Annotated in this window: 57 protein-coding genes (1 of these 57 running past the window's edge); 25 read left to right on the top strand and 32 right to left on the bottom strand. The window is 60.3% G+C overall.

Annotated features, from left to right (window positions below):
• Window positions 1-229 precede the first annotated feature (229 nt).
• The 3 genes from ACW9IN_RS02455 to ACW9IN_RS02465 are packed head-to-tail and all read right to left on the bottom strand — an operon-like array spanning window position 230 to window position 2,376.
• On the bottom strand, window positions 230-703 hold the full coding sequence (locus ACW9IN_RS02455) for an arsenate reductase ArsC (protein ID WP_457364392.1): 474 nt from the start codon (window positions 701-703) through the stop codon (window positions 230-232).
• Window positions 704-716: 13 nt separating this feature from the next.
• Complete coding sequence (locus ACW9IN_RS02460; RefSeq protein WP_457364393.1) at window positions 717-2,000, bottom strand: arsenic transporter; 1,284 nt, start codon at window positions 1,998-2,000, stop codon at window positions 717-719.
• Between the two features lie 19 nt (window positions 2,001-2,019).
• On the bottom strand, window positions 2,020-2,376 hold the full coding sequence (locus tag ACW9IN_RS02465; protein ID WP_457364394.1) for a metalloregulator ArsR/SmtB family transcription factor: 357 nt from the start codon (window positions 2,374-2,376) through the stop codon (window positions 2,020-2,022).
• 174 nt (window positions 2,377-2,550) lie between these two features.
• On the opposite strand from ACW9IN_RS02465, the gene ACW9IN_RS02470 reads away from it, so the two are divergent.
• From ACW9IN_RS02470 to ACW9IN_RS02485, 4 genes are all read left to right on the top strand, one after another.
• Entirely contained in the window at window positions 2,551-2,766 is a 216-nt protein-coding gene (locus tag ACW9IN_RS02470; RefSeq protein WP_078742613.1) for a hypothetical protein, read from the top strand.
• Window positions 2,767-2,837: 71 nt separating this feature from the next.
• Complete coding sequence (locus ACW9IN_RS02475) at window positions 2,838-3,533, top strand: AzlC family ABC transporter permease (RefSeq protein WP_457364395.1); 696 nt, start codon at window positions 2,838-2,840, stop codon at window positions 3,531-3,533.
• A complete protein-coding gene (locus ACW9IN_RS02480) occupies window positions 3,530-3,835 on the top strand; it encodes an AzlD domain-containing protein (RefSeq protein WP_457364396.1) in 306 nt (101 codons plus the stop codon). Before ACW9IN_RS02475 ends, ACW9IN_RS02480 begins: the two co-directional genes overlap by 4 nt.
• Window positions 3,836-4,025: 190 nt before the next feature.
• Complete coding sequence (locus tag ACW9IN_RS02485) at window positions 4,026-4,379, top strand: hypothetical protein (protein ID WP_457364397.1); 354 nt, start codon at window positions 4,026-4,028, stop codon at window positions 4,377-4,379.
• A gap of 146 nt (window positions 4,380-4,525) precedes the next feature.
• Here ACW9IN_RS02485 and ACW9IN_RS02490 read toward each other — a convergent pair whose 3' ends face one another.
• From ACW9IN_RS02490 to ACW9IN_RS02525, 8 genes are all read right to left on the bottom strand, one after another.
• Window positions 4,526-5,230: a YoaK family protein gene (locus ACW9IN_RS02490; protein WP_457364398.1), complete on the bottom strand. Its 705-nt coding sequence runs from the start codon at window positions 5,228-5,230 to the stop codon at window positions 4,526-4,528.
• A 68-nt stretch (window positions 5,231-5,298) separates the two neighbouring features.
• Window positions 5,299-6,921, bottom strand: a complete 1,623-nt coding sequence (locus ACW9IN_RS02495; RefSeq protein WP_457364399.1) for an ABC-F family ATP-binding cassette domain-containing protein — start codon at window positions 6,919-6,921, stop codon at window positions 5,299-5,301.
• Between the two features lie 125 nt (window positions 6,922-7,046).
• Window positions 7,047-8,084: a DNA topoisomerase IB gene (locus ACW9IN_RS02500; protein ID WP_457364400.1), complete on the bottom strand. Its 1,038-nt coding sequence runs from the start codon at window positions 8,082-8,084 to the stop codon at window positions 7,047-7,049.
• A 75-nt stretch (window positions 8,085-8,159) separates the two neighbouring features.
• A complete protein-coding gene (gene modC / locus ACW9IN_RS02505; RefSeq protein ID WP_457364401.1) occupies window positions 8,160-9,239 on the bottom strand; it encodes a molybdenum ABC transporter ATP-binding protein in 1,080 nt (359 codons plus the stop codon).
• 5 nt (window positions 9,240-9,244) lie between these two features.
• Entirely contained in the window at window positions 9,245-9,925 is a 681-nt protein-coding gene (gene modB / locus ACW9IN_RS02510) for a molybdate ABC transporter permease subunit (protein WP_457364402.1), read from the bottom strand.
• Complete coding sequence (gene modA / locus ACW9IN_RS02515; RefSeq protein WP_457364403.1) at window positions 9,926-10,693, bottom strand: molybdate ABC transporter substrate-binding protein; 768 nt, start codon at window positions 10,691-10,693, stop codon at window positions 9,926-9,928. It abuts the gene before it with no gap.
• Window positions 10,694-10,811: 118 nt separating this feature from the next.
• Entirely contained in the window at window positions 10,812-11,870 is a 1,059-nt protein-coding gene (locus tag ACW9IN_RS02520) for an NAD(P)H-dependent flavin oxidoreductase (RefSeq protein WP_457364404.1), read from the bottom strand.
• 109 nt (window positions 11,871-11,979) lie between these two features.
• The gene (locus ACW9IN_RS02525; protein ID WP_457364405.1) at window positions 11,980-12,858 is read right to left on the bottom strand and encodes an alpha/beta fold hydrolase; all 879 of its coding nucleotides are present in this window, start codon (window positions 12,856-12,858) and stop codon (window positions 11,980-11,982) included.
• 196 nt (window positions 12,859-13,054) lie between these two features.
• Between ACW9IN_RS02525 and acuI the strand changes: the two genes are divergently transcribed.
• Both acuI and ACW9IN_RS02535 read left to right on the top strand, forming a co-directional pair.
• Window positions 13,055-14,038 carry an acrylyl-CoA reductase (NADPH) gene (gene acuI, locus ACW9IN_RS02530; RefSeq protein ID WP_457364406.1) on the top strand — a complete coding sequence of 328 codons (984 nt, stop codon included), beginning with the start codon at window positions 13,055-13,057 and terminating at the stop codon, window positions 14,036-14,038.
• Between the two features lie 67 nt (window positions 14,039-14,105).
• Complete coding sequence (locus ACW9IN_RS02535; RefSeq protein WP_457364407.1) at window positions 14,106-14,678, top strand: CGNR zinc finger domain-containing protein; 573 nt, start codon at window positions 14,106-14,108, stop codon at window positions 14,676-14,678.
• On the opposite strand, the gene ada is transcribed toward ACW9IN_RS02535, so the two are convergent.
• From ada to ACW9IN_RS02555, 4 genes are all read right to left on the bottom strand, one after another.
• Window positions 14,675-15,721, bottom strand: coding sequence for a bifunctional DNA-binding transcriptional regulator/O6-methylguanine-DNA methyltransferase Ada (ada, locus tag ACW9IN_RS02540; RefSeq protein ID WP_457364408.1), 1,047 nt, complete (start codon window positions 15,719-15,721; stop codon window positions 14,675-14,677). The genes ACW9IN_RS02535 and ada overlap by 4 nt on opposite strands.
• A 75-nt stretch (window positions 15,722-15,796) precedes the next feature.
• Entirely contained in the window at window positions 15,797-16,462 is a 666-nt protein-coding gene (gene alkB, locus ACW9IN_RS02545) for a DNA oxidative demethylase AlkB (protein WP_457364409.1), read from the bottom strand.
• A gap of 4 nt (window positions 16,463-16,466) precedes the next feature.
• The gene (locus ACW9IN_RS02550; protein WP_457364410.1) at window positions 16,467-16,634 is read right to left on the bottom strand and encodes a hypothetical protein; all 168 of its coding nucleotides are present in this window, start codon (window positions 16,632-16,634) and stop codon (window positions 16,467-16,469) included.
• A 31-nt stretch (window positions 16,635-16,665) separates the two neighbouring features.
• The gene (locus ACW9IN_RS02555) at window positions 16,666-16,968 is read right to left on the bottom strand and encodes a DUF1883 domain-containing protein (RefSeq protein ID WP_457364411.1); all 303 of its coding nucleotides are present in this window, start codon (window positions 16,966-16,968) and stop codon (window positions 16,666-16,668) included.
• A gap of 210 nt (window positions 16,969-17,178) precedes the next feature.
• Here ACW9IN_RS02555 and ACW9IN_RS02560 point away from each other — a divergent pair, with 210 nt between their 5' ends.
• On the top strand, window positions 17,179-17,529 hold the full coding sequence (locus tag ACW9IN_RS02560) for a hypothetical protein (RefSeq protein WP_457364412.1): 351 nt from the start codon (window positions 17,179-17,181) through the stop codon (window positions 17,527-17,529).
• A 43-nt stretch (window positions 17,530-17,572) separates the two neighbouring features.
• Here the strand turns inward: ACW9IN_RS02560 and ACW9IN_RS02565 are convergent, their stop codons facing one another.
• Window positions 17,573-17,854 (bottom strand): hypothetical protein, encoded by a 282-nt coding sequence (locus ACW9IN_RS02565; protein ID WP_457364413.1) that lies wholly within the window; start codon window positions 17,852-17,854, stop codon window positions 17,573-17,575.
• A 141-nt stretch (window positions 17,855-17,995) separates the two neighbouring features.
• Window positions 17,996-18,181 carry a hypothetical protein gene (locus ACW9IN_RS02570; RefSeq protein ID WP_457364414.1) on the bottom strand — a complete coding sequence of 62 codons (186 nt, stop codon included), beginning with the start codon at window positions 18,179-18,181 and terminating at the stop codon, window positions 17,996-17,998.
• A gap of 308 nt (window positions 18,182-18,489) precedes the next feature.
• On the opposite strand from ACW9IN_RS02570, the gene galU reads away from it, so the two are divergent.
• Together galU and gorA are read left to right on the top strand one after the other, a co-directional pair.
• On the top strand, window positions 18,490-19,329 hold the full coding sequence (galU, locus tag ACW9IN_RS02575; RefSeq protein WP_457364415.1) for a UTP--glucose-1-phosphate uridylyltransferase GalU: 840 nt from the start codon (window positions 18,490-18,492) through the stop codon (window positions 19,327-19,329).
• A gap of 103 nt (window positions 19,330-19,432) precedes the next feature.
• Window positions 19,433-20,791, top strand: a complete 1,359-nt coding sequence (gene gorA / locus ACW9IN_RS02580; protein ID WP_457364416.1) for a glutathione-disulfide reductase — start codon at window positions 19,433-19,435, stop codon at window positions 20,789-20,791.
• Here the strand turns inward: gorA and ACW9IN_RS02585 are convergent, their stop codons facing one another.
• Complete coding sequence (locus ACW9IN_RS02585) at window positions 20,792-21,799, bottom strand: DNA-binding protein (protein ID WP_457364417.1); 1,008 nt, start codon at window positions 21,797-21,799, stop codon at window positions 20,792-20,794. It abuts the gene before it with no gap.
• A gap of 170 nt (window positions 21,800-21,969) precedes the next feature.
• Here ACW9IN_RS02585 and ACW9IN_RS02590 point away from each other — a divergent pair, with 170 nt between their 5' ends.
• The 3 genes from ACW9IN_RS02590 to ahpF all read left to right on the top strand — a co-directional run bounded on the left by ACW9IN_RS02590 (window position 21,970) and on the right by ahpF (window position 25,289).
• Complete coding sequence (locus ACW9IN_RS02590) at window positions 21,970-22,896, top strand: site-specific integrase (protein WP_457364418.1); 927 nt, start codon at window positions 21,970-21,972, stop codon at window positions 22,894-22,896.
• A gap of 144 nt (window positions 22,897-23,040) precedes the next feature.
• The gene (gene ahpC / locus ACW9IN_RS02595) at window positions 23,041-23,604 is read left to right on the top strand and encodes an alkyl hydroperoxide reductase subunit C (RefSeq protein ID WP_457364419.1); all 564 of its coding nucleotides are present in this window, start codon (window positions 23,041-23,043) and stop codon (window positions 23,602-23,604) included.
• A 119-nt stretch (window positions 23,605-23,723) separates the two neighbouring features.
• A complete protein-coding gene (gene ahpF, locus ACW9IN_RS02600; protein WP_457364420.1) occupies window positions 23,724-25,289 on the top strand; it encodes an alkyl hydroperoxide reductase subunit F in 1,566 nt (521 codons plus the stop codon).
• 75 nt (window positions 25,290-25,364) lie between these two features.
• On the opposite strand, the gene gloA is transcribed toward ahpF, so the two are convergent.
• On the bottom strand, window positions 25,365-25,886 hold the full coding sequence (gene gloA / locus ACW9IN_RS02605; RefSeq protein ID WP_457255899.1) for a lactoylglutathione lyase: 522 nt from the start codon (window positions 25,884-25,886) through the stop codon (window positions 25,365-25,367).
• 205 nt (window positions 25,887-26,091) lie between these two features.
• On the opposite strand from gloA, the gene ACW9IN_RS02610 reads away from it, so the two are divergent.
• Window positions 26,092-26,628 carry a DUF4946 domain-containing protein gene (locus ACW9IN_RS02610; protein WP_457364421.1) on the top strand — a complete coding sequence of 179 codons (537 nt, stop codon included), beginning with the start codon at window positions 26,092-26,094 and terminating at the stop codon, window positions 26,626-26,628.
• Between the two features lie 110 nt (window positions 26,629-26,738).
• On the opposite strand, the gene ACW9IN_RS02615 is transcribed toward ACW9IN_RS02610, so the two are convergent.
• From ACW9IN_RS02615 to ACW9IN_RS02625, 3 genes are all read right to left on the bottom strand, one after another.
• A complete protein-coding gene (locus ACW9IN_RS02615; protein WP_457364422.1) occupies window positions 26,739-27,104 on the bottom strand; it encodes a histone-like nucleoid-structuring protein, MvaT/MvaU family in 366 nt (121 codons plus the stop codon).
• 205 nt (window positions 27,105-27,309) lie between these two features.
• Window positions 27,310-28,851: an EAL domain-containing protein gene (locus ACW9IN_RS02620; protein WP_457364423.1), complete on the bottom strand. Its 1,542-nt coding sequence runs from the start codon at window positions 28,849-28,851 to the stop codon at window positions 27,310-27,312.
• A 97-nt stretch (window positions 28,852-28,948) separates the two neighbouring features.
• The gene (locus ACW9IN_RS02625; protein ID WP_457364424.1) at window positions 28,949-29,836 is read right to left on the bottom strand and encodes a LysR family transcriptional regulator; all 888 of its coding nucleotides are present in this window, start codon (window positions 29,834-29,836) and stop codon (window positions 28,949-28,951) included.
• Between the two features lie 79 nt (window positions 29,837-29,915).
• Here ACW9IN_RS02625 and ACW9IN_RS02630 point away from each other — a divergent pair, with 79 nt between their 5' ends.
• Both ACW9IN_RS02630 and hppD read left to right on the top strand, forming a co-directional pair.
• Window positions 29,916-30,839, top strand: a complete 924-nt coding sequence (locus ACW9IN_RS02630) for a DMT family transporter (RefSeq protein WP_457364425.1) — start codon at window positions 29,916-29,918, stop codon at window positions 30,837-30,839.
• A 245-nt stretch (window positions 30,840-31,084) separates the two neighbouring features.
• Entirely contained in the window at window positions 31,085-32,161 is a 1,077-nt protein-coding gene (gene hppD / locus ACW9IN_RS02635) for a 4-hydroxyphenylpyruvate dioxygenase (protein WP_457364426.1), read from the top strand.
• A gap of 135 nt (window positions 32,162-32,296) precedes the next feature.
• On the opposite strand, the gene rarD is transcribed toward hppD, so the two are convergent.
• Window positions 32,297-33,178: an EamA family transporter RarD gene (gene rarD / locus ACW9IN_RS02640; RefSeq protein ID WP_457364427.1), complete on the bottom strand. Its 882-nt coding sequence runs from the start codon at window positions 33,176-33,178 to the stop codon at window positions 32,297-32,299.
• Between the two features lie 136 nt (window positions 33,179-33,314).
• Here rarD and ACW9IN_RS02645 point away from each other — a divergent pair, with 136 nt between their 5' ends.
• Window positions 33,315-33,791, top strand: coding sequence for an Lrp/AsnC family transcriptional regulator (locus ACW9IN_RS02645; RefSeq protein ID WP_457364428.1), 477 nt, complete (start codon window positions 33,315-33,317; stop codon window positions 33,789-33,791).
• On the opposite strand, the gene ACW9IN_RS02650 is transcribed toward ACW9IN_RS02645, so the two are convergent.
• Both ACW9IN_RS02650 and ACW9IN_RS02655 read right to left on the bottom strand, forming a co-directional pair.
• The gene (locus tag ACW9IN_RS02650) at window positions 33,788-34,795 is read right to left on the bottom strand and encodes an aldo/keto reductase (protein WP_457364429.1); all 1,008 of its coding nucleotides are present in this window, start codon (window positions 34,793-34,795) and stop codon (window positions 33,788-33,790) included. The genes ACW9IN_RS02645 and ACW9IN_RS02650 overlap by 4 nt on opposite strands.
• 81 nt (window positions 34,796-34,876) lie before the next feature.
• On the bottom strand, window positions 34,877-35,779 hold the full coding sequence (locus ACW9IN_RS02655) for a LysR family transcriptional regulator (RefSeq protein ID WP_457364430.1): 903 nt from the start codon (window positions 35,777-35,779) through the stop codon (window positions 34,877-34,879).
• A gap of 101 nt (window positions 35,780-35,880) precedes the next feature.
• Between ACW9IN_RS02655 and ACW9IN_RS02660 the strand changes: the two genes are divergently transcribed.
• Complete coding sequence (locus ACW9IN_RS02660; RefSeq protein WP_457364431.1) at window positions 35,881-36,585, top strand: SDR family oxidoreductase; 705 nt, start codon at window positions 35,881-35,883, stop codon at window positions 36,583-36,585.
• Between the two features lie 251 nt (window positions 36,586-36,836).
• Here the strand turns inward: ACW9IN_RS02660 and ACW9IN_RS02665 are convergent, their stop codons facing one another.
• Window positions 36,837-38,147: an MFS transporter gene (locus ACW9IN_RS02665; protein WP_457364432.1), complete on the bottom strand. Its 1,311-nt coding sequence runs from the start codon at window positions 38,145-38,147 to the stop codon at window positions 36,837-36,839.
• Window positions 38,148-38,319: 172 nt separating this feature from the next.
• Between ACW9IN_RS02665 and ACW9IN_RS02670 the strand changes: the two genes are divergently transcribed.
• Both ACW9IN_RS02670 and ACW9IN_RS02675 read left to right on the top strand, forming a co-directional pair.
• Window positions 38,320-39,426, top strand: a complete 1,107-nt coding sequence (locus tag ACW9IN_RS02670; protein ID WP_457364433.1) for a sugar diacid recognition domain-containing protein — start codon at window positions 38,320-38,322, stop codon at window positions 39,424-39,426.
• A gap of 91 nt (window positions 39,427-39,517) precedes the next feature.
• On the top strand, window positions 39,518-40,663 hold the full coding sequence (locus ACW9IN_RS02675; RefSeq protein ID WP_457364434.1) for a glycerate kinase: 1,146 nt from the start codon (window positions 39,518-39,520) through the stop codon (window positions 40,661-40,663).
• A 14-nt stretch (window positions 40,664-40,677) separates the two neighbouring features.
• Here the strand turns inward: ACW9IN_RS02675 and ACW9IN_RS02680 are convergent, their stop codons facing one another.
• The gene (locus ACW9IN_RS02680) at window positions 40,678-41,370 is read right to left on the bottom strand and encodes an aspartate/glutamate racemase family protein (protein ID WP_457364435.1); all 693 of its coding nucleotides are present in this window, start codon (window positions 41,368-41,370) and stop codon (window positions 40,678-40,680) included.
• Between the two features lie 164 nt (window positions 41,371-41,534).
• Here ACW9IN_RS02680 and ACW9IN_RS02685 point away from each other — a divergent pair, with 164 nt between their 5' ends.
• On the top strand, window positions 41,535-42,206 hold the full coding sequence (locus ACW9IN_RS02685; RefSeq protein ID WP_457364436.1) for a DUF3313 domain-containing protein: 672 nt from the start codon (window positions 41,535-41,537) through the stop codon (window positions 42,204-42,206).
• A gap of 255 nt (window positions 42,207-42,461) precedes the next feature.
• Here the strand turns inward: ACW9IN_RS02685 and ACW9IN_RS02690 are convergent, their stop codons facing one another.
• The gene (locus tag ACW9IN_RS02690) at window positions 42,462-43,862 is read right to left on the bottom strand and encodes a DUF1254 domain-containing protein (RefSeq protein WP_457364437.1); all 1,401 of its coding nucleotides are present in this window, start codon (window positions 43,860-43,862) and stop codon (window positions 42,462-42,464) included.
• Window positions 43,863-43,990: 128 nt separating this feature from the next.
• Complete coding sequence (locus tag ACW9IN_RS02695; RefSeq protein WP_457364438.1) at window positions 43,991-44,356, bottom strand: response regulator; 366 nt, start codon at window positions 44,354-44,356, stop codon at window positions 43,991-43,993.
• Window positions 44,357-44,632: 276 nt separating this feature from the next.
• Between ACW9IN_RS02695 and ACW9IN_RS02700 the strand changes: the two genes are divergently transcribed.
• The 5 genes from ACW9IN_RS02700 (at window position 44,633) to ACW9IN_RS02720 (ending at window position 51,212) form a co-directional block, all read left to right on the top strand.
• Window positions 44,633-48,136, top strand: coding sequence for a response regulator (locus tag ACW9IN_RS02700; protein WP_457364485.1), 3,504 nt, complete (start codon window positions 44,633-44,635; stop codon window positions 48,134-48,136).
• Window positions 48,137-48,967 (top strand): CheR family methyltransferase, encoded by an 831-nt coding sequence (locus ACW9IN_RS02705; RefSeq protein ID WP_457364439.1) that lies wholly within the window; start codon window positions 48,137-48,139, stop codon window positions 48,965-48,967.
• The gene (locus ACW9IN_RS02710) at window positions 48,964-49,569 is read left to right on the top strand and encodes a chemotaxis protein CheB (RefSeq protein ID WP_457364440.1); all 606 of its coding nucleotides are present in this window, start codon (window positions 48,964-48,966) and stop codon (window positions 49,567-49,569) included. Before ACW9IN_RS02705 ends, ACW9IN_RS02710 begins: the two co-directional genes overlap by 4 nt.
• Entirely contained in the window at window positions 49,563-50,756 is a 1,194-nt protein-coding gene (locus tag ACW9IN_RS02715) for a hybrid sensor histidine kinase/response regulator (RefSeq protein WP_457364441.1), read from the top strand. Before ACW9IN_RS02710 ends, ACW9IN_RS02715 begins: the two co-directional genes overlap by 7 nt.
• Window positions 50,757-50,834: 78 nt before the next feature.
• Window positions 50,835-51,212 (top strand): response regulator, encoded by a 378-nt coding sequence (locus ACW9IN_RS02720; protein ID WP_003217591.1) that lies wholly within the window; start codon window positions 50,835-50,837, stop codon window positions 51,210-51,212.
• Between the two features lie 39 nt (window positions 51,213-51,251).
• On the opposite strand, the gene ACW9IN_RS02725 is transcribed toward ACW9IN_RS02720, so the two are convergent.
• The 3 genes from ACW9IN_RS02725 to ACW9IN_RS02735 all read right to left on the bottom strand — a co-directional run.
• Window positions 51,252-52,922 carry an ATP-binding protein gene (locus tag ACW9IN_RS02725; RefSeq protein ID WP_457364442.1) on the bottom strand — a complete coding sequence of 557 codons (1,671 nt, stop codon included), beginning with the start codon at window positions 52,920-52,922 and terminating at the stop codon, window positions 51,252-51,254.
• Window positions 52,919-54,421, bottom strand: a complete 1,503-nt coding sequence (locus ACW9IN_RS02730; protein WP_457364443.1) for an ATPase domain-containing protein — start codon at window positions 54,419-54,421, stop codon at window positions 52,919-52,921. Before ACW9IN_RS02730 ends, ACW9IN_RS02725 begins: the two co-directional genes overlap by 4 nt.
• A 132-nt stretch (window positions 54,422-54,553) precedes the next feature.
• On the bottom strand, window positions 54,554-55,105 hold the 3' portion of the coding sequence (locus tag ACW9IN_RS02735) for a tetratricopeptide repeat protein (RefSeq protein ID WP_457364444.1). It continues 507 nt past the right edge of the window; the window shows 552 of its 1,059 coding nt (coding positions 508-1,059); the start codon falls outside the window, past its right edge — the gene reads right to left on this strand; its stop codon occupies window positions 54,554-54,556.

Consider the following 55,105-nt stretch of genomic DNA (forward strand, 5'->3'; position numbering starts at 1 on the left):
GCCCGATGCCCGCGAAAGCGGTGCTCGGGCAGCGACTAGATACTGTGTCCATTGGCTTCTTTTGTGAGGTTGAAAAAAGGCCCTGGTTGCGGGCACGGGCAATCTACTTAGCGGGTTGCAAATTGTCAATGCATGATGAGTTAAATAACCAGCCGTTCAGAGTTTATTCAGATAAAGGGCAATTGAAGTTATGGGTTATATAACTTCAAAGACCTGATCGGGTGCGCTTTCAAGACAACTGTGCAATACGTTCGAGTTCCACCTTCAACGCGTCAGCACTCAAGCCGCCGAAGGGCAGGGCCAGGAATGCGCGACAACGGGCGGTGATGATGTCCAGTGTGGCGTTGAACGCGGCCTGGGTGCTTGCCTCGTCGCCGTGTACGTCGGATGGATCTTCAAGGCCCCAATGCGCCTTCAACGCAGGCCCGAAGTACACGGGGCAGGCTTCACCCGCCGCTTTGTCGCACACGGTAATCACGATGTCCGGCGGGCTGCCTTCGAAGGCGTCATTGCCTTTGCTGTACAAACCCTCGGTATTGATACCCGCCGCCTGTAAGGTGCTGAGGCTGCGCGGCAGCACTTGGCCCTTGGGGAAGCTGCCGGAGCTGATCGCTTCGAAGCCGGGTGGTGCGAGGTGGTTGAACACGGCTTCGGACAAGATGCTGCGACAGCTGTTGGCGGTACACATGAACAGGACTTTCATGACGTCTTCTCCGTTAGAAGCTCAAGCGCAAGGCGAGGGTGGCGAGGGTGATCAGCAAGACGGGCAGGGTCAGCACAATGCCAACCTTGAAGTAGTAGCCCCAAGTGATGGTGATGCCCTTGCGCGCCAGGATATGCAGCCACAGCAAGGTGGCGAGGCTGCCGATGGGGGTGATTTTTGGCCCCAGGTCGCTGCCGATCACGTTGGCGTAGATCATTGCGTCCTTGACCACGCCCACGGCGTGGCTGGATTCGATGGACAGTGCGCCGATCAGCACCGTTGGCAGGTTGTTCATCGCTGAGGACAGCAGGGCCGTCAGCACCCCCGTGCCCAGGGCGGCACCCCACACGCCATAAGTGGCGAAGGTGTCCAGCCAGGTCGCCAGGTAGGTGGTGAGACCGGCGTTGCGCAAGCTGTAGACCACCAGGTACATGCCCAGAGAGAAGATCACGATCTGCCAGGGGGCTTCTTTCAGTACTTTGCGCGTGGAGATGGTGTGGCCCTTGGCGGCGATCACCAACAACAGCACGGCGCACACGGAGGAGATTGCGCTGATGGGAATGCCCAACGGTTCCAGGGCGAAGCAGCCGACCAGCAGGATGCCCAGTACCCACCAGCCTGCGCGAAAGGTCCCACGGTCGTGGATGGCATGGGCAGGTTCTTCAAGGTTGGCCGGGTTATAGGCCTTCGGAATGTCACGGCGGAAGAACCACAGCAGCACCGCCAGCGTCGCCGCGACACTCACCAGGTTGACCGGCACCATCACGGCTGCGTATTCGTTGAAACCGATCTTGAAGTAGTCCGCCGAGACGATGTTCACCAGGTTCGATACCACCAGCGGCAGGCTCGCCGTGTCGGCGATAAACCCTGCGCCCATCACGAACGCCAGTGTGGCCGCCGGGGAAAAGCGCAGGGCCAGCAGCATCGACATCACGATGGGGGTGAGGATCAACGCCGCGCCGTCATTGGCGAACAGCGCCGAGACCAGCGCACCCAGCAGCACCATATAGGCAAACAATCGCCGCCCGCGCCCACGTCCCCAGCGCGCCACATGCAGGGCAGTCCACGCGAAGAAACCGGCTTCGTCCAACAGCAGACTGATGATGATCAACGCTACAAATGTGGCAGTGGCATTCCAGATGATGTGCCACACCACCGGGATGTCCGCCAGGCTGATGACCCCGCAAGCCAGGGCCAGAATGGCACCCAGCGTGGCACTCCAACCCACGCCCAATCCCTTGGGCTGCCAGATGACCAATACGATGGTGAAGATGAAAATGGCAATCGCGACAAGCATGTAGAAAGGCTCCGATGGCTCAGCAGCAGGTACTGGTCCGTTGTGGTCTGTCGCCCATTGCACTCAGGCGCTGTGCGTCGTTGTGCAACCATGGCTGGTTGGCTTGCAGGGTGGTGTGCAGCACGGCGAATACCCAGTCGGGCAGCGCCGGATTGATGCGGTAATAGATCCATTGGCCTTGGCGACGGTCGACCAATAACCCGCAACTGCGCAATTGCGCCAGGTGCCGGGAAATTTTTGGCTGGCTGTCATCCAAGGCATGGATCAGTTCGCATACGCAAAGTTCGCCTTCGCGCAGGATCAAGAGCGTCAGGCGGGCACGGGTGGCATCGGCCAGGCATTTGAACAGCGTGGGTACAGAGAGGGAGTCAGGCATGGTTGGGGTTCCATATTTGATAATTCGAATATACGGATATCCATATGTATTGGTCAAACTCTGTTTCAATTGACCTGAATCAACGGCTTGGGAACTCATCACAAGTCTTTGAAATTAAAATGAAACACGCATGTCCTAAAGTGCCTGCCCATTGCTGATGAAGGAAGACCCCGCGTGACCCGTGCCACTCGCAATCTGCGCAAGACCCTCGATTCCGTCGCGGACAACAACGAAACCGCGGCATTCGACCTGATGCGCGCCGTCGAAAAACTCGGCGATGAAGTGCTGCGTCAGCGGCTGCTCAACACCATTCACCGGCTCAACCAGGACGCCTACGAATTGCGCGAAGCGAGGGACTCGGTGGAGCAGGTGTCGGTCAAGCTGGCCTGAGCAAGATCGTTCAAGACAGCACCCGTGTTGCGCTGGCATGCTTGTCGACTGTCTGTCGATGAGCCGTTTCCATGTCTACCGCCTTGCCTCATTACGCGTTCGCCCGTGGCGCGATCGCTGTCATCCCCTTGTCGTTGGCGTGCGCGCCGTGGGGGCTGCTGGCCGGCTCCATGGCCATCGACGCGCAGTTCACACCGCTACAGGCCCAGGGGTTGTCAGCCATCGTGTTTGCCGGCGCGGCGCAGCTGGTTGCGATTGGGATGGTCAAGAGTGGCGCCAGCCTGATTTCGATTCTGTTGACCACCTTGCTGCTGACCTCCCAGCATTTGCTGTACGGCATGCATTTGCGCCCGATTCTGTCGCCGCTCAAGACCCGTTGGCGCATGAGCCTGGGCTTTTTGCTGACTGACGAGTTCTTCGCCCTGGTCAGCCACCATGACCGCGAGACCTTCAATCGCTGGTACGCCCTGGGCGTGGGCCTGACGTTTTACATCGCCTGGAACCTGTTCACCCTGGCCGGCATCGTGCTGGGCAAAAGTATCCCGGGCCTCGATCAACTGGGCCTGGAGTTTTCCATCGCAGCGACCTTTATCGCCTTGATCACCCCGGTGGTGCGCGACGTGCCGACCGTGGTGTGCGTGGCCGTGTCGCTGCTGTTTTCGGTGTGGCTGAGTTTCCTGCATTGGGAATCGGCGGTGGTGGTGTCCGGCGTGCTGGGTATGAGCGCAGGCTTTGCCTGCAAGCGATTGGGAGTGGGACAGCGATGATCTACGTGATGATTGTGGCCATGGGCCTGGCGGTGTTCCTTAACCGCTACCTGTTTATCGAGCCGCGCCTGCCGGTGCGACTCAATCGCGGCGCGCGGAAGTTTCTCGGGTTTGCTGTGCCGGGCATGCTCACGGCGATCTGCGGACCGATCATTTTTCTCGCCGACCATCACCTCAACCTCAGCCCGACCAATCCCTACCTGCTGGCAGGTATCAGCGCGGTGGCGTTGATGTTCTGGACCCGCAACGTGCTGATCACCGTGTTGCTGAGCATGGCGCTGTTCTACCTGTTCCGCTGGTAGTTCTGAACGCCGGACGAAAAAAAGCCCGCGGGAGAGCGGGCCGAAGGGAGACTTCTAAAAATGAGCGTGGCCACTATAGAGGCCACGTCATCCCTTCACAGTGAAACTAAATTCATCCAGCCAGCGTGTGCGCCAGCCTGTGCGGTACGCACAAATGGTAGAGTCGCGTTTTTTTCAAGGAAGCGATGGCATGCACAAGCTGGTAATGGGCGCATTGGTAGTGGCCACACTGGCCGGTTGCGCGAGCTCGAAGATGAAAGAAGCGCGCGCCGGCACTCCCTACAAGACCCTGGCTTCGGACAAGGCCACGCTGGTGATCGTCGAATGCATCCAGTTCGGCTGGCAGGATGAGTCTGTATTCGGCGTGGACGCCGGTGGTTTCAAGGAGCCGATCGGCGCCGGTGGTTTTACCGTCTACACCACGGCGGGTGACTACTTCGTCGATGTGCAAAGCGCCGGCGCAGGCTCGACGGTCAAATATTACGCCAGTGAAGATACGTTGCCGGCCAAGCGCCGCCTGGCAGCCCTGGCGACGTGTTTGTAATCCGTTGCCTTAGTGCTTTCAGGAAATGCCCGGCAGGACATCCTCCGGACATTCGCTTATGATTCACCTCGCTCGCCCGGCATGATGGCTCTTTACCAGTACACGGATGTCGAGGCTGGACAGTCGGGCGGGCATCCTTCCTCGAATCACCGTGGCATATACCCCAGGTGCCAGCGTCGCGGAATATTCAGCGACACCAGCCCCAGCAAAGCTGCAAGCACAGCACTGGCCAGCAAGGCCCCGAGCCCCCAATGCCGCTCCAGCAGCGCCCCGAGTACCGCACCGGCAAACATGCCCGCCCAGGGCACCAGTTGCACCCGCCAACCGTTGCGCCGTTCGCCCAGCATCCATCGGCCCAGACCACGGCCAAACCGTGACAGCGCACCGGTAACGTAGGTGAGGCCCACGGGCAAACCATTGACCTCTTCCACCGCCGCATTGAGCATGCCCATGGCAATGATCGCCGACAGCAGGGCGGCCAATGAGTTGCCCTGGGGCAGCAGCGCACCGGCACAGAGCAGGGCGGCGATGCAGAGCAGCAAGGGCAAGGCGTGCCGTCGACCGAGGCGGCTCACGATCACACCCAAGGCATTGCCGACCACGAAGGTCGCCACCAGCAATAACAGATGCAGGCTCAGGCCAGGGTCGCCGGTACTGATCGCCACGGCGAGGCGTGTGGTATTGCCGCTCATGAAGGACACAAAATCGCCGCTGGCCATGAACCCGATGGCGTCCGTCATGCCCGCCAGTACCGACAGGCTGGCCACCAGCATCAGGCCAATGCGCCCGCGCCATCGTTGTCGATGGGCGAGCGCTGCGTTGGCGTAAGGCTGGCGGGGTGAAGGCAGCATGGGGTCGGCTCCTCGGTGAGATTATCCGGCCATTACCGTAGGCCGCTTCGCGCACCGGTGCAATGCCCTCAGACACTCGCCAATTGCCAGCCCCTGGGTTGCCAGACCAGGCAGTGGGTGGGCTTGATTGCCTGAATGAACGCCTCGTCGTGAGAGACCACCAGCATTGCACCGGTAAAGCCTTGCAAAGCCTGTTCAAAGGCAATCACCGATTCAAGGTCCAGGTGGTTGGTGGGCTCGTCCAGCAACAGCAGTTGCGCCGGGGTTTCGCGCCACAAGGCAATTGCCATGGCCGCCTTCAAGCGTTCACCACCGCTGAGTTGGCCGGCCGGTTGCGTCACGCGCAGAGCATCCAGCTGCAGCAGCGCCAGGCGGGTGCGCAGTTCGGCTTCAGCCAGTGGCGTGTCGAGCAGGTTGAGCTGTTCGACGATGGAGCGCCGGTCATCCAACAGGGTGAGGTGCTGGTCGATATAGGCCGTGGGCACTTGCACGCGGCATGCTCCGCTCAGCGCTTGCAATTCGCCGGCCAGTAGCTTGAGGAGAGTGGATTTGCCGCAACCGTTCGGCCCGCGGACGGCAACGCGCACCGGGCCGGTCAACTGGACGTTGAGGGGGATGGCCGGCAGCCAGGGCAGTTGCACGTCCTCAAGCGCCAGCACTTGCCGGCCATTGGGCACCACTGACGCGGGCAGCGCCAGCAGGGTGGGCAATTGATCCTGAACGCGTTCATAAGCCTGGCGCACCTGGGCATCCAGCGTGTGCTTGTGTTGCCGGTGGGCGCTGCGCACCGCGCTGACGATTTCGGTGGCGGCGCCTTTCCAGCGGGCCTGGGTAAAACGGTCGACATTGGCGGTTTCGGCGTGTTTGCGCGAGCGGGCCGCGTTGCGTTGCAGGGTGTCGTGGTCTTTTTGCAGCCGTCGGCGTTCGCGGCTGCGTTCCAGACGCGCATGTTCCAGCGCGGCTACGGCAGCGTGCTGTTCAGTGTCGCACTGTTGACGATAGGCGTCGTAATTGCCGCCGTACAGCCGCACGCCAAGGGGCGACAGTTCGATGATACGTTGCAGGGTATTCAACAGCTGCCGATCATGACTGACCACCACCAGGCCACCGCGCCATTCCTTCAGTACTTGAAATAACCAGGCGCGCCCGGCGCTGTCCAGATGGTTGCTGGGTTCGTCCAGCACCAGCAAACGAGGGCTCGCCAATTGCGCGCCGATCAACGCCACCCGCGCCAGTTGGCCGCCGCTCAGGGTGTCGGCGGCGTGATCAAACGCCAGACTGTCCAGGCCTGCGGCGTCCAGTGCACTGCGCAGGCGTTCGGCCAGGTCCCAGCGCTCGTCGATCAGCTCGATATCGTCCACACAGGCCGTGCCCTGTGCCATCCGCGCCAGCGCGGCCAGTATTGGTGCAGCACCGGCGACATCGGCGACCGTGTCGCCAGGCGCGATCCGCACGTTCTGGGGGACATACGCCACGCTGTGCGTGCCATCCCGCTTGCCGGCAGATGCGGCCAGATGCCCGGCAATGATTTTGGCCAGGATACTTTTGCCCCGACCATTGCGGCCCACGATGCCGGTAGGGGTGTGATCGATGGACAGCGAAAGATCGTCCAACAAGGCTTCGCCATCGGCGAAGTGGAACGACAAATGTTGCAGGGAAACGAGTACGGGCAGCCGGTTGACGTCAGTCATCAGCACCTCCAGAACAATGTTCGACAGGTCAACAAGCGCGCCAGGCGGCTCGTTGCAGAGACATGTTGGAAGGCTTAGTTGTTCACGTCAGCGGTCATCCCGGGAGAGCAGAAGGGAGGCAGAGCCTAACGCGCCTTGGCTTTCTTCGGCAAGTCCTCGGCCAGCTGTTCAAGGAACATCGCCAGTGCCACTTCTTCGGCCTTGAGCCCCTTGCGTACCCGTGGCTTGGGCAGCCGGGACAATTGCCCCAGGCTGAAATGCTCCAGCACGGCGGGATGGATGTAGCATTTGCGGCATACCGCCGGTGTATTGCCCAGTTGCTTGGCCACGCTTTTGACCGTAGCCACCACATGCCGCTTGGCGTCGGACTCAGGCTGCCATTCCAGTTCGCGCAGCACGGCAAGGGCCAAGGCCGTGCCGGCCCAGGTGCGATAGTCTTTGGCGGTGAAGTCTGCGCCGGTCAGGCTGTGCAAGTAGGCGTTGACGTCATGGGAGCTGACGGTGTGCCGTTCACCGTGCTCATCCAGGTACTGGAACAGATTCTGCCCGGGGAGTTCGAGGCAGCGTCTGACCACCGTGGCCAGGCGCCGGTCCTTGACGCTGACCTGGTGCTCTACGCCGCTCTTGCCGCGAAACTGGAACTTGATCTCACTGCCCTTGATGCCTACGTGACGACTGCGCAGTGTCGTCAGCCCGTAGGACTTGTTGTCCCGCGCGTACTGCGGGTTGCCGACGCGGATCAGTGTGGCATCCAGCAGCAGGACCACCGTAGCCAGCACTTTTTCCCGGGTAAAGCCAGGCAATGCGACCTGGGCTTCGAGTTGCTTGCGCAAGGCGGGCAGTGCCTTGCCGAAGGCTTGCAGGCGTGCGTATTTGTCGGAGTCGCGCACCTCGCGCCAGCGCGCATGGTAGCGATACTGCTTGCGCCCGCGCGCGTCGCGCCCGGTAGCTTGCAGATGGCCACGCGGGTCGGCGCAGATCCACACATCGGTGTAGGCGGGTGGTACCGCCAGGGCATTCAAGCGCTCGATTTCAGCCGCATCAGTGATACGCGTGCCCTGGGTATCGATGTACTGAAAAGCCCCGCGCACGGTTTTGCGGCGGATGCCCGGTTGGGTGTCGTCAACGTAATGCAGGTCGGCGGGCAGCGCAGAGTCGGACATGGTGCGGGTTCCTTGGCAGCTCATCAGGCCGGTATGTCTGATTGACCGCACGGGCGTGCGGTCGTGCCAAAAGGTTTACGCCAACACCGCCACCGCCTTGATTTGTGCCCACAGCGTCTGGCCGGGCTGGAGTTGCAACTGATCGCGGGAAAAACGCGTGATGCGGGCAAGCAGGGGCGTGCCGCCGGCGTCGAGGCGCACCAGTACGTGGGCGTTGTTTTCGGCGGCCAGTTCCTGCACCACGGTGACCGGCAGGCGATTGAGGATGCTGCTGTGTTCTTCGGCCTGGCGGCTGAGGCTGACGTCCCGTGCCTGCACCTTGAACCGCAACGACTTGCCGATGGCCAGGGGCGCATGGGCCACGCGCATCTGCAGCGCGCTGGCGGGCAGTTGCAGGGTGAGTAGCTGGTAATGCGCGTCGTAGGCACTGACCGTGCCATTGATCACTACGCCGGCATCGTCCCCCAGTGCCATGGGCAGGTCGAGTCGCGCCAACGTCTCGCCGATGGGGCCGCTGGCCAGGGCCTTGCCGTCGCTGAGCAGCACGATGTGATCGGCCAGGCGCGCCACTTCATCCTGGGCATGGCTCACGTAGAGCACCGGAATATCCAACTCGTCATGCAGGCGTTCCAGATAAGGCAGGATTTCGCCTTTGCGCTGGCTGTCGAGGGCGGCCAAAGGCTCGTCCATCAGCAACAGGCGTGGACTGGTCAACAAGGCGCGGGCGATGCCGATGCGTTGACGCTCACCGCCGGACAAATGTTGCGGATGGCGCTCGAGCAAGTGAGCGATGCCCAGCAGTTCGGTGGCGTGGGCCATGTCCACGCGGCGCTGGGCAGGGGCGATACGCTTGAGGCCGAACTCCAGGTTGGCGCGCACCGACAAGTGTGGAAACAGGCTGGCCTCCTGGAACACGTAACCCAGCGCGCGTTTGTGCGGGGGCACGAATCGTCCGCTGCGGCTGTCTTGCCACACCTCGTCGTTGATCTGGACGACTCCGTTCCCGGCGCGCTCCAGGCCGGCGATGCAGCGCAGGCAGGTGGTCTTGCCTGAGCCGGAATGCCCGTACAACGCCGTCACGCCGCGGCCGGGCAGGTGCAGGTCCACGTCCAGGGCAAAACCGGAATAGCTCAGTTGCAGGCGTACATCGATCATTACAGTCAGCTCCAGCCCATCTTGGTTTTACGGCTGGAGTAGAGCGCCAGCAACACGAGGAATGCGAACACCACCATGGACCCCGCCAGCCAATGGGCCTGGGCATACTCCATGGCTTCGACATGGTCGTAGATCTGCACCGAGACGACGCGGGTCTTGTCCGGGATGTTGCCGCCGATCATCAGCACCACGCCGAATTCGCCGACGGTGTGGGCAAACCCCAGGATGGCTGCGGTGACGAAGCCCGGACGGGCCAGGGGCAGGACCACGGTGAAGAACGTGTCCCAGGTGTTGGCGCGCAAGGTGGCGGCCACTTCAAGGGGGCGTGTACCGATTGCGGAGAAGGCGTTTTGCAACGGCTGCACCACAAAGGGCATGGAATAGATCACCGAGCCGATCACCAGCCCAGCGAAGCTGAAGGTGAGGGTGCCCAGGCCCAGCCATTGGGTGAATTGGCCGAAATAGCCATTGGGACCCATGGTCAACAGCAGGTAAAAGCCGATGACCGTCGGCGGCAGCACCAACGGCAAGGCGACGACGGCACCGATGGGGCCGCGCCACCAGGAGCGGGTGCGCGACAGCCACAGGGCAATCGGAGTGCCGATGACCAGCAAGATGACGGTGGTTAACGACGCCAGTTTGAGGGTCAACCAGATAGCGGAAAAATCGGCACTCGATAGCGGCATTTAGAGCTCGTAACCGTAGGACTTGATAACAGCGGCGGCTTTCGGCCCTTTGAGGTAGTCAACCAGTGCCTTGGCTGCGGCGCTGTCCTTGCCTTTGTTGAGGATCACCGCGTCCTGTTTGATCGGATCATGCAGGGCGGCCGGGACGATCCACGCGGAACCGCTGCTGACTTTGCCGTCTTTGTAGATCTGCGACAAGGCCACGAAGCCCAGCTCGGCGTTGCCGGTGGACACGAACTGATAGGCCTGGGTGATGTTCTGGCCTTCGACGAGCTTGTCCTTGACCTGGTCGGTCAAGCCTTCCTTGGCCAGTACCTGGGTGGCGGCCAGACCGTAGGGTGCGGCTTTGGGGTTGGCGATGGACAGGTGTTTGAACTCGTTTTTCTTCAGCACCTCGCCTTTGGCGTCCACGTAGCCTTCTTTGGCCGACCACAGTGCCAGGGTGCCCACGGCGTAGGTGAAGCGCGAACCCTTGACGGTATCGCCTTCGGTTTCAAGTTTGAGCGGGGTGGTGTCGTCGGCGCTCAGGAAAACTTCGAACGGCGCACCGTTCTTGATCTGGGTGTAGAACTGGCCAGTGGCGCCGTAGGCTGCGACCAATTTGTGGCCGGTGTCCTTTTCGAAGTCGGCGGCGATGGCCTGAATCGGTGCGGTGAAGTTGGCAGCCACGGCTACCTGCACTTCATCGGCCTGGGCGGAACCCAGGGCGAACACGGCAATCAGGGAGGCCAGGGCGGTCGGTGCCAGGCGTGAGGTGCGAATCATCATGAAGCAGCTCCTTAGGGGTGTACGGCTTGTTATAGAGAGAAGGCCCAACCGCTATGTATGGGAATATATAGCGGTTGGCCATTGCCGGTACAGTGCTAAGTTGCTGGCGATGTGAGTTCTACTTGAGCCTGGCCAGTGCTTGCTCGGCCAGTTGGCGTGTCAGTTCATAAGTTGTGGTGTCTTTGCCCAGGCGCAGCGCCTGGCCGGACCACAGGTTGCTGAAACCGGCTTCATCCTTGGCCTTGAGCGACATCAAGGCGCCACCGGCGGTGGGAAACGCCGGCGCCGCAGGGTTGATCGCCCCCAATTCGCGCATCACACGGTTGACGATGCCCCGCGCCGGGCGCCCGGTGAACAGGTTGGTCAGCGCGGTTTCACTGGCCTGAGCATGACGCAGCGCATGGTGGTGGGATGGGGTGACGTTGGCCTCAGGCGTAAACAGATACGCGGTGCCAATCTGAACCGCCGAGGCCCCCAGGGCGAATGCCGCCACGATGCCGCGCGCATCACCAATGCCACCGGCGGCAATCACCGGCACATTGACCGCGTCGACGACCTGCGGCAGCAGGGCGAACAGGCCGATCTGGGTGTTGAGGTCGTCACTGAGAAACATCCCGCGGTGCCCGCCCGCTTCGCTGCCCATGGCGATGATCGCATCGCAGCCATGCTGCTCCAGCCAAATCGCTTCTTCCACGGTGGTGGCCGAGGACAGCACCTTGGCACCGGTGGCTTTCACCCGGTCCAGCAACGATTGTTCCGGCAGGCCGAAATGGAAACTGACCACCTCGGGGCGAAACGCTTCGATCACTTGGCAGGCGGCGTCGTTGAACGGCGCCCGGTTGGAAACGGGTGTGGGCGCATCAAAGTCGGCGCCCAGCTCACGGTAATAGGGTTCCAGCAGTGCTTTCCAGCGTCGATCACGGTCTTCGTCCGCCGCCGGTGGTTGATGACAGAAGAAGTTGACGTTGACCGGGCGTGAGCTGGCCTGGCGGATGGCGGTCAGGGCTTCACGCAGTTGCTCCAGGCTCAGCGCGGCTGCCGGCAGCGAACCGAGGGCGCCAGCGCTGCTGGCGGCAATGACCATGGCGGTGGTGGTGCCGACCGCCATGGGGGCCTGGATGATGGGCACGTCAATGCCCAGCAGGTCGAGAATGCGGGTGTCTGGCCAGGTGCTCATGGGATGTTTCTCCAGCGTTAGTCAGGCTTTTCGCTGTTGTAACAGTGCCACAGGCACCCGGCCAGTCTGTTTTATTCACTGGACGACAGAGGCATTTCGTGAATGGTCATCAGTCGATGGCCTGTCCCAATACCTCATGAATACGCTGGGCGATATGGGCGGCGTGGGTTTCCAGCGCAAAGTGGCCGGTATCCAGCAGTTCCACGACGGCATTGGCGTTGTCGTTTTTGTAGGCATGAGCCCCGGGCGGAATGAAAAACGGATCGTTCTGACCCCAGATGATCAGCGCCGGTACCTGGCTGGCCTTGAAGAACGCCTGGAAGGCCGGGTAGAGCGTCAGGTTGTTGCGGTAGTCGAGGAACAGGTCCAGCTGGATCTCGTCATTGCCGGGCCGCTGCATCAACAGCACATCGAGCATGTAGGACTCGGGGGCCACCTTTTCCGGTTGTTCGACCCCGTGCAAGTACTGATAGCGCGTGCCTTCCAGGCTGATCACGGCGTTGCGGATCACCTCGCGGTTAGCCTGGCTTGGATCGGCCCAATATGTGCGAATGGGTGCCCAGGCATCGCCCAGACCTTCCAGATAAGCGTTGCCGTTCTGCGAAACCAGCGCACTGACCCGTTCCGGGTGCGCCACTGCCAGACGCAGGCCCACCGGTGCGCCGTAATCGAAGACGTACAAGGCATAGCGGCTGAGTTGCAAGGCATCGACAAAATGGCCAATGGTGACCGCCAGGTTATCGAAACTGTAGTGATAGTTGCGTTCCGCGGGTACTTCGCTGAAGCCGAAGCCCGGCAAGTCTGGCGCAATCACCCGGAAGCGCGTGGCCAGCAACGGGATCAGATTCCGGTACATATGGGATGAGCTGGGAAAACCGTGCAGCAGCAAGATGACCGGCGCGGTTGGATCGCCGGCTTCCCGATAAAACACGCGTACGCCATCGGCATCCACATGCTGGTAACGAACGGTGGTGGTTTGATCCGACATCTCGAACACCTCTTGTAACTGGTTAAATTGATTTGATGGGTTACTTGTCGAGGCGAGACTGCCCTGAAAAATGTAACCTGTCAAATTAATTTATAGGGTTACTTGATGCCTGCGGCTTTAGTCGAACGGCAGAAAAAAACATTGCACGAACGGGGATATCTGCGTTTTGTTTCAGCACCCCAACGAGGAGTTCGTCATGTTCAACGGCATTTTGATTGAGAAGGATCAGGACGGTTATCGGGCCAGGGTGCAGTCCATCAGCGACGACCAATTGCCTGACGGTGATGTCACGGTGCGAGTGGCCTACAGCACGCTGAACTTCAAGGATGGCCTGGCGATTACCGGATCCAGCCCGGTGGTGCGTGCATTTCCCATGGTGCCGGGCATCGACCTGGCGGGTACTGTCGAACACAGTTCGCACCCGGACTACACCGCCGGCGATCAGGTGGTACTCAATGGTTGGGGCGTCGGCGAAAGCCACTGGGGCGGCCTGGCACAGAAGGCGCGACTGGACGGTAACTGGCTGATCCCCCTGCCCAAGGCATTCACTGCGGCCCAGGCGATGGCCATTGGCACCGCCGGGTATACGGCGATGCTCTGCATCCTGGCGCTGGAAAAAAATGGCGTGACGCCTGAGCAGGGCGAAATACTGGTCACCGGCGCCAACGGTGGCGTCGGCAGTTTTGCGATCGCCTTGCTGGCGCGCCTGGGCTACCGCGTCGTGGCGTCCACCGGGCGCACCTCCGAGCATGCGTACCTGGAGCAACTGGGCGCGAGTGAAATCATCGACCGCGCCACGTTGTCGGCCCCGGGCAAGCCCTTGGCGAAAGAGCGCTGGGCCGCGGTGATCGACTCGGTTGGCAGCCACACCCTGGCCAACGCCTGCGCGGCCACCAAGGCCAATGGCACCGTGGCGGCCTGCGGGTTGGCCCAGGGCATGGACTTTCCGGCGTCGGTGGCGCCGTTCATCCTGCGCGGCGTGACCCTGGCCGGCATCAACAGCGTGACCCAGCCCAAGGCCCAGCGGATCCTGGCTTGGGAGCGCCTGGGCAAGGACCTGGATTTATCCTTGTTGCAACTGATCACGCAGGAAATCAGCTTGAGCGAAGCATTGGAGGCGGCGCCCGCGTTGCTGGCCGGTCAATTGCGCGGGAGGGTGGTGGTAGATGTGAATCGCTGAAACAGGTAACTGTTCAAATTGTTTTAAAGGGGTTACCATGGCGGCGTTTTCACGGGAACGAACCGCCATGACCCCAACCTTGGAACCCTACGTACTTGCCGACGATCCGGTACTCGATATGCTCAACACCCGAGCGAATGTCGAGGGTGCGCCTTTCGAGTTCTGGCAGAGCGACGCGGATGTGGAGCGTTGGCTGGTACGTCTGGGCTGGGCCGAGGAGGGCACGGTGCCGGTATTCGAGACCGGGGCTTTGCTGGCCGTTGCCAAAGGGTTGCGGGAAGTGATCCGCACCTTGCTGGAGCAGCGCAAGGCTGGCGAGCAGGGTGATCCTTCGGCGCTCAACACGTTCCTGCGCAAGGCCGTCAGCCATCCGCAACTCGCCTGGCCTGCGCCCGGTGAACTGCGTCTGGATCGCCAGCGCAAGCAACAAACCCCCGAGCAGTTTCTGTCGCCCATCGCTGAAGCGGCGGCGAGCCTGCTGGTTGCCGGCGACTTCAACCTGATCCGTACCTGCGAGCACCCCGAGTGCGTGCTGTGGTTCTACGACCGCACCAAAGGCCACAAGCGACGCTGGTGCAGTATGGCGCTGTGCGGCAACCGCCATAAGGTCGCCGAGTTTCGTCGGCGCAAGCAGCTTTAAGCGTCGTTTTCCCGCGCCAGCAACTGACGCTTGCGCTCCACCCCCCAGCGGTAGCCTGAGAGGTCACCGTTGCTGCGCACCACTCGATGGCAGGGGATCGCCACCGCCAGGCTATTGGCCCCGCATGCCTGGGCCACGGCACGGAAAGACTTCGGCGCGCCGATACGCTCGGCGATCTGTGCGTAGCTGGCGGTGCTGCCCACCGGGATATCACGCAATGCTTGCCATACCCGCTCCTGAAATGCCGTGCCACGCATATCCAGTGGCAGGTTCAAACCTAGCGCCGGGGCTTCGATAAAACCGACGACCTGGGCGACCAACTGTTCGAAGTCGGGATCGGCGCCCAACAGGTTGGCATTGGGAAATTGGTCCTGCAGGTCATGCACCAGCGTTTCTGGATCGTCCCCGAGCAGGATTGCGCAGACGCCGCGATGACTCTGCGCCACCAGAATCGCGCCCAATGAACATTCACCGACCGCAAACCAGATGTCCCGATTCGCGCCGCCGGCCTTGTAGTCGCCGGGCTTCATGCCCAGCACCTGGTCGGCTGACTCGTAGAAGCGGCTGTTGGAATTGAAACCGGCGTCGTACAGCGCTTGCGTGACGGACTGCTTGCCTTTCAAGCCATCACGCACTTTGCGCGAGCGATGGGCGCGGGCATAACCCTTGGGGGTCAGCCCGGTGACCGATCTGAAGATCCGGTGAAAGTGGAAGGCGCTCAAGCCTGCCTCGGACGCGAGCATCTCAAGACTGGGGGCTGTCTCGGCGTGTTCGATCCGACGACAGGCGCTGGCCACCAACTGTGCGTGGTGAGCTGCCAGCTGGGAACGGTTGCCGGACGCGCGTTTGTTCGGGCGATAACCGGCAGCTTCGGCCTGTTCGGGGGTGTCGAAGAATTCGACGTTTTCAGGGCGTGGCCGGCGTGCGCTGCTGCTGGCGTGGCAATACACCCCGGTGGTTTTCACGCCGTACACAAACAACGTATCGGCGTTTGGGTCGCGGGCCAGGATGGCGGCCCAGCGAGGATCTTGTTCAGTGTTCATGGCCTGCACTCTGGACGGGTCATGGGCAGATTAGCCGCGCAGGGCGCTGGGGACACTCCGAAGCTTGCGGTCAAATTATCCCGCCGTGCGAAAGGTCAGGTTGATGCGTTGCGGGCCCATGACAGCATGCACGCCGTCCTTGACGGGCATCACCCCATGGAAGCGCAGGCGATCGACGCCGCCCCAGACCACCACATCGCCGTGGAACAGCGAGATCTTCTGTGTCTTGTCTCCGCGCGCATGGCCGCCAAACAGGAACACCGCCGGCAGTCCCAGCGACACCGAGACCACCGGCGCGCTGTAGTCGCGCTCATTCCGGTCCTGATGCAAGGACATCTTCGCCCCCGGCACATAGCGGTTGATCAGACAGGCATCGGGCGCAAAGCCGATAAATCCCGCTTCTGTGGCAGCCAGCACCGCCAATTGGCGCAGGGTATCGGGCAGGGCGGGCCAGGGGTGTCCGCTGCGCGGGTCCGTCGGAGTGTAGCGGTAGCCGGAAGCGTCAGTGGTCCAGCCCAGCGCACCGCAACTGCTCAAGGCGGCTGACATGCGGTGGCCACCCGGTGTGGTCATCTGACGGAAGGGTGATTGCGCCAGGACCTGGCGCAATGCCGGGAGCAAACGTTCGATCCAGGGCAGGGCGTAGCCCCTGAGCACACTGGACTGCTCGCCTATTGGCTCGCGCCCGGCGGGTTGTTGCAGGGCGTCATCGGCGAACAGGTCGGCAGTGGGCCCGGGCATGGGGTTAGAGCGCCTTGCTCACATTGATATCGGTGATTTCATCGCTGGCATCGTGAATTTTTGCCAGCGCTTGCCTGGCTTCCTCCACGCTGTTGCTCTGCAACTGGGCGAATTCAAAACGGCGTTCACCGTTGAGTTTGTACTTGATGACGTATTTGGTTGTGGGAGTCACGACGTGTTCCTGTAGGTGTGCGTTAGTCGGTTCAGCTCAGCTTGGAGGTGGTGCGACGCACGATACGAATCTTGTGGGCCAGGGCAGGCTTGCGGGTGACGCTGATGGCCCGGCGGGTGACCACGTCCAGCGTGATGTTCCAGAAGCCGGTGCTGGGGGCGGTGATCTTGGCGGGGAACTTGTCAAAAGCACCGCCGTGATAGGTGTGGCGGCCACCGTTCTTGAAGCTGCGAAAATTCGCATCGCTCATCAGACGGATATTACAAGTCTGCGAGCATTCAATGACGACAATGTCTCCCTCGTTAAGGTGCTCGCGCTGATGGATGAATTTCATGGGTGTCTCCAGAAGGGCTTTTTCTGAAAAATCAGAATGATACGTAGGTTAAGATGGAGTTTATCAGCCCCTGCGCGTTAATTATCGGGCGCTCGTCGACGACATCGACAATTTAAAACAGTTATTTACCGTGTTATCAGGGATAAATCCTACTTGGGCGGGAGAAAATTACCATCCCCGCGGTCGTAGGGTCTTTATCGGAGGTTTTATATGAAGTGGCGTGTGTTGGTTCTGGCCTTGGCGTTGGGTGGATGTGCTTCGGTTGCAGATATCAAGCAGACCCCGCCAACGTTGTCGGTCATTTCCGGAAAGAAACCTCAGGAATATGCCGCGTGCGTGGTGCAGAAACTCTCGGCTACACGCCGCGCGCCGCAGATCGAACCGCATAAGGATGGTGTTCGGGTGATTGTGCCGCAGAAATTTTCAGCCGATCCATCGGCTATTTTCGTGATTGAAGAGCGCTCCAGCGGCAGCAGCATCAAGCTCTACGAGAGCATGGCCAATCTGCCCATCCGCCCCGGTGACGTTAAAAAGGCCGGTGAAGAGTGCATTTCCGGCTGAGTCCGTCACGTGCCTCGGTCATGAACCCTGACTGGCGGCGAGCCTATTTGCAGACCACGACCACGCTGCGGCTCTTGTAGTTACCCACGTCTTTGCCCAGGGTCTTGTCACTTTCATTCAAGGATGGAGTGCCTTCGGTGCCCACGATGCGATAGCCGGTGCCCGCGCAGGAGGCGTCGGCCTTTTCGTAGCAACTGGCCCAGGAGTTGGCCTCGCCGGAACAGTCGATGGTCAGGCCCTGTTCGCCGTTTTTCAGGTAAACATCGGAAGTGGTGGTGCAGCCGGCCAGCGCCAGTGCCGCAGTCAGTGCCAGGATCTTGTTCATGGGGGCGTCATCGAAGGTGTTGGAAGGGGCGCAGACCCTGTCACGGGGCGTCTGCCAAAGACTATAGCGAATTGCCATATCGGTATATGGTAAACGCAAAAAAGCCCCGGTATCGGGGCTTTTCCATGCAAAACGCCAGGCTTACTTGCCCTTGGGTTTCTTGCTCGAGGCGTGTCCCGCTTCATCCACGAACACCTCGGCGACCATAATGGCTTCGCGTTCGGTGGCAAAGGTGCCCGCAACGCTGTCTCCGTGGAAGTTGATCAGGTGCCAGCCGTCTGCCCGCTTGGTGATCAAGTAACCGTTTACGCCTTTTGCTTCTGACATCTATCAATCCCGTGGTGTGGTTCAAGCCTGCCATGATAGCGCCAATCGGCTTTCGCTCGTGCAAGTTGTTGCAGAGCCGTGTCAATGCCCGAAAAGCCTGCTAAAAAGGGGCTTGTTCCTTGAGAAAATCAGGGTAAACATGCGTTCTGGCCAGCCGTTGGTGAGGCTCTTCGTAGGATTGGCGGAACTTACGCTGACATTTTTTCTCTATGTTGACATCGCAACGCCAGCAGGACCCATTGTAAGGTGACTGCGGCCTGATTAGACTGCGCCGAATTCCGTACGCACAGCCCTTTGTAAGGACTTATATGATCAAGAAATGCTTGTTCCCAGCAGCCGGTTACGGCACTCGCTTCTTGCCAGCGACCAAGGCCATGCCCAAAGAGATGCTGCCGGTGGTGAACAAGCCACTGATTCAGTACGGCGTCGAAGAGGCGCTGGACGCCGGCCTGAACGAAATTTCCATCGTGACCGGCCGCGGTAAACGCGCCCTGGAAGACCATTTCGACATCAGCTACGAGCTGGAAAACCAGATCAAGGGCACCGACAAGGAAAAATACCTGGTCGGCATCCGCAAGCTGCTCGACGAGTGCTCGTTCTCCTACACTCGCCAGACCCAGATGAAAGGCCTCGGCCACGCGATCCTGACCGGTCGCCCGCTGATCGGTGACGAGCCGTTCGCTGTGGTACTGGCGGATGACCTGTGTGTGAACCTGGAAGGCGATGGCGTACTGACCCAGATGGTCAAGCTGTATCAAAAGTACCGTTGCACCATCGTTGCAGTGATGGAAGTGAACCCAAGCGAAACCAATAAGTACGGCGTTATTGCCGGCGACGACATTGGCGATGGCCTGATCCGCGTCCGTGACATGGTTGAAAAGCCCGCACCGGAAGACGCTCCGTCGAACCTGGCGATCATCGGTCGCTACATCCTGACTCCGGACATCTTCAAGCTGATCGAAGAAACCGAGCCAGGCAAGGGCGGCGAAATCCAGATCACCGACGCCCTGTTGAAGCAAGCCAAAGACGGTTGCGTGATTGCCTACAAGTTCAAGGGCCAGCGTTTCGACTGCGGTGGCGCTGAAGGCTATATCGAAGCCACCAACTTCTGCTACGAGCACTTCTACAAGACGGGCAAGGCCTACTGATTCACGGTCGCCTTTCTCGCTTAAAAAAGCCACCTTCGGGTGGCTTTTTTGCTTTTCAGCCCCATGTAAGTCGGTATGCTGATGTCCTGCCGAGGAGAGTGAAATGGCCTACGATTTTGACCTGTATGTAATTGGCGCCGGTTCTGGCGGTGTTCGCGCGGCGCGTTTTGCCGCAGGTTTTGGTGCCAAGGTGGCGGTGGCGGAAAGCCGTTACCTGGGTGGGACGTGTGTCAATGTGGGGTGCGTGCCGAAAAAGCTGCTGGTGTATGGCGCGCACTTTTCCGAAGAGTTCGAGCAAGCCAGTGGTTTTGGCTGGTCGCTGGACGAGGCGAATTTCGATTGGGCGACCCTGATCGCCAACAAAGATCGCGAAATCAACCGCCTCAATGGCATCTACCGTAACTTGCTGGTCAACAGCGGCGTGACCCTGCATGAAGGGCATGCACGCCTGATAGATCCGCATCAGGTGGAAATCAATGGCGAGCGCTTTACCGCCAAGCACATTCTGATCGCCACCGGCGGCTGGCCGCAGATCCCGGAAATCCCGGGGCGGGAACACGCCATTGGCTCCAACGAGGCGTTCTTCCTCAAAGCGCTGCCAAAGCGTGTGCTGGTGGTGGGCGGCGGTTACATTGCCGTGGAGTTCGCTGGCATTTTCCACGGGCTGGGCGCGCAGACCTCGTTGCTGTATCGCGGCGATCTGTTCCTGCGTGGCTTCGATGGTTCAGTGCGCACCCATCTGAAGGAAGAGTTGGCCAAGCGCGGTCTGGACCTGCAATTCAATGCCGATATCGAGCGTATCGACAAGCAGGCCGACGGCAGCCTCAAGGCCACTCTGAAAGATGGTCGCGTATTGGAAGCCGACTGCGTGTTCTACGCGACGGGCCGCCGCCCGATGCTGGACAACCTGGGGTTGGAAAATACTGGCGTCAAACTGGACAAGCGTGGCTTTGTCGAAGTGGATGAGCAGTACCAGACCGCCGAGCCGTCCATCCTGGCCATTGGCGATGTGATCGGTCGCGTGCAGCTCACGCCGGTGGCGCTGGCTGAAGGCATGGCAGTGTCGCGCCGCCTGTTCAAGCCGGAGCAGTATCGTCCGGTGGATTACGCGAATATTCCAACGGCTGTGTTCAGTCAACCGAACATCGGCACAGTGGGCCTGACGGAGGAAGAAGCGAAAAAGAATGGCCACAAGGTGCAGGTCTTCGAAAGTCGCTTCCGCCCGATGAAACTGACCCTGACCGAGTGCCAGGAAAAGACCCTGATGAAGCTGGTGGTGGATGCCGATACCGACAAAGTGATCGGCTGCCACATGGTGGGGCCGGATGCCGGCGAGATCGTTCAGGGTTTGGCGATTGCGCTCAAGGCGGGCGCAACCAAACAGCATTTCGATGAAACCATCGGCGTGCACCCGACGGCGGCGGAAGAGTTCGTCACTATGCGCACGCCTGTCGCGGGCTGATCACTCGTTGGGTGTTGCGTCCGGCACCGTCGCAACGACGGTTGCCAGGCGCAATGCTTCAAGACCGGCCTGGGTCTTGGCCAGGTCCAGTTCCAATGCCTTGTTGATGCGCTGGTGTTCGGCCAGTGCGTCATGGCGCGACTGACTTTCCAGCAGGGCTACGCACAGGCGCTCCTGGAGCAGGGTGCGCTCACCTTCGATCTGCGTCACTTGTTCGTTCAGCTTGACCTGCGCGGCTTGATCCTTGCGCGCTCGTTCTTGCGCAGCGGTCAATTCCTTCACCGTCACTCGGTGTTCGATCAGCAGTCGCTCGTTGTCGCGGTGCAATTGAGTGATTTCGTCCTGACGCACCATGGCGCTCTGCTGAGCCTGGCGCAATTCTGCCTGCACCTGCTGTAACTGACCTTCGTGACGGCGTTGCTCTTGTTCGCGCTGCTCCTTGATTGCGTTGCGGTAATGCTCCAACGCATCCCTGGCGTGCACGTGTTTTTCTTCCAGCGAGCGAATCTGCTCGTCCTTGTCGTTGAGGCGCAGCTCGTAATCGCTGCACGCCTGGCTCAGGCCTGCGTTGCGGGTTTGCTCGGTTTGCAGGCTGGTGCGGGTGGTTTGCAGGTTGGCGCTTTCTTCGGCCAGGGCGGCGGCCTGGATATCAAACTGCTGCTGGAGTTGGGTGTGTGTTTCTTCGAGTGCTTCTACTTGGGCGAGCAGGGTGGTTTTCTGTTGTTCGAATTGAGCCAGGGCCAGGTCAATGGGCTCTTGGGCCTTTTCTTTCAAGCGTTGGGCAAGCCTTGCTACTAGTTCGCCAAGTTCATCGTCAAGCGGCGCTTCAGTGATGGTCAGGCGGGTCTCGCTCTCATCCAGTTCTTTCAGATAGCGATGAATGGTGGTTTTCGAGCCGGTGTTGCCCAGTTCGATACGTACCGCGTCGATACTGGGGTTTTCGCCGCGGGCGAGAATCGCCAGGCGTGCTGTTTGAACGACTGCTTTGTTGATGCCACCGCGAGCCATGGAGCCTCCATCGATTTAGTACTGTGTTACGTAGTATGTATATACGTAATTTATCATGAATAAAATCACGATGAAATTGCCCATTTAACAAATGGGATATTGGCGTATTATCCCGTGTCATACGCAGTCCAACCGCCTAGATGCCCACCGCCAGTACGAAAGGCCCCTCCATGAGCGATCTCGACCGATACCTCAGCGCCGCCACCCGGGATAACACGCGGCGCAGTTACCGTGCGGCTATCGAGCACTTCGAAGTCAGCTGGGGCGGTTTCCTGCCGGCGACCAGCGACAGCGTGGCGCGCTACCTGGTGGCGCATGCCGGGGTGCTGGCGGTCAATACGCTGAAATTGCGGCTCTCGGCATTGGCCCAATGGCACACAAGCCAGGGTTTTCCTGATCCGACCAAGGCTCCGGTAGTGCGCAAGGTGCTCAAGGGGATTCGTGCCGTGCACCCTGTGCAGGAAAAGCAAGCCGAGCCGCTGCAGCTCTCACAGCTGGAGCAGGTGGTTGCGTTTCTTGAGTGCGAAGCAAAAGATGCCGTCCACGACCCTGCGCGATTGTTGCGGGCCAAGCGTGACACTGCACTGATCCTGCTGGGGTTCTGGCGTGGTTTTCGCAGTGATGAACTGTGTCGGTTGGCGGTTGAACACGTACAAGCCACACCTGGTGCGGGTATCAGCCTGTACCTGCCGCGCAGCAAAGGCGACCGCGACAACCTCGGCAAAACCTATCACACCCCGGCGCTGTTGCGTCTGTGTCCGGTGCGGGCTTACTGCGAATGGTTGAGTGCGTCGGCCCTGGTGCGCGGCCCGGTGTTTCGCAGCATTGACCGTTGGGGCAACCTGGGTGAGGAGGGCTTGCATCCCAACAGCGTGATTCCGCTGCTGCGCCAAGCCCTCGAGCGTGCGGGTATCGCAGCCGAGCAATACACCAGCCATTCATTGCGTCGTGGCTTCGCCACCTGGGCCCATCGTAGTGGGTGGGATTTGAAATCGCTGATGAGTTACGTCGGCTGGAACGACATGAAATCCGCCATGCGCTATGTTGAAGCGACGCCCTTTCTCGGGATGACACTGGCAAACCCGCCGCTGCTTTGAGATTTCTTCTATTAATACAGTCACCTGATAGAGAAACCCAATCGTCAGCATCAGGTTTGCCAATGAGCCATCAGCGAGGAGAGTGGGTAGGATTCACTTCATCAACTTCTTAACCCTTCTACACAACCTGACGGAGATTCAACGATGCCTATCATCAACAGCCAAGTAAAACCGTTCAAAGCGACCGCGTACAAAAACGGCAACTTCGTAGATGTGTCTGACGCTGACCTGAAAGGCAAATGGTCCGTAGTGTTCTTCTACCCAGCCGACTTCACCTTCGTATGCCCGACCGAACTGGAAGACCTGGCTGACAACTACGACGAGTTCAAGAAACTGGGCGTAGAAATCTACAGCGTGTCCACCGACACCCACTTCGCCCACGCTGCCTGGCACAACACTTCGCCAGCCATCGGCAAAATCCAGTACACCATGATCGGCGACCCAACGCTGACCATCTCCCGCAACTTCGACGTGCTGATCGAAGAAGCTGGCCTGGCAGACCGTGGCACCTTCGTGATCAACCCTGAAGGCCAGATCAAGATCGTTGAGCTGAACGACGGCGGTGTTGGTCGTGACGCCACTGAGCTGCTGCGCAAAATCAAGGCCGCTCAATACGTCGCCGCTCACCCAGGCGAAGTTTGCCCAGCCAAGTGGAAAGAAGGCGAGGCCACCCTGGCGCCGTCCCTGGACCTGGTCGGCAAGATCTAAGTCTGTGAAGTACCAAGGGCGGAAATCCGCACCTAAGTAAGCTGCATCCGCCCTCAAAACGCCCGGGCGATATTCGCTCGGGCGTTTTTTTATGCCCAGAATCAATAGGAATCGCCCGTATGTTGGACGCCAATCTTAAAGCTCAGTTGAAGTCATACCTGGAACGGGTCACCCAGCCGATCGAGATCGTCGCCTCCCTCGACGACGGCGCGAAATCCCAGGAAATGCTTGCCCTTTTGCAGGATGTCGTCAGCCTCACCACGCTGATCACCCTGAACACCGATGGCAATGATGCGCGCAAGCCTTCGTTCTCCATCAACCGCCCGGGTGCCGATATCAGCCTGCGTTTCGCCGGCATCCCCATGGGCCATGAATTCACTTCGCTGGTGCTGGCCCTGCTGCAAGTCGGTGGCCACCCGTCGAAGGCCAGTGTCGAAGTCATTGAACAGATCCGTGCGCTCAAAGGCGAGTTCAGCTTCGAGACTTACTTCTCGCTGTCCTGCCAGAACTGCCCGGACGTGGTCCAGGCGCTGAACCTGATGGCCGTGCTCAATCCGAACATCCGCCACGTCGCCATCGACGGTGCGCTGTTCCAGGCAGAAGTCGATGAGCGCCAGATCATGGCGGTACCGAGCATCTACCTCAACGGTGTGAACTTCGGCCAGGGCCGCATGGGCCTGGAAGAAATTCTCGCCAAACTCGACACCAGCGGCATCGAGAAAGCCGCCGAGAAGATCAGCGCCAAGGACGCCTTTGACGTACTCGTCGTCGGCGGTGGTCCAGCGGGCTCTTCGGCTGCCATCTACGCTGCCCGTAAAGGTATCCGTACCGGTGTGGCTGCCGAACGCTTCGGCGGTCAGGTGCTGGACACTATGTCCATCGAGAACTTCATCTCGGTGCAGGAAACCGAAGGGCCGAAACTGGCCAGCGCGCTCGAAGCCCACGTGCGTCAATACGACGTGGACATCATGAACCTGCAACGTGCCAGCAGCCTGATCCCGGCGAAAAATGCCGGCGACCTGCACGAGATCCGTTTTGAAAGCGGTGCCACGCTCAAGTCCAAGACTGTGATCCTGGCCACCGGTGCCCGCTGGCGCGAAATGGGTGTGCCTGGCGAGCAGGAATACAAGGCCAAGGGCGTTTGCTTCTGCCCGCACTGCGATGGTCCGTTGTTCAAGGGCAAGCGCGTGGCGGTGATCGGCGGCGGCAACTCCGGCGTTGAAGCGGCCATTGACTTGGCTGGTATCGTGAGTCATGTGACCCTGCTGGAGTTCGACAGCAAGCTGCGCGCCGACGCTGTGTTGCAACGCAAGCTCTACAGCCTGCCGAATGTCGACGTGATCACCAGCGCGCTGACCAGCGAAGTGAAAGGCGATGGGCAGAAAGTCACCGGTCTGGCGTACAAGGATCGCGACAGCGGTGAGTTCAAGACCATCGACTTGGAAGGTATCTTTGTACAGATCGGCCTGTTACCCAACACTGACTGGCTCAAAGGTACCGTAGAGCTGACACCGCGCGGTGAAATCATCGTCGACGCCCGTGGTGAAACCTCACTGCCAGGTGTGTTCGCTGCCGGTGACGTGACGACGGTTCCGTACAAGCAAATCGTGATTGCGGTGGGTGAGGGTGCCAAGGCTTCCCTGAGTGCTTTCGATCATTTGATCCGCACTTCCGCCCCGGCGTAGATCCAGGCTGCGGAAATGAAAAAGCCCCATGAGTGATCATGGGGCTTTTTGCTGCCTGTCTGAGCGGTCGCTAACTCAGAGCGGTGCTGGCTGGATGATTTCAACCCAGTACGCATCCGGGTCCTTGATGAAGGCCAGGCTTTTCATGCGGCCATCGCTCAGGCGCTTCTGGAAGTCGCAGCCCAGGGCTTCGAAACGTTCGCATGCGGCAACGATGTCGGGCACGGAAATGCAGATATGGCCAAACCCGCGCGGATCGGTGTTGCCGTTGTGGTAAGCGAAGTCCGGATCGTTTTCGGTGCCGTGGTTATGGGTCAGTTCCAGGATGCCCGGGATCGACTTCATCCATTGGGTACGTTCGGCGGCGTCTGCCGGGATCTGGGATTTGTCCACCAGGGCCAGGAAGTACAGGCTGAATTCGGCTTCGGGGAAGTCGCGTTTTTCAACCAGCGAGAATCCCAGGACGCGGGTGTAGAAATCCAGCGACTTGGTGATGTCTTTGACCCGCAACATGGTGTGGTTGAACACGAAGTTCGTGGTAGCGGTGTCAGGTTGGGCGGTGACGCCCGGGAAAGTGTTCAGTTCGTGCAGGCTCATGGGCCCTCCGGAAAAAATCGGGCAAACGCGGCGCGCGCGGCTTGACGTGTAATGAGCGGTTCCCTGGCTTGCGGCAGGCGTCCTTGCAGCCGGACCATGATACGCAGGCCTGCCTGATGCGCCAAATTAAAAAGCGCGCGCAGCCCTTGCGAGCAAAGGGTATCGGGCCTCAGACTTTGTCGCTTGAACCTTGGGTATTTTCGCAATGATCGATTTTCGTACATCGTTATTGAGCGCGCTGTGCCTGGTATGGGGCAGTTCGTTGGTATGGGCGGCCGACCCTGAAATTCACTGGCCCAGTGGTTGGCAAGTCGAGGAAGTAGTGCCTGACGGCCAGGCGCCTGCCACAGCGCAATCCGTTTCTCGCCAGCGTGCGATCAAGAACGATGAAAATGGCAATACCTTGATGGTGATCGAGTTGACCGGTACTCCAATAGAAGTCGGACACAAGGTTAATCTTCAGGGGGTGTTGCTGGAAATGCGCAAGTCCATCCAGAAGGACTTTGCCCAAAGTGGTTATCAGAGTGTGTGCACCAAAATGCATCCTGCGGTATTGAGTCGGCTTGAGGCGTTGGAAACTACTTGCGTGATTACCGAAAACGGGCGGCACGTGTTGTCGCAAACATTGGTGGGCGCGGTGGATACCGATAAGGCGTATGTTTTTTCTTACGCGGGACAGGCTCAGGCCTATGAGGCCAGCAAGGCTGAAGTCAGCTCGGTACGTGACAGTCTGAAACTTTGAATAGGCTCCGCTAATCGATTCTGAACATCATGAAGGGTTATTTAAGTTCGCTTTCGAACTAGGCACAAAAAAGCCCCGCGTGTGCGGGGCTCTTTGTTAGTGCGTTGCGATCAACTGCGCAGCCAGGAATCTACAGTAGCAGCGCCGTGCTGTTCCTTCCAGGCTTTCAGGCCGCGATGGTTGCCGCCTTTGGTCTCGATCAGCTCGCCGGTGTGCGGGTTCTGGTAAACCTTGACCACGCGTGCGCGACGCTGTTTAGGGGCTGCGGCCACTGCGGAACCGGCCTTGCCCGGGTTTGGATCAAGAATGGAAATGATGTCGCGCAGGCCTTTGCCGTAGGACTTCATCAGGGCCTGAAGTTTTTCTTCGAATTCGATTTCTTTCTTCAGGCCGGCATCGTTCTTCAGGCTTTCCAGCTGTGCGAGCTGTTCTTGAAGGGCTTTTTCTGCTGCGCGAAATTCGGCGAGTCTGGACAAAATCTGTACTCCAATAGTGTAGTTGGCTGATATCAACTGCAGACAAAGCTATAAGCCAAGCGCTTTAGGTGACTCAAAGAAAACAGTCTTTCTGCGAGTTCTGCGAGTTCTGCACAGGCATGAAAAATTGTAGTAGTTAATTTGCCACGAGTAAATCATGTCTTTAGTCGAAATACATTATTTCATCCTGGCAGTAGATGGCTATTCAATGGCTGGCCAGGGATTTAATGAAGGCGTCACCGGCCAGTGGTTTACCAAAAAGATAGCCCTGCAGGAAGTCCACGCCCTGGGCAGCCAGATAATCTCGTTGTTCCGGTGTTTCCACGCCTTCGGCCACGATGCCCAGATCGAGCTTGCCGGACAGCTCGATGATACTGTCCAGAATATGTCGGGATAATGCGTCCGCACCGATCATGGCGACAAAACTTTGATCGATCTTCAAGTAATCCACATTGAAGTTGCGCAAGTAACCCATGCTGGAATGACCGGTGCCGAAGTCATCGATCGCGATCATCACGCCCAACTGATGCAGCGCGTCGAACAGCTGGCGAGTAATGTCGGTGGGCTCGATCAGCTCGCGTTCGGTCAATTCCAGCACCAGCGTGACCTGCCCAGGTGGGAAGGCAGCGAGGAATTCTCGGCAGTCGTCCACCAATGCCAGGTCCTGGCAGTGACGGGCGGTGATGTTCACGCCGATATGGAACCCCGGCGTGAAGCGCTCTGCATGGGGCGCCAGGATCGCGGCGGTCTGACGCAGCAAGGCCTGAGTCATGGGCACGATCAGGCCGGAATGCTCGGCCAGGGGGATGAAGAGGTCCGGTCGGACCAGGCCTTCCTTCGGATGCTGCCAGCGCATCAGCACTTCGCAGCCTGCCCACGTCTGTGTGTCACCGCGTACCACCGGCTGAAAATACGGGATGAACTCGTTGGCGCCCAGGGCCCGCTGCAACTCATGGGTCGGCGCCGAAGCGCGTTTTTGCAGCCAGTGGGCCAGGGCGCCTGCCAGCACGCCAAAAAACACGACCAGACTGAATACCGCCGGATAGCGGTCTTGCATGTAACGCCAGATTTCCCCGGCGGGCATGCCGGCGTCGACACTGTAGTGGTAGCGTTGTGACGTCAGGTGATGATGCGCGACGGGAAAGACCGGCACAGGGTTATCGTGCACCTTGCCGTCCGCGCCCAGCCAATTCGGTCCCACTTGCAGCACCAGGTGTGCATAGCGGCTGATCAGGCGCAGCGCGTTGGTCAGGTGGTAGCCGTCGATTGAGGCAAGGGCTGCCTTGTCGCCATCAACCAGCCGGTAAACCAGCAAGGCGGTATTGGGTGTCACTGGGTTGCCATTCATCAACCACAGTTGGCCGTCGACGTAATCGGTCGGGTTGACGGGGGACGCGTAGTCGCTGCCGAACAATGACGTGCAATAGATGTTTTTCTGCCAGGACAGGGTGGTCGCCCGCACAAACGGTCGACGTGTGACCTGTTCACGCAAGGCCAGTTGCGCGGCGTTGTCGCAGGGCTGGCCAGCCAGGGGCAGCAAGTCCCGGGCGGCGAGGGCGGTATTGTCGAGCATCAGATCGAATTGACGCACGGCCTCCAGAGCCGTTTGCGCCGTGCTTTTCTGCAGGGTGCGTTCCGCCTGCCAGTGCAGGATAAACACCCCCAGCACGATCGGCAGCAGCCCGCTGAGCGTCGTGATCAGGTGGCGCGTGGTGCGGTTTCTCGGGCCTTTTACGGTGAGCGGCATGGATGGCGCGGCCTGTGGCTGAAGGTGAACGGTATCGGGAGGCGGATTAGTTCGATGATAGATGGCCCGGCCGGAATAAGCTTCACTTGCCTGGCCGTTACTCGGCAATCTCCTGCGAACAACCCACCTCTTGCGCCACACGAATGAACGCCAGGGTGGCTGGGGATGCCTGTCGGCTGTCCAACACAGCCAGGCCAATGGTACGCGGGACATTCGGTAGCAAGGGACGTTGCACGTACCCGGGGTTGCGCACGCGGGGCAGGGAGGCTTGCGCAACCACCGTCAGTGCGTCGCCTCGGCTTACCAGATCGAGCGTGCTCAACAACTGGGCGCAACGATAGCGCACGTTTGGCGTGAGGCGCGCGGCGCTGAACAAGCGCGAAACCAACTCCGAAGAGCCCGCCTCGGTGAGGACGAACGGATCCTTGCACAGATCCTCCAGGCGCAGGGCAGGGCGTGCGGCCAACGGATGCTCGACGGGTAGCAGTGCCACCATCTGATCGGTCATCAGAGCAAAGGTGTCGAAGCGCTCTTGCTCCAACACCACGAAGCCGATATCGATGCGCCGGTCATCCAGCCACTGCACCACCTGGCGGTCAGGGCCTTCATCGATATGAACTTCGATGCCCGGATATTCCTGTCGAAACCGCGCGAGGATGGGTGGCAGCAATCGGATCGACGACGTCGGACCGAACGAACCGACTCGCAAGGTGCCCCGTTTCAGGCCTCGAGCGTCCGCCGCTTCCTGTTGCAGGGTGTCGGCCAGGCCCAGCATGGCGCGTGCACGCAACAGCAATTGCTGGCCGATGTCACTGAGTTCCACCTGGGCTTGATGTCGCCGAAACAACTCGACCCCCAGTTCCTGTTCCAGGCCCTTGATGGCATGGGATACCGCGGATTGGCTGATACCCAGCTGATGCGCCGCGCTGGTAAAACCCTGTAGCTCAGCCACGCGAGAGAAGATTTCCAATTGTGTAAGCGTCATGAGTAATCACTCATTTTACGATGATCAAGCATTAACAGAAGAATACGCCCATGTTTCCGCCAAGCAGAGCGCCATCTCCATGTATTCAACCTCAGACCGCTTTACCTACCTGACGCTCGCAGTCGTCACCATGATCTGGGGCGGCACCTTCGTCGCTGGGCGTTATCTGGCAGGGGTTGTCGATCCGCTGCTGGCGGCGAGCCTGAGGTTCATCCTGGCAAGCCTGGCCTTGCTGTTGTTCATGGCAGTTGCACGCGTTCCGTTGGCGTTCCCCAGCCGCCGCCAACTGGCGCAACTGACGGTACTGGGATTCTTCGGCATCTTTTTCTACAACCTGTGTTTTTTCTACGGTTTGCAGAACATCAATGCCTCACGGGCCTCCCTGATCGTCGCCTTGAACCCGGCGGTGATCGGCCTGGCATCCTGGTGGTTGTTCAAGGAGCGCCTCGGGCGCAGCAAGATCATGGGTATCGCTCTGTGTCTGGCGGGTGCGGCGATGGTCATCGTCAGCCGCAATCCCCAGGTGTTGCAGGACGCGTCCGACCATTGGGAGGGCGACGCTTTGATTGCCGGTTGCGTAGTCGCCTGGGGCATTTATTCGCTGTATTCCCGGGGGCTCAACCAGAGCCTGGGCCCGTTGCAGACCGTTGCCTGGTCGGTGTGGCTCGGTACGTTAATGCTGTGTGCCACCACCTGGGTCACCGGACATTTCACGATCGACGGGTTAAACGCACTCCACGCGCCCCAGCTACTGAGCCTTGTGTATCTGGGGGTGTTGGGGTCGGCCCTGGCTTATATCGGCTACTACGAAGGCATTCGGCGTATTGGCGCCACCCGCGCCGGAGTGTTCATTGCGCTGAACCCGCTGACAGCGGTGATCTGTGGCGCCGTCCTGCTCGGCGAACAACTGACCCCACCCATGTTGCTGGGCGGTGTGGTCATCCTGCTGGGCATCTGCCTGTGCAACAAACCGCTTGCACGGGCCAAGGTTATGGGGATTTGATAAGAGTACGGACAAACTCGGTTACGCTGTGTAGAATCGATTTACGCATACAAGAATAGAGACTTGCGCTCACGCAAGCCTAAGCCGTCAGAGACTGATGTAACCATGAAGCTACTCGGCTCCCCCCTCATCTTTGGTGACTTTCTCGCCCGCAGCGTGCGAGGCCTTTCCTGCGCGCCACCCATGCCCCTCATCCTTGCTGGCAATTGAAACCTTCACGCACAAGAATGATGAGGCGCCAAACCATGGCACATACCACCGAAAACCCAATGGGCCTGATGGGCTTTGAGTTCATCGAATTCGCGTCGCCGACGCCGGGCACTCTGGAGCCGATCTTCGAGATCATGGGCTTTACCAAGGTCGCAACCCACCGTTCCAAGAACGTGCACCTGTACCGCCAGGGCGAAATCAACCTGATCCTCAACAACGAGCCCAACAGCATCGCTTCCTACTTCGCGGCCGAGCACGGCCCGTCAGTGTGCGGCATGGCGTTTCGCGTCAAGGACTCGCAAAAGGCTTACAGCCGCGCGCTGGAGCTGGGGGCGCAGCCGATCCATATCGAAACCGGCCCGATGGAACTGAACCTGCCGGCGATCAAAGGCATCGGCGGCGCGCCGCTGTACCTGATCGACCGTTTTGGCGAAGGCAGCTCGATCTATGACATCGACTTCGTGTTCCTGGAAGGCGTGGACCGTCATCCGCAGGGCGCGGGACTCAAGGTGATCGATCACCTGACCCACAACGTCTACCGCGGTCGCATGGTGTACTGGGCCAACTTCTACGAGAAGTTGTTCAACTTCCGTGAAGCCCGTTACTTCGATATCAAGGGCGAATACACCGGTCTGACCTCCAAGGCCATGAGCGCCCCGGACGGCATGATCCGCATCCCGCTCAACGAGGAATCCTCCAAGGGCGCCGGGCAGATCGAAGAGTTTTTGATGCAGTTCAACGGCGAGGGCATCCAGCATGTGGCGTTCCTCACGGACGATCTGGTCAAGACCTGGGACGCGCTGAAAAAGATCGGCATGCGTTTCATGACAGCACCGCCCGACACCTACTACGAAATGCTCGAAGGCCGCCTGCCCAACCACGGCGAGCCGGTGGAGCAGTTGCAGGCACGCGGCATCCTGCTGGATGGTTCGTCTGTGGCTGGCGACAAGCGCCTGCTGCTGCAGATCTTCTCCGAAACCCTGATGGGGCCGGTATTCTTCGAATTCATTCAGCGCAAGGGCGACGATGGGTTCGGCGAGGGCAACTTCAAGGCCCTGTTCGAGTCGATCGAGCGAGACCAGGTGCGTCGTGGTGTGTTGACCGCCGACTGACCGTTTCGGCGTAAAAAAGCCCGGCAGGAACACCTCGCCGGGCTTTTTATGATGTGCAGGATTTTTGTGTGCAGCTCCGCAGCCCGGCGCGGGCGGTGCGACGATTCGACAAGCCAGCTCACCACAAAAACATGTCTACACCTTGCGCTGATGTGCCAGGTGCTTGAAGCCCTCATACACCAGCACCATCACCGCCAGCCAGATCGGAATGTACGTCAGCCATTCGCCTGCCTTGATGCCTTCCCCCAGCAGCAACGCCACCGCCAGCAACAGGACCGGCTCCACATAACTGAGCAGCCCAAACAGGCTGAACGCCAGCAAGCGGCTGGCAACGATATAGCTCACTAACGCCGACGCACTGATCACGCCGAGCATCGGAATCAGCGCATACAACTTCTGATGGGCATCCAGCACTGCAAACCCCTGGTCGCCACTCTGTACGAACCACCAGGCCACCGGCAGCATCAAGGCCATGTCCAGCCACAGGCCGCCGAGGTGATCCGTCGCCAAGTATTTGCGCACCACGAAATAGATCGGGTAGCCGATGATCACCACCAGTGTCGCCCAGGAAAACCCGCCTGCCTGATACAACTCGTTCAGCACGCCGAGGGCGGCAAACATCACCGCGACCGTTTGCAGGCGTGACAAGCGCTCACCGTAGACCAGGCGCCCGGTCAGCACCATGGTCAGCGGCAGCAGGAAATACCCCACCGAAACATCCAGGCTGCGCCCGTTGAGCGGTGCCCACATGAACAGCCATAACTGCACCCCGAGCAATGCCGAAGAAGCCAGTGCGCCGATGATCAGTTGTGGCTGGGCCGCAAGCCTGCGCAACAACTCCCATGCCCGACGCCATTCGCCACTGATCAGCATGAATACCGTCATGCACGGCACCGTCAGCAGCATGCGCCAGCCAAAAATCTCCAGGCCGCTCAAGGGGGTCAGCAGTGACGTGAAGTAATACATCACGGCGAACAACACCGAAGCCAAGACCGATAACACAACACCTTTAGACACGCTGTCCTCGCGAAAACCGATTGATATAAAAAGAGAGGGGGAGTTTCAAGGTGGGAATATATTGCTTTTGAGGTGAGACGTTTGTTCTGTTTTACGGCATCTTATGGGAAATTTTCTCACGCCCAGGTTCGTTCGGATGTCGATCACAGACCAGTCGCCCCTCGATGCTTTTGATATCGCCATTCTCCAGCACCTGCAACACGACAACACCACTGCGCTGCGGGTGATCGGCGAACAGGTGAATTTGTCGACCGCCGCCGTGCAGCGGCGGATCAAGCGCATGCAACAGAGCGGGACGATCACCGCCAATACGGCGGTGGTCAATCAGGAGCGAGTGGGTAAACCGATCACGATCCTGGTGGAGGTGCACGCCGAACGCACCCACATCGAAGACCTTGATGTACTCAAGGCACAAATGTCGATACCCCAGGTGCAGCAGTGCTATTACGTCACTGGCGATGCAGATTTCATGCTGGTGATCGTGGTGGAAACCATGAAGGCCTATGAGGCCTTGGCCCGGCAGTTGTTCTACGAAAACCGCAACATCAAGTGGTTTCGCAGCATCGTGGTGATGGACCGGGTCAAGGTCAGTCTGGAGGTGCCTCTGGATTAGCGCGCAATACGCCCTGACACAAAGTGGCTCACATCATTGAAGCCTGGCGTTGATGAGTGCCCCGGCGTCACCAGCGAGTCGATAAACGCTTCATCCTCCGCCGTGATCTTCACGTCCAGCGCGCCGGTGTAGGCGTCCCACTGTGCCTCGGTGCGCGGTCCGACAATCGCCGAACTCACCGCCTGATTGTTCAGCACCCACGCAATGGCAAACTCGACGATCCCCACACCACGGCCCTGGGTGTACTGCTGAATCTGTTGGGCGATACGCAGCGACTCCACGCGCCACTCGGTTTCCAGAATGCGCTTGTCCTGGCGCGCCGCACGGCTTCCGGCTTCAGGGGTAACATCCGGCGCGTACTTGCCGCTGAGCACACCACGGGCCAGCGGACTATAAGGCACCACGCCCAGACCATAGGCCGCCGCGGCGGTGATCTGCTCGACTTCGGCCTGACGATTGACGATGTTGTACAGCGGCTGGCTGATCACCGGTCGATCGACCCCCAGGCGCTCGGCCACGCGAATCACCTCGGCAATGCGCCAACCCCGGTAGTTGGACAGGCCCCAATAACGGATCTTGCCCTGGCGGATCAGATCGCCAATCGCCGAGACCGTAACCTCCAGCGGGGTGTTGTGGTCTTCACGGTGCAGGTAATAGATATCCAGATAATCGGTGTCGAGACGTGCGAGGCTGGCCTCCAGGGCGTTGAAAATCCGTTTACGGCTCAGCCCGCTGCGGTTGGGCACACCGTCCGTGGGGCCGATGGCCACTTTGGAGGCCACCACCCAGTCATCACGGTGACGGGCAATGGCCTCGCCGACGATTTCTTCCGAGCGCCCGCCGGTGTACACGTCGGCCGTGTCGATAAAATTGATGCCCTGGTCCCAGGCCTTGTCGATGATGCGCAGCGAGTCCTCGGTGTTGGTCTGTTCGCCAAACATCATGGTGCCCAGGGTCAAGGCGCTGACCTTCAACCCGGACTGGCCCAATGTGCGATAAATCATGCAAAGCTCCTCTAGGCGGTGAAACGTGACTTATGCAATAGCAGACTCGCAGGCTCTGGAACAAGCCCTGCGTGCGTTTCTTCATGGACGGAGCAACGTCGCGCAACGCTCCTGGAGAAATCGGTGCAGCACTTTCACCCGCTCCGACACTTGCAATCGATGTGGGCACATCAGATTGAACGGCGCTGGCTCGCCTTGCCATGCCTCGAACAGCGGCACGAGCCGACCTGCCGCTATATCACCCACCACATCAAGCCGGGCCTTGTAGGCAATGCCGTGCCCGGCCAATGCCCAGCGGCGCACGACTTCGCCGTCATCGCTGAGAAAGTCCCCGGTCACTTCCACCTCCTGCCATTCGTTGTGCTGGCGAAAGCGCCAGGTCTTGCTCACCTGACCTCGACGCATGTACCGCAGCGCGCTGTGACGGGACAGTTCCATGGGCTCTTGTGGCGTGCCGTGGCGCGCCAGGTAGTCCGGACTGGCGCAGGCGACGCGGCAATGATCCGGCGCAATGGGCAGCGCCACCAGGCTGGAGTCCTGCGGCACACCGAAACGCAGGGCAATGTCCACGGTGTCACGGAACAGGTCGGCGTTGCTGTCGTTGAGCAATAACTGCAAACGGATATGGGGATGCTGCGCCTTGAACTCATTGAGCCAGCCCAGCACCACGTTGCGCCCGAAATCCGACGGTGCCGCCAATTGCAGCAGGCCGGTCAGCCCCTGGCTCTGTTGTTTGAGTGCCTGTTCACCTTCGGACAAGGCCGCCAGCGCCACGCGAACGCTGTCGAGGTAGCGTCGACCCTCTTCGGTCAGCCGCATGCTGCGGGTGGAGCGCGCCAGCAAGCGGCTGCCCAGACGACTCTCCAGGCGCTTGAGGGCAATGCTGGCCGCTGCGGGGGTCAGGCCCAGCCCGCGCGCGGCTGCAGACAAACTGCCGGTATCGGCGGTGCGCACGAAAACTTCCAGGTCGAGGATCGAGCTCATTTATAAAAATCCTTTAAAGATCTTGTCGTTTTACCGGGATTTTTCTTCGATTGCCAAGCTGGGAGGATGAACGCTCACTTTCTGAACCAGGACATTCCTTCATGACTTCTTCCCTGAAAGGCAAAACCGTCATTGTGATCGGTGGCAGCAGCGGTATCGGCGCGGCGGTGGCCAAAGCGGCGGCGGAACGTGGCGCGCAGGTGGTATTGGCTGGACGACGCTTGGTATCGGCTGCCGAAAACGGCCTGCGCAGCGAACCGGTGGATGTCACCGACAGCGCTTCCCTGCAACGACTCTTCGAGACGGTGGGGCGCTTTGATCACCTGGTCTACACCTCCGGTCCGTCAGTGCGCGCCAAGAGCTTGATCGACACAGATCTTGATGAGGCGCAGGAAAACTTCAACGTGAAGCTCTGGGGCTCCCTGCGCGCGATTCAACACGCACTGCCGTTCCTGAGCGAGCACGGCAGCATCACGCTGACCTCCGGACAACTGGGGCGTAAGGCGGTGGCCGGGCAGTTCATCAAGACCGGCATCAATGCCGCAACCGAGGCATTGGGCAAGCAGTTGGCCAAGGAACTGGCTCCGCGCCGGGTCAATGTGGTCAGCCCGGGGGTGATCGACACACCGGCCTACGCCGGGCTCACTGAAGAGCAGCGCCTGGCGATGTTCGCCAAGGCCGGTGCGGCCCTGCCGGTCGGCCGTGTGGGGCGGGGAGAGGACGTGGCGGCGGGGTATGTGCTGGCGATGGAGAACGGCTTTGTGACCGGCGCCGTGATCGATATCGACGGCGGTGGCCTGCTCTGATCCTGGCCGAGTTTTCCTCGCTCAGTACAAAAAAAGCCGCTCGCCACCACAAAACCTTGGTTTGAAAAATACTCACTGTGGTGAGCAGGCTTGCCGAATCGTCGTACCGCCTGCGCCGGGGCGCGAAGCGGCCCTGAGATCAGGCGCCGCATTCTGTCTGACGGGATGCGGCGTTTTTATTGGGGCGGCTGCGCCACCCAGCGCGGGCGGTGCGACGATTCGACAAGCCCGCTCACTACAAACCCAGGGGCTCAGACCTTCAGGGTACGGGTCATACGCAGCGCCAGCACGCTGCCGGCCACAATCACGCCCGCCAGCAGATACAACGCCATGTCCGTGGACCCGGTCGCATCCTTGACGAACCCGACGATATACGGGCTCAGGAAACCGGCCATCTGGCCCATGGAGTTGATCAGCGCCAGGCCACCCGCTGCTGCACCCGCGCTGAGCAGGGCAGTGGGCACGGGCCAGAACATCGGCAGGCCGGTGAGCGCGCCCATGGTGGCAATGGTCAGGCCGAGGATGGCAATGGCCGGGGTCGTGGCGAAATTCACCGCGATGATCAGGCCCACTGCGCCCATCAGCATTGGCACTACCAAGTGCCAACGACGCTCCTTGCGCAAGTCGGCAGAACGGCCCACCAGCAACATGAACACCGCCGCCAGCAGATACGGGATCGCACTCAGCCAGCCGATCACCAGGTTATCGCTGAAACCCAGGTTCTTGATGATCGACGGCAGCCAGAAGTTGATGGCGTACACACCGCTCTGGATGCAGAAGTAGATCAGGCCGAACGCCCAGATCGCCGGGTTTTTGAACACTTCGGCCAGGGAGTCGCTGGTGGTTTTCGGTTTATTTGCCAGGTCAGTCGCCTGATCGGCTTCCAGCACCGCGCGCTCATGGGGCGTGAGCCACTTGGCGTTGGCAAAGTTGTCGCTGAGCAGGAAGTAGGCGAGGGCGCCGAGGATCACGGTCGGGATGCCTTGCAGCAGGAACATCCAGTGCCAGCCGGCCAGGCCACCCTGGCCCGCGGCAAAATGGTTGAGGATCCAGCCGGAGAACGGGCTGCCGAGCAGGCCCGACACCGGGATCGCCGACATGAACAACGCCATGATTCGTCCACGGCGGAAGGTTGGGAACCACTGCGAAAGGTACAACACCACTCCGGGGAAAAAGCCGGCCTCGGCGGCACCGGTGAACAAGCGCAGGGTGTAGAAGTGCGTGGGGGTGGTGACGAACAGCAGGCAGGTCGACAACGTACCCCAGGCAATCATCATCAGCGCAATCCAGCGCCGCGGGCCGAACTTGGTCAGCGCCAGGTTGCTCGGCACGCCGCACAGCACGTAGCCGATGAAGAAGATGCCGGCACCAAGGCCGTATACCGTTTCGCTGAATTTCAAGGCGTCGAGCATCTGCAACTTGGCGAAGCCGACGTTGACGCGATCGAGGTAGTTGAACAGGTAGCAGATGAAAATGAAGGGGATCAGGCGCAGGATGATGCGCTTGTAGACAGCGTTTTTGTCGTCATCGTTGGCCTGGGCGGCAGCGGCGCTCTGTGACATGGCGTTCTCTCTTTATTATGATTTTGTGCGATGCAAAGGTAACGTTGATCGCCTGAAGAGTCTCGGCCACGTTGCCGGGTGATGTCTTTGTGCTCGCGCACAGTCAAGCCTGTTTTGCGCTGTGCCTATGAACAACCCGCTTTCAAGAACATCTTTTAAGGAGATGGGCTCCATGTTCGAGCTGGATCATGACTTGGCCCAGGATATCGTCGACCGCACCATGGCCATCCTGCCCTATAACGTCAACGTCATGGACAGTCAGGGGCTGATTCTCGGCAGCGGCGAACCCGAACGCATCAACACCCGGCATGAAGGCGCGCAATTGGTGCTGGCCAACGGTCGCGTGGTGGAAATCGACGGCCAGACCGCCAAGCACCTCAAGGGCGTGCAACCGGGCATCAACCTGCCGCTGCTGCACGACCAGCGCCTGATCGGCGTGCTGGGCATCACTGGCGAACCGGAGCTGTTGCGCACCTATGCGGAACTGGTGCGCATGACCGCCGAGATGCTGGTCAGCCAGCGCCATCAACAGGCCGAGCAGCAATGGCGCCGCCAGCGTTGCGACGATTTGCTGGCCTTGCTCCTGGCCGAGACCGGTGACTCACCACGCCTGGTGGACGAAGCCCTGCAACTGGGGCTCAAACCGCAGATGACGCGCACGCCCTATCTGTTCGAGCTGGGTGTCGGCCAATCGGCGGAGGCCTTGAGCGCCTGGTTGAGCAGCCGCTACCCGGACAGCTGGTGTGTCAGCTCGGCGCAGTTTTCGTTGCTGTGGTGTCGTCCAGCCGCCGCGCCCGTGGACAACCCCCGGCTGCTGGAAAAACTCGACAGCCTGGGCTGGAATGTGTTGCGCGTGGCGGTGGGCGGACAGGCCGATGGCTTGGCCGGGCTGCGCCGCTGTTATCGCCGCGTCGGCGATTTACTCGCTTATGGTCGTGATGTGCTGCCGCACACCCGCTTGTTGATCCTCAATCGCTACCGTCTGCCGGTCATGCTCTGGCGCCATCGCAACGACGATGCCCTGGACGAATTGCTCAGCCCCTTGCGCAAGGTGCTGGCCAAGGACACCAATGGACAGCTATTGGCCACGCTGCGCAGTTGGTGCGAGCACGACGGCCAGAGCCAGGCCTGTGCCGATGCTCTGGGTATCCACCGCAACAGCCTGCGCTACCGCATGGAGCGCATTGCCGAACTCAGTGGCGTCGATCCACTGACCCTGGACGGCATGCTTGCGTTGTACCTTGGCGTGCAGTTGTTGCCTCAACCTTTGTCGGAATGAACAACAAAGCTCACCCACACTTGTGCATCGGACCGGCGTCAGCAGCGGTGCCAACTGGCAGCATGGGCGTTATAAAAACCGGAGAAAGCCCATGAAAGTCATCATCGCCCCCGATTCGTTCAAGGACAGCCTGAGCGCTGCAGGCGTCGCCCAGGCCATCGCCGACGGGCTGTCCCAGGTCTGGCCGGATGCACAACTCATCCAGTGCCCGATGGCCGATGGTGGTGAAGGGACGGTGGATGCTGTGCTCGCCGCCTGTAACGGTGAGTTGCGCCGCCAATGGGTGCAAGGCCCCTTGGGTGTGACAGTGGAGGCGCGCTGGGGCTGGCTTGCCGACAGTCATACCGCAATCATCGAAATGGCCGAAGCCAGCGGCCTGCAATTGGTGCCACCGGGGCAGCGCGATGCCTGCTCAAGCAGCACCTATGGCACCGGCGAGCTGATCCGCGCGGCCCTCGACCTCGGTGCGCAGCGCATCATCCTGGCGATTGGCGGCAGTGCCACGAATGATGGCGGTGCGGGTGCGATGCAGGCGCTGGGCGTGCAACTGTTCGACGCCCAGGACCAGGCGTTGCCACCTGGCGGGCTGGCCCTGGCGCGACTGGCGCGCATAAGCCTCAAGCAGCTTGACCCACGCCTTGCCGATGTCCGCTTCGAAATCGCAGCCGACGTCAACAACCCCCTGTGCGGCCCCCACGGCGCTTCGGCGATTTTCGGCCCGCAAAAAGGCGCCAATCCCGACCAGGTGCTACAACTGGACGCTGCCCTTGGCCACTTCGCCGAGCACTGCGCCCGAGTACTGCCCAGGGACGTACGCGATGAGCCCGGCAGCGGCGCCGCCGGTGGCCTGGGTTTTGCGGCCAAGGCCTTTCTCGGCGCGCAGTTCCGTGCCGGCGTAGAGGTCGTCGCCGAGTTGGTCGGACTGGAAAACGCCGTACGCGGCGCCGATCTGGTCATTACCGGTGAAGGGCGTTTCGACGCCCAGACCCTGCGCGGCAAAACCCCGTTTGGTGTAGCCCGTATCGCCCGGCAACACGGCGTTCCGGTCATCGTGATTGCCGGCACCCTGGGCGACGGCTACGAACAGATGTATGCCCACGGCGTCGATGCCGCGTTTGCATTGCCCGCAGGCCCCATGAACCTGGAACAGGCATGCAGCGAGGCGCCGCGATTGCTGCGTGAGCGGGCAGTGGATATCGCGCGGGTGTGGCGGGTGGCTACGTTGCACGGTCGGTAGAGGCGTGGCGCTCCTTAATCCTGCAGTGCAAACGCCACCGCTGCCTGCGCATGCAGCTCGGTGGTGTCCAACAGCGGCAGGTCACTGTGTTCGGGCTTGATCAGCAAGCCGATTTCCGTGCAACCCAGGATGATCGCCTGGGCGCCGCGGGCGGCCAGAGACTCGATCACGCGTTGGTAGACCTCGCGTGAGGCGTCGCTGATCACGCCAACGCACAGTTCTTCGTAAATGATCCGGTGCACGGCTTGGCGTTCGTCGGCGTCCGGCACCAGAACATTCAAGCCCTGGGCGGCCAGGCGGGATTTGAGAAAGTCCTGTTCCATGGTGAAGGCGGTGCCCAACAGGCCCACGGTCAAGGTGCCGGCTTGAACGGCTGCGGCGCCGGCAGCATCGGCGATATGCAGGAAGGGGATCGACACCGCGGACTGGATGCGCGGTGCCACCAGATGCATGGTGTTGGTACACAGCACTACGCACTCTGCGCCACCAGCCTCCAGACGGCGGGCGGCGTCTTCGAGGATCAGCGCAGTGTCGTCCCAGCGCCCGGCGTGCTGAGCCTGTTCAACCGGGCCGAAGTCGACGCTGTACATCAACAGTTGCGCCGAGCGCAGCGGGCCGAGCTGGTCGCGTACGCGCTGGTTGATGATGCGGTAATACTCGGCGCTGGACTCCCAGCTCATGCCGCCGATCAGGCCGATGGTGCGCATGCGATGCTCCTGACAAAGAAAGTCGCCTCACCTTACCCATCGGGCTTCGATTAGTCATACGCAGTTGTCGGCGAAATGACCGGTGCAGTTATGCGACAGCGCTATTTCCCCAGATTTCGCTATACCTACAGCTCCATGTTTCGATGATCGTCAGGGAGTTGAAGATGAACACACGGCGAATGATCAGCACACTGTGCCTCGCTGCAATCGGAATGAGCGGCTGTGCCAGCCAGATCACCCCACCCGAGGAGTACTCGGGTTTTCTCTCGGATTACAGCCAGCTCAAGGAAGCCAAGTCCCCATCGGGCGCTGAAGTGATGCGCTGGGTCGACCCGCAACTGGACCTGAGCCGCTACCACGCGGTGTACATCGAGCCGACCCAGTTCTACCCCAAGCCGCAGCCCACCGCGAAGATCCCCGACAGCACCCTCAACGGCATCAATACGTACTACAACCAGGCGCTGAAGCGTGAACTGGAAAAGTCCCTGCCATTGGCCAACGCACCGGCGCCGGGCGTGATTGTGGTGCGTGCAGCCATCACGGCGGTCAGCAGCAAGACCGAAGCGCTCAAACCCTATGAGTATGTGCCGGTGGCCTTGGTGGTGGCGGCGGTCAGTACCGGCACGGGTATGCGTGACCAGGAAACCACGCTGGGCACCGAGGCGCAGTTTCTCGACGGTGCCAGCGGCAAGGTCCTGGCCCAGGTGGTGCGCAAGGGCACCGGCAAGCCTCTGTCCAACGAGGCGCAAGTCATGAAAGCAGAGGATGTGAAGGGCGTGATCGATGGCTGGGCGTCGGATTTGCACCAATCCTACGTGAAGCTGGAAAAACATTAGCAGGGGGCAGGTTTTGTCCGGTTTTGGGACCGCTTCGCGCCCCAGCGCAGGCGGTGCGACGATTCGACAAGCCTGCTCACTACAAAAGCGGATCCACTGTAGTGAGCGGGCTTGTCCCGCGCTGGGCTGCGAAGCGGCCCCAATAAGGCCGTCGCGTTTATCCAGCCAGTTCGTGGTTTCAGGTTTCAGGGGCGCTGCGCACCCCGGCGCAGGACAAGCCTGCTCACCACAAAAAACGCGTGGTGGGCAGGGGAGTTACTTGAGCGGAACCAGCGGTGGCAGTTTCCACTGACCGTTGACGGCCTCGGGCTTGGGCAGGTAGATGCGCAACACCGCGTAGAAAGGACCGGTGGGCGCCGGCAGCCAGTTGCTCTGTTCATCCTTGGGCGGCTCATGGTGTTGCAGGGCCAGGGTCAGGCCACCGTCGGCATCGCGCTTCAAAGTCGACAGCATGTGCGAGTTGATCTCGTAGCGCTTCTTGTGGTTCGACACCAACAGTTTGGTCTTGGCGTCGTACATGGTCAGCGCCCAGAATGCGTCGGCCGGGGGCAGTTGGTCCTTGGCAAACCGTACGATGTAGCTGTGGCGTGCACCGTTGGCGGGCTTGCCTTCGCTGTCCAGGGTGTAGCGCAGGGCGATCGACTCATCGGCCGAGTTGCCGAAGATGTTCTGGATGGCACCGGCGTAGCGGTACAGGTAGTTGTTTTTCAGGCGGTCGCGGCTACCGAACAGCTCGCTGTTGGCGACGGCATGGGTGTCGAGCTTGTCTTTCTTGAACGCGGCGTATTCGGCGCGCGCGTCGGAAATGCCGTCATCCAGCGCCTTGCGTTGTTCGGCGGTCAGTTGATTGACCTTGAATGGCGCGCCGGGGGCGATGCCGATTTTGGCGAAACGGGCCAGCAGGTCTTTTTCGCTGTCCTGGGGCGCGGCGAACGTCAGCATGAAGTTCAGGTAGCGAAACAATTGCGGGCCTTCGGTCATGGTCGCCGTCGGCTTGGGCCATTCGATCTTCGGCACACTGGCGGGGGCGGCCTGCTTCACGTAGTTGCTCAGCGACTGCACCTTGTAGCCATTCTGGATCTGCTTGACCTTGTTCAAGTCCTTTTCGTCGAACAACTGCGTGCGGTACAGCGCCACGGCGATGTTGCTCTCGCTGTAGACCACGCGGTCCACGTCCACCGGCTGCTGCCCCTTCCAGCCGGGACCGGCGATCATGTAGTGGCCACCGTTGTTGCCGGTACTACGGGTGCCCAGGTACGCGAAGTTCTGCGTATAGAGGTCCATCAGTTGCACGGAGTAGTAGCGGTTGTCTTCGATCCTGGGCAGGGTCAGTACCAACGGCTCGCGGCGCAGATCCATCCACACGAAGGAGTAGGGCGTGTCCGGGTTCGGCGTGGCGAACGCGGTGTCCTTGGGGGTGAACACCTGGGCGGTATTGCCAATGTGGTTGAACGATGCCTTGAAATTGACACCACCCTTGTCAACAGCCTGGGTGTAAAGCGTCTTGTACATTTCCACCACCGGATAGCCATACAGGTAGGCTTCCTTGGCAATGGCGCGCGCTTCGTCGGGAGTTGCCGAGAAGTCGGCCCAGGCACCGGTGCTCATGACTATCGAGAGGCTCGCCAACAGCAGGCGCGTCGGTTTTCCAATCATGGGGTTGCGTCCTTCCAGAGATCTTTTCAAAGGCGGGGGTATCAAAGCGCCGAGTTTCGCGTTTTATTCGCCTGACGTCACGTTAATCCCGGCGGGTAGCGTGACGTGGGCGGACGGATTCGGCTGGATCAGACGCTCGGCAGCATCGCCTTGACCTTGTCACGCAACTGATCGATGGAAAAAGGCTTGCCGATCATCTGCATGCCGCTTGGCAGGTCGATAGTCTCGGCGTAGCCGCTGGCAAACAGGATGGGCAGGGCGGGGCGCAGTGCGCGAACCTTGTTTGCCAGGTCTTTGCCATCCATGTCAGGCAGGCCGACGTCGGTCATCATCAGGTCGATAACCTGATCCGGGGCATTGACGATCGTGAGGGCCTCTTTGGCATCGGCGGCCTCAAGCACCTGAAACTCCAGTTCTTCAAGTACATCGACGATCAGCATGCGTACGATAGCGTCATCTTCGACTACAAGGATGGTGGAGGCAGCGGCGGACATAAGTAGGGTTCCCGAGAAGTGGAGGTGCAGGTCTTGATCGAATACAGACCATCCTCTAATGAGTCATGACAATCTCGGCAAGTTCCCGGCTTGGGGATGGCATTGTGAAGGCATTCGCCGGGAATGTCTCGCTTGAACCGTTCAAACCGGTCTGGGCCCGCGCTTTGATTCGAATGAATCAGTAGGCATTTGCGCCAAGTTGTCGCGTAAACATAGCCCTGGCCATCGACTTTGGGGCAAACTCCCGGTTTTCCCGTACCAGGCCAAGGCATGCCCATGACTCCCGTGTCGTCCATCGATGAAAAGAGCTTTCGTACGCTGCTGAGCCGCAACGTGGCGCTGCCACTGAGTGTGGGCGTGCTCAGCGCGGTGTTTTTCGTCTGCCTGATCACCTATCTGCTGACCGTGATCAAGTGGGTCGAGCACACCGACCGGGTGATCAATAACCTGAATGAGTCCTCCAAACTGACGGTGGACCTGGAAACCGGCCTGCGTGGCTTCCTGATCACCGGCGACGAGCATTTCCTCGATCCCTACGAAGTAGCCAAGCCGCGCATCATCGCCGACTTGCGCAACTTGCAGGACCTCGTATCGGACAACCCGCAGCAAGTAGACCGTCTCAAGCGCCTGGAAGCCATGCAGGTGGAGTGGAATACCTACGCTCAGTCGATGATTGACTTGCAGCGCTCCAGTGGCGACTACCGTGGCGCCGTCAAGGCGGGTCGGGGCAAGCGGCTGACCGATGAGATCCGCAGGGAGTACGACGATGCGGTGGCGATGGAGCAACAGTTCCGTATCGCGCGCAATGACGATGTGACCCGCACTACCATTATCAGCGTGACCCTCTACCTGGCGTTCGTATTGGGCCTGAGCGGCTTTCTGGCGTATATCGGTCGAAAGAATTTGCTATCTCTTTCAGAGAGTTACAGCGCAAACCTCGCATCACAACAAAGGACAGCACAACGCCTTCAACAGCAAGCCTGGCTGCGCAACGGCCAGACCGAACTGGCGGAGCAGGTGCTGGGTCAACTGACCCTGAACCTGCTGGGGCGCAATATCCTGCAGTTCTTCGCCCAATACATGGGCTCGGCGGTCGCTGCGCTGTACGTGCGCGAAGAGCACGGCGGCCTCAAGCGCGTGGCCACTTACGGATTCTCCCGTGAACAGGAACAACTGGAACAATCGATCTACAGCGATGAGGGCATCGTCGGCCAGGCCGCCCAGCTCGATCGCCTGATTCGTCTGGATGATGTGCCGGTGGACTATTTCAAGGTCAGCTCGGGCCTGGGCGAGGGCACCCCCCGTAGCGTGCTGGTGATGCCGACCAGCGATGATGACCGCGTCAATGGCGTGGTCGAGCTGGGTTTCCTGCGTCCGCTGGAAGAGCGCGACGTCGAACTGCTGGAACTGATTGCCGGCAACATCGGCACCTCCATCGAAGCGGCGCGCTATCGCCAGCGTCTGCAAGAGGTCTTGGCCGAGACCCAGCAACTCAATGAAGAGCTGCAAGTGCAGCAGGAAGAACTCAAGACCGCCAACGAAGAGCTGGAAGAGCAGTCACGCATCCTCAAGGAGTCCCAGGCTCACCTGGAAACCCAACAAGCCGAGCTTGAGCAGACCAACGAGCAACTGGCTGAACAGACCCAGACCCTGGCCGAGCAGCGCGACGCCATGGACCGCAAGAACGTCGAACTCAACGAAGCGCAGCGGGAGCTGGAAGACCGTGCCGAGGAGTTGCAGCGCTCCAGCAAGTACAAGTCCGAATTCCTCGCCAACATGTCCCACGAGCTGCGCACACCGCTGAACAGCTCGCTGATTCTGGCCAAACTGCTGGCCGAGAACCCCCAGGAAAACCTCAGCGCTGAACAGGTCAAGTTTGCCGAGTCGATTTATTCGGCGGGCAATGACTTGCTCAACCTGATCAACGACATCCTGGATATCTCCAAGGTGGAAGCCGGCAAACTGGAAATGCGTCCGGAGACCTCCAGCGTGTTGCGCCTGGTGGACGGTTTGCGCGGCATGTTCGAACCCCTGGCGGCTGACCGCAAGCTCGGTTTCAAGGTGGAAGTGCAGGACGGTACGCCGGACATGCTGTTCACCGACCGCCAACGCCTGGAGCAGATCCTCAAGAACCTGCTGTCCAACGCGCTCAAGTTCACCGAGCAGGGTGAAGTCAGCCTGTCGGTGTCCCGTGCACCGGGTGAAGGCATTGCGTTCAGCGTGCGCGATTCAGGGATCGGTATTGCCCCGGACCAGCAGGAAAGCATCTTCGAAGCCTTCCGCCAGGCCGACGGCACCACCAATCGACGCTATGGCGGCACCGGCCTGGGCCTGTCGATTTCCCGTGATCTGGCCACGCTGCTGGGCGGCTATATCAGCGTGAGCAGCGAGCCGGGCAAGGGCAGCATTTTCACCCTGGTACTGCCGGAGCAGTATGTGGAACGCGAGCAGGACATCGCCTCGGTCGAGGCGCCGCGTCAAGTGGTGGTCGCGCCTGTGCCGGCACCGACGCCGATCAAGGTGTCACCGATGCCGGTGGCCGACGCCCAGTTGATTCCGCGCTTCGCCGATGACCGTGACAAGGCGCCTTTCTCCAGTCGCTGCATCCTGGTGGTGGAAGACGAGCCTAACTTCGCCCGCATCCTGTTCGACCTGGCCCACGAACTGGGTTATCACTGCCTGGTGGCCCATGGTGCGGACGAAGGCTACAGCCTGGCCGAAGAATACGTGCCCGACGCCATCCTGCTGGACATGCGCCTGCCGGATCATTCCGGCCTGACCGTGTTGCAGCGGCTCAAGGAGCATGCCGACACCCGCCATATCCCGGTGCATGTGATTTCCGTGGAAGACCGCGTCGAAGCCGCCATGCACATGGGCGCGGTGGGTTATGCGGTAAAACCCACCACCCGTGAAGAGCTCAAGGACGTGTTCGCACGCCTGGAAGCCAAACTGACCCAGAAGGTCAAGCGCGTGCTGCTGGTGGAGGACGATGACTTGCAGCGCGACAGCATTGCCCGCCTGATCGGCGACGATGACATCGAAATCACCGACGTCGGGTATGCCCAGGCCGCCCTGGACCTGCTGCGCACCAATATCTACGACTGCATGATCATCGACCTCAAGCTGCCGGACATGCTCGGCAATGAGCTGCTCAAGCGCATGTCCACCGAAGATATCTGCTCGTTCCCGCCGGTGATCGTCTACACCGGGCGCAACCTGACCCGTGATGAAGAGGCCGATCTGCGCAAGTATTCACGCTCGATCATCATCAAGGGCGCGCGCTCGCCGGAGCGGTTGCTGGACGAAGTCACACTGTTTCTGCACAAAGTCGAATCCCAGCTGTCCCATGATCGCCAGAAGATGCTCAAGACCGCACGCAGCCGCGACAAGGTCTTCGAGGGGCGCAAGATCCTGCTGGTGGACGACGATGTGCGCAATATCTTCGCCCTGACCAGTGCCCTGGAGCACAAAGGCGCCGTGGTGGTGATCGGGCGTAACGGCCGCGAAGCCATCGACAAACTCAATGAAGTCGACGATATCGACCTGGTGTTGATGGACGTGATGATGCCGGAGATGGACGGCTACGAGGCCACTGCCTTGATCCGCCAGGACCCGCGCTGGAAAAAACTGCCGATCATCGCCGTGACGGCCAAGGCCATGAAGGACGATCAGGAGCGCTGCCTGGCGGCGGGTTCCAACGATTACCTGGCCAAGCCGATCGATCTGGATCGTCTGTTTTCACTGATCCGCGTCTGGCTGCCAAAGATGGAACGCATTTAAGTGGAGCGAAGTTTTTTGGAAAAAAGCAGCGATATCGAGCTGCGCCTGTTGATCGAGGCGATTTACCTCAAGTACAGCTACGACTTTCGCGACTACTCCGGCGCGTCGGTCAAGCGCCGCGTGGCCCACGCCTTGCGCCAGTTCGACTGCGCCACCATTTCCGCGTTGCAGGAGCGGGTGCTGCATGATCCGGCGGCGTTCATGCAATTGCTGCAGTTTCTGACGATTCCGGTGAGCGAGATGTTTCGCGACCCCTCGCACTTTCTCGCGATCCGCCAGGAGGTGGTGCCGCTGCTCAAGACCTACCCCTCGATCAAGATCTGGATCGCCGGTTGCAGCACGGGGGAGGAGGTGTACTCCATGGCCATTCTGCTGCGCGAGGAAGGCTTGCTGGAGCGTACGATCATTTACGCCACGGATATCAACCCGGCGTCCCTGGAGAAAGCCAAGCAGGGGATTTTTTCCCTGGAGAACGTGCGAGCCTACACCGCGAACTACCAGCAGGCGGGCGGGCAACGTTCATTTGCCGACTACTACACCGCGGCATACGATTACGCGATCTTCGACAAGAGTCTGCGTGAGAATGTCACCTTTGCCGATCACAGCCTGGCGACCGATAGCGTATTCTCCGAAACACAATTGATTTCATGCCGCAACGTACTGATTTATTTCAATAAAAAGTTGCAGGATCGGGCGTTTGGCCTGTTTCATGAATCTTTGTGCCATCGCGGCTTCCTGGTGCTGGGCAGCAAGGAAACCCTGGACTTTTCAGCCTACGGCAAACAGTTCGAACCCTTGGTCAAGCAGGAACGGATCTACCGAAAATCATGAATGCAACGGCGGCCACCCCGGTATCGGTTCCGGGTATAGAAGCAATCGTGATCGGTGCCTCCGCAGGCGGCGTCGAGGCATTGCTGACCGTGTTCGGGCAACTGCGCGAAGGCTTCGGTTTGCCGATCGTCACCGTGTTGCACTTGCCGGACGAACGTCGCAGCCAGTTGGCAGAAGTGTTTGGCCGCCGTGTGGCGATGCCCGTGGTCGAAGCACGGGACAAGGAACTGATCCAGCCCGGCACCCTGTATTTCGCCGGCCCCGGTTATCACTTGTCGGTGGAGCATGATCGTAGCCTGTCGTTGAGCCAGGAAGATCGCGTGCACCATTCAAGGCCTGCCATCGATTTCCTCTTTGAGTCTGCCGCCGACACCTACGGCAGGAGCCTGCTGGCCATTCTGCTGACGGGCGCCAACCATGACGGTGCGCGAGGCCTGGCCCACGTCAAACAACAAGGCGGAACCACTGTCGTGCAAGACCCCGCTGAAGCACGCGTTGCCGTTATGCCCCTTGCGGCTCTGGCCCTGCACACCCCCGACCATATTCTTCCGCTGAGCCGCATTGGCTCGCTGCTGGCTTCCCTGGAATCCTCCCCATGCTAAGTCCCATCCAGGCCAAATTGCTGATCGTCGACGATCTGCCGGAAAACCTGCTGGCCCTCGAAGCGCTGATCAAGCGCGAGGATCGCCAGGTGTTCAAGGCATTGAGCGCCGACGAGGCCTTGTCACTGTTGCTGGAGCACGAGTTCGCCATGGCGATTCTCGACGTGCAGATGCCCGGCATGAACGGTTTCGAGCTGGCCGAATTGATGCGCGGTACCGAGAAAACCAAAAACATTCCGATTGTGTTCGTCAGCGCCGCTGGCCGTGAACTCAATTACGCCTTCAAGGGCTATGAGAGCGGCGCCGTGGACTTCCTGCACAAACCGCTGGATATCCACGCGGTGAAAAGCAAGGTCAACGTATTCGTCGACCTGTATCGCCAGAGCAAGGCCATGAAGCAGCAGGTCGAAGCCCTGGAGCGCAGCCGGCGTGAACAGGAGCTGTTACTGACGCGCCTGCAGGCCACCCAGGCCGAATTGGAGCAGGCGGTGCGCATGCGCGACGACTTCATGTCGATCGTCGCCCACGAAGTGCGAACGCCGCTCAACGGGCTGATCCTGGAGACCCAGTTGCGCAAGATGCACCTGGCGCGAGACAACGCCGCTGCGTTCACCCTGGACAAGATGCATGCCATGGTCGACCGCGATGAACGTCAGATCCAGAGTCTGATCCGTCTGATCGAAGACATGCTCGACGTGTCGCGCATCCGCACCGGCAAATTGTCGATTCGTCCGGCTCGGTTCGATCTGGCGCAATTGGTCAATAACCTGGTGGAGAACTTTGCCCCGCAAGTGGCGGCGGCGGAATCGTCCATGCACCTGGTGGCCGAAGGCCCTGTGGAAGGTCATTGGGATGAGTTCCGTATCGAACAGGTGATTACCAATCTGCTGACCAACGCCTTGCGCTATGGAGCCAAGAGCCCGGTGGACGTGCGGGTGTATGCCGAACACGGCGAGGCTCGGGTGGAGGTGCGTGACCGCGGCATCGGCATCAGCGAAGAGAACCAGAAACGTATTTTCCAGCAGTTCGAGCGTGTGTCCGCCAGCCATGTGGCGGCGGGGCTGGGCCTGGGCCTGTTCATTTCCGAGCAGATCGTCGTGGCCCATGGCGGCACCATCGAAGTCGAAAGCCGGATCGGCGAGGGTGCGTTGTTTCGCATGTGCCTGCCGCTTGACGCCTCGGCATGAAATCAATCGTCGGCGCAACGCAACCTCTGCGTGACCCCATGGTCGTAATTGCAGCTATTGACCGGACAAAGGCTTCCCATGAGTGAAGATGCACAAGATGTCGTTCTCATCGTCGAGGACGACGAATCCATTATGTTTGTGCTGGGTGAATACCTGGCGGGCCTGGGCTATCGGGTGTTGAAGGCGATCGACGGGGAGCAGGCCTTCGAAATTCTTGCGACCAAGCCGCACCTGGACCTGATGGTCACGGACTACCGTCTGCCGGGTGGCATTTCCGGGGTACAGATTGCCGAGCCTGCGATCAAGCTGCGTCCGGAACTGAAGGTGATCTTCATCAGCGGTTATCCGCAGGAAATTCTCGACTGCAACAGCCCGATCACGCGCAACGCACCGATCCTGGCCAAACCGTTCGACCTGGATACGTTGCAGGAGCACATTCAGCGCTTGCTGGCCTGAACCCCCGCAGGGCTGCGCCGCAGCCCTGAGCGGCTTCAGTCAGTTCCGGATCATCTCCCGAACCTTGGCCGTCAGCAGGTCGAAGGTGAACGGTTTGGTGATCAACTGCATGCCCGGGTCGAGGAACCCGCCTCGCACCGCCGCATGCTCGGCATAGCCCGTGATAAACAGCACCTTGAGGTCGGGACGAATCTGCCGGCCGATTTCGGCCAACTGGCGGCCGTTCATGCCCGGCAGCCCGACATCACTGATCAACAGGTCGATGCGCTGGTCGGATTCGATGATCGGCACCGCCGTATCGGCGTCACCGGCCTCGACAAAACCATATCCCAGCTCCTTGAGTACGACGCTGACCAGCACCCGCACCGCCGGATCATCCTCGACGATCAGCACGGTCTCGCCGGCATTGGCGAACGGCAACAGCGCCGGATTCACGGCTTCTTCTGCTGCGACTTCACCCATGAAGCGCGGCAGGAACAGGCTGACCGTGGTGCCCTTGTCGACTTCGCTGTGAATCGTCACATGACCATGGGACTGGCGGGCAAAGCCGTAGATCATCGACAGACCCAGGCCGGTGCCCTGGCCGATCGGCTTGGTGGTGAAGAAGGGGTCGAACACGCGGCTGATCACGCCCTCCGGGATACCGCAGCCGGTGTCGCTGACGCTCAGTTCCACGTAGTCACCGGGCTTCAAGCTGCCATAGGCCGCCGTGAATACGCTGTCGAGGTGGCGGTTGGTGGTTTCCACCACCAGCTTGCCGCCGTTGGGCATGGCGTCCCGGGCGTTGATGACCAGGTTGAGCAGGGCACTTTCCAGTTGGTTGGGATCCGCTTCGGCGGTCCACAGTTGGCCATCCAGGCGCATGTCCAGGGCGATGCTTTCATTGATGCTGCGTTGCAGCAACTCGCCCATGGAGGTCACCAGATGGTTGAGCTCCACGGGCTTGGAGTCCAGAGACTGACGCCGTGAAAACGCCAGCAGACGGTGGGTGAGGCCGGCAGCACGGTTGGCCGAGGTTACGCCCAGGTCGATCAGGCTGTCGATGTCGTCCAGCCTGCCCCGGGCAACGCGCCTGCGCAGCAGTTCCAGGCTGCCGATGATGCCGGTGAGCATGTTGTTGAAGTCATGGGCGATGCCGCCGGTCAATTGGCCGACCGCTTCCATTTTCTGCGACTGGCGCAGCGCATCTTCGTTGTGACGCAGCTGCGCGGTGCGTTCTTCCACCTGTTGCTCGAGGGTTTCCAGGGTGCTTTGCAGGCGCTGCTCGCTCTGGCTCAAGTCCACCAGGCGGTCACGGGCCTCATACTGACGGCGCCGCCCGCGCAGAGCCGCGCTCACCAGGCTGATCAGAGTGACGGGGTGAAAAGGCCGCTCCAGAAACGTGACATTACCCAGCAGACCACTCAGGTGCGACGAGCCGTTCTGCTCGCTGCCGCCGTGATGGGTCATCAAGACAATGGGCAAATCAGACCAGGCCGGTTGCTGGTGCAATTGCTCCAGCAGCGGCTCAAGATCGACGCCGTGCAACGCTTCCGCTGCGATGATCAGCAATCCTGCGCCTTGTTCCAACGCCTCGCACATTGTTACCAGGCTGTCGGCGACGATACCGTGGTAGCCGGCTTCGTTGAGCATCATCAACGCCAGGGTACTGTCACGCCCCAGCGGGGCGAGAACAATTGCGCGTTCGGAAACGGGAGGCAAGTTGCTCACTGACCATTGTCCTTGAGCAGTGGAGCGCCTGCGCCCATGTAGTTGGGAACGCCGCGCAGCACGCCCTGGAACGCTTCCAGAGGCTCACCGATGGTCATGCCCTGAGCGCCGATGCGGTATTCGCGAATCGTCGACTCATGGCTGCCGGTGCGTTTCTTGATGATCGAGATGGCGCGACGCACCTTGCCCAGGGCTTCGAAGTAACGCAGCAGGATGACGGTGTCGGCCAGGTACGTAATGTCCACCGGGGCCTGCATGTCGCCCACCAGACCATGCTGGGCAACGGTCATGAAGGTCGCCGCACCGCGCCGGTTGAGGTACAGCAGCAGTTCGTGCATGTGCAGGATCAGCGCGTTCTCTTCCGGCATCGCGGCTTGATAACCGTTGACGCTGTCGATCACCACCGTCTTGATGCCGCGCTCATCGACGCAGCGTCGTACGCGGTGGGAAAACTCGCCGGGGGACAATTCGGCGGCGTCGACTTGCTCGATCAGCAGGTTGCCGGTGGCTTGCAGGGCCTGCAGATCGATGCCCATGTGTTTCATGCGCTCGAACAACAGCCCCAGTTCTTCATCGAAAATGAACAAGGCAGCCTTTTCGCCTCGGGCGACGGCGGCGGTAGCGAATATCATCGAAATCAGCGACTTGCCGGTACCTGCCGGGCCGAGGATCAGGCTGCTGGAGCCGGTTTCTATACCTCCACCCAGCAAGGCATCGAGCTCGCGAATGCTACTGGTGAGGGTTTCGCGTACATAGCCACTGCGGTGTTCGGCCGCCACCAGACGAGGGAAGACGTGCACGCCGTCCTGCATGATGGTGAAGTCATGGAAACCGCCACGGTACTTCTGACCACGGTACTTGACTACGCGAACCCGGCGGCGTTCGGCGCCATAGTTGGGCGTCAGTTCCTCCAGGCGAATCACGCCATGGGCCACACTGTGCACGGTTTTGTCGAGGGCTTCGGTGGTGAGGTCGTCCAGCAGCAGCACAGTGGCATCGTAGCGCACGAAATAATGCTTGATCGCCAGGATCTGCCGACGATAACGCAGTGAGCTTTGTGCCAGCAGCCGAATTTCAGACAGGCTGTCGATGACCACCCGGGTCGGCTTTACCCGCTCGACCACTTCGAAAATCTGTCGGGTGGCTTCCCCCAGCTCCAGGTCGGAGGAATACAACAGACTCTGCTGATGCTCGGCATTCAGCAGGTTTTCCGGTGGGGTCAGCTCGAATATTTCGATGTTGTCATCCAGCTCCCACCCATGGGAACTGGCGCCCTGGCGCAGTTCGCGCTCGGTTTCCGACAGGGTGATGTACAGCGAGCGTTCACCGTTTTGCGCACCGGCCCGCAAAAAGTGCAGGGCCACGGTGGTTTTACCGGTACCGGGTTCACCCTCCAGCAAGAACAGATGGCTGCGTGCCAGCCCACCAGCCAGAATGTCGTCAAGACCTTCGATCCCGGTGGCCGCCTTTTCACTCAACAGCGCGTTGGATGTAGACAAGGACTGCCCTCATGTCATGTACAAGTAGAGGTACGCGCCGCTCTGGGCGCGCCATATTCACTTGACCGTAACGGTTTGTGGCGGTTCCACGCTTTTACGGGGCGCGGTGGGATTTGCAACTTTTTGGAGTGGCTACAGGCCTTGTTGCAAGGCCGGGTCATCCGGGTTCTGCTGTTCGAGTTGTGCCAGCAGCACCTGCACGTTCTGCAACTGGCCGGATTCCTTCCAGTAATTGACCAGCAGCACCCGCGCCTTGCGATTGGCCGGGTGACGTTGAAGGATGTCTTCCAGTTGGCGCTGAGCGGCTTCCAGTTCCTGTTGCGCGTGCAAGGTGGTGGCGAGGTCGTAGCGGTAATCCTGGTTATCCGGCTCCAGCTCCACCGCTTTCGACAACCCCAACAGCGCATACGGGCGCTCGCCATGGTGCAGCAGCCACAGGCCCAGGGCGTGTTGCAGATAGGCCGAATCCGGATGTGCCGCCAACTGCCGGGCCAGTAACTGGCGCGATTCGTCGGTCTTGCCTTGTTTATCCAGCAACTCGATCTGCGCCACCACCGCCTGCAGGTTGTCCGGTTGCAGGCGTACGGCTTGCTCCAGTGCATGTTGCGCATCGGGCAACAGCGCGCTGTGAATGTACAAACGCGCGAGCTGAATCCAGCCCTCGGCGGTTTCGGGCTGCCCCTT

Source organism: Pseudomonas sp. SDO5271_S396, from assembly GCF_054071795.1.

Coding starts and splice junctions, on each gene's coding strand:
- ACW9IN_RS02455 (WP_457364392.1), bottom strand. CDS start 703: ATGAAAGTCCTGTTCATGTGTACCGCCAACAGCTGTCGCAGCATCTTG.
- ACW9IN_RS02460 (WP_457364393.1), bottom strand. CDS start 2,000: ATGCTTGTCGCGATTGCCATTTTCATCTTCACCATCGTATTGGTCATC.
- ACW9IN_RS02465 (WP_457364394.1), bottom strand. CDS start 2,376: ATGCCTGACTCCCTCTCTGTACCCACGCTGTTCAAATGCCTGGCCGAT.
- ACW9IN_RS02475 (WP_457364395.1), top strand. CDS start 2,838: ATGTCTACCGCCTTGCCTCATTACGCGTTCGCCCGTGGCGCGATCGCT.
- ACW9IN_RS02480 (WP_457364396.1), top strand. CDS start 3,530: ATGATCTACGTGATGATTGTGGCCATGGGCCTGGCGGTGTTCCTTAAC.
- ACW9IN_RS02485 (WP_457364397.1), top strand. CDS start 4,026: ATGCACAAGCTGGTAATGGGCGCATTGGTAGTGGCCACACTGGCCGGT.
- ACW9IN_RS02490 (WP_457364398.1), bottom strand. CDS start 5,230: ATGCTGCCTTCACCCCGCCAGCCTTACGCCAACGCAGCGCTCGCCCAT.
- ACW9IN_RS02495 (WP_457364399.1), bottom strand. CDS start 6,921: ATGACTGACGTCAACCGGCTGCCCGTACTCGTTTCCCTGCAACATTTG.
- ACW9IN_RS02500 (WP_457364400.1), bottom strand. CDS start 8,084: ATGTCCGACTCTGCGCTGCCCGCCGACCTGCATTACGTTGACGACACC.
- modC (WP_457364401.1), bottom strand. CDS start 9,239: ATGATCGATGTACGCCTGCAACTGAGCTATTCCGGTTTTGCCCTGGAC.
- modB (WP_457364402.1), bottom strand. CDS start 9,925: ATGCCGCTATCGAGTGCCGATTTTTCCGCTATCTGGTTGACCCTCAAA.
- modA (WP_457364403.1), bottom strand. CDS start 10,693: ATGATGATTCGCACCTCACGCCTGGCACCGACCGCCCTGGCCTCCCTG.
- ACW9IN_RS02520 (WP_457364404.1), bottom strand. CDS start 11,870: ATGAGCACCTGGCCAGACACCCGCATTCTCGACCTGCTGGGCATTGAC.
- ACW9IN_RS02525 (WP_457364405.1), bottom strand. CDS start 12,858: ATGTCGGATCAAACCACCACCGTTCGTTACCAGCATGTGGATGCCGAT.
- acuI (WP_457364406.1), top strand. CDS start 13,055: ATGTTCAACGGCATTTTGATTGAGAAGGATCAGGACGGTTATCGGGCC.
- ACW9IN_RS02535 (WP_457364407.1), top strand. CDS start 14,106: ATGACCCCAACCTTGGAACCCTACGTACTTGCCGACGATCCGGTACTC.
- ada (WP_457364408.1), bottom strand. CDS start 15,721: ATGAACACTGAACAAGATCCTCGCTGGGCCGCCATCCTGGCCCGCGAC.
- alkB (WP_457364409.1), bottom strand. CDS start 16,462: ATGCCCGGGCCCACTGCCGACCTGTTCGCCGATGACGCCCTGCAACAA.
- ACW9IN_RS02555 (WP_457364411.1), bottom strand. CDS start 16,968: ATGAAATTCATCCATCAGCGCGAGCACCTTAACGAGGGAGACATTGTC.
- ACW9IN_RS02560 (WP_457364412.1), top strand. CDS start 17,179: ATGAAGTGGCGTGTGTTGGTTCTGGCCTTGGCGTTGGGTGGATGTGCT.
- ACW9IN_RS02565 (WP_457364413.1), bottom strand. CDS start 17,854: ATGAACAAGATCCTGGCACTGACTGCGGCACTGGCGCTGGCCGGCTGC.
- ACW9IN_RS02570 (WP_457364414.1), bottom strand. CDS start 18,181: ATGTCAGAAGCAAAAGGCGTAAACGGTTACTTGATCACCAAGCGGGCA.
- galU (WP_457364415.1), top strand. CDS start 18,490: ATGATCAAGAAATGCTTGTTCCCAGCAGCCGGTTACGGCACTCGCTTC.
- gorA (WP_457364416.1), top strand. CDS start 19,433: ATGGCCTACGATTTTGACCTGTATGTAATTGGCGCCGGTTCTGGCGGT.
- ACW9IN_RS02585 (WP_457364417.1), bottom strand. CDS start 21,799: ATGGCTCGCGGTGGCATCAACAAAGCAGTCGTTCAAACAGCACGCCTG.
- ACW9IN_RS02590 (WP_457364418.1), top strand. CDS start 21,970: ATGAGCGATCTCGACCGATACCTCAGCGCCGCCACCCGGGATAACACG.
- ahpC (WP_457364419.1), top strand. CDS start 23,041: ATGCCTATCATCAACAGCCAAGTAAAACCGTTCAAAGCGACCGCGTAC.
- ahpF (WP_457364420.1), top strand. CDS start 23,724: ATGTTGGACGCCAATCTTAAAGCTCAGTTGAAGTCATACCTGGAACGG.
- gloA (WP_457255899.1), bottom strand. CDS start 25,886: ATGAGCCTGCACGAACTGAACACTTTCCCGGGCGTCACCGCCCAACCT.
- ACW9IN_RS02610 (WP_457364421.1), top strand. CDS start 26,092: ATGATCGATTTTCGTACATCGTTATTGAGCGCGCTGTGCCTGGTATGG.
- ACW9IN_RS02620 (WP_457364423.1), bottom strand. CDS start 28,851: ATGCCGCTCACCGTAAAAGGCCCGAGAAACCGCACCACGCGCCACCTG.
- ACW9IN_RS02625 (WP_457364424.1), bottom strand. CDS start 29,836: ATGACGCTTACACAATTGGAAATCTTCTCTCGCGTGGCTGAGCTACAG.
- ACW9IN_RS02630 (WP_457364425.1), top strand. CDS start 29,916: ATGTATTCAACCTCAGACCGCTTTACCTACCTGACGCTCGCAGTCGTC.
- hppD (WP_457364426.1), top strand. CDS start 31,085: ATGGCACATACCACCGAAAACCCAATGGGCCTGATGGGCTTTGAGTTC.
- ACW9IN_RS02645 (WP_457364428.1), top strand. CDS start 33,315: ATGTCGATCACAGACCAGTCGCCCCTCGATGCTTTTGATATCGCCATT.
- ACW9IN_RS02650 (WP_457364429.1), bottom strand. CDS start 34,795: ATGATTTATCGCACATTGGGCCAGTCCGGGTTGAAGGTCAGCGCCTTG.
- ACW9IN_RS02655 (WP_457364430.1), bottom strand. CDS start 35,779: ATGAGCTCGATCCTCGACCTGGAAGTTTTCGTGCGCACCGCCGATACC.
- ACW9IN_RS02660 (WP_457364431.1), top strand. CDS start 35,881: ATGACTTCTTCCCTGAAAGGCAAAACCGTCATTGTGATCGGTGGCAGC.
- ACW9IN_RS02665 (WP_457364432.1), bottom strand. CDS start 38,147: ATGTCACAGAGCGCCGCTGCCGCCCAGGCCAACGATGACGACAAAAAC.
- ACW9IN_RS02670 (WP_457364433.1), top strand. CDS start 38,320: ATGTTCGAGCTGGATCATGACTTGGCCCAGGATATCGTCGACCGCACC.
- ACW9IN_RS02675 (WP_457364434.1), top strand. CDS start 39,518: ATGAAAGTCATCATCGCCCCCGATTCGTTCAAGGACAGCCTGAGCGCT.
- ACW9IN_RS02680 (WP_457364435.1), bottom strand. CDS start 41,370: ATGCGCACCATCGGCCTGATCGGCGGCATGAGCTGGGAGTCCAGCGCC.
- ACW9IN_RS02685 (WP_457364436.1), top strand. CDS start 41,535: ATGAACACACGGCGAATGATCAGCACACTGTGCCTCGCTGCAATCGGA.
- ACW9IN_RS02690 (WP_457364437.1), bottom strand. CDS start 43,862: ATGATTGGAAAACCGACGCGCCTGCTGTTGGCGAGCCTCTCGATAGTC.
- ACW9IN_RS02695 (WP_457364438.1), bottom strand. CDS start 44,356: ATGTCCGCCGCTGCCTCCACCATCCTTGTAGTCGAAGATGACGCTATC.
- ACW9IN_RS02700 (WP_457364485.1), top strand. CDS start 44,633: ATGACTCCCGTGTCGTCCATCGATGAAAAGAGCTTTCGTACGCTGCTG.
- ACW9IN_RS02710 (WP_457364440.1), top strand. CDS start 48,964: ATGAATGCAACGGCGGCCACCCCGGTATCGGTTCCGGGTATAGAAGCA.
- ACW9IN_RS02715 (WP_457364441.1), top strand. CDS start 49,563: ATGCTAAGTCCCATCCAGGCCAAATTGCTGATCGTCGACGATCTGCCG.
- ACW9IN_RS02720 (WP_003217591.1), top strand. CDS start 50,835: ATGAGTGAAGATGCACAAGATGTCGTTCTCATCGTCGAGGACGACGAA.